Source organism: Neorhizobium sp. BETTINA12A (assembly GCF_023006485.1).
Lineage (GTDB): Bacteria > Pseudomonadota > Alphaproteobacteria > Rhizobiales > Rhizobiaceae > Neorhizobium.
On the sequence record NZ_JALBGW010000018.1, the window covers coordinates 1 to 55,741 of the forward strand.

A 55,741-nucleotide genomic window follows, 5' to 3' on the forward strand; every position below is an offset into this window, starting at 1 on the left:
ACCGGCACCATGGTGCGGTCGCCGCCGGTCGAAGCGCCCTGCCCGCCCGGCTGCTGCACCGAATGCGTCGCATCAAAAATCACCGGCGCGCCCATTGACGCCATGATCGGCAGCGAGCGCATATCGGAGACCAGCGTATTATAGCCGAAGGACGCGCCGCGCTCGCAAAGCAGCACATTCGGATTGCCGCTCTGGGTGAACTTCGCAAGCACGTTCTTCATGTCCCAAGGCGCCAGGAACTGGCCCTTCTTGACGTTGATGACGCGGCCGGTCCTGGCCGCCGCAATAAGCAGGTCGGTCTGGCGGCAGAGGAAGGCCGGGATCTGCAGGATGTCGACCGTCTCGGCCACGACGGCGCACTGCTCTTCCGTGTGAATGTCGGTCAGAACCGGGAAGCCGAACTCTTTCTTGAGGTCGGCAAAGATTTCCATGGCGGTTTCGAGCCCGAGGCCGCGCTTGCCGGAAATCGACGTGCGGTTGGCCTTGTCGTAGGAGGACTTGTAGACGAGGCCGATGCCGAGCTTGCTGCAGAGTTCCTTCAACGCGCCTGCCATCATGAAGGCGTGGTCGCGGCTTTCCATCTGGCAGGGACCGGCGATCAGCGACAGTTTTGCGTTCTGCGCGAAAACCACCTTGCCGCCTCCTTCGCCGACGGAGACGCTGGAGTTTGCGGTAACTTCCATGATCTATTCCTCGAAGCCGAACAAAACACCCTGGCCGGGCGCCGCCGAGACGAGAACACGGCCCTCCCGGCGGACGAATGCGACGTCATTAGCAGCAAGGGTGATCTCTGTCACGGCAAGATCGGCGGTTTTGAAGATGACCGCCCGGCCGCGCAGTCCTTCGGCGCCCGGGGTCGGCTGAACCGCAAATTCCGCCTCGAGCTCCCGATCCTGCAGGATCCGGATGCGGGCATTGGCCGCGGCAAGCTGGAGCGGTGCAGCCTCCGGCGCGGCCTTGGTCAGCAGCACCTGTTCGACCAGCGGAGCGAAATCGGCAGGTGTCGGGGCCGACAGGATGATTTCGCTCAGGCCGGTGACGGTATTGGCATGCCGCTCCAGCTCGCGGTCGGCAGGCAGCGGGTTGATGCGCTGGCAGGAAAACAGGAAGAACTCGGGCGCGCGGTCATCGCCGGCGAATGCCAGCCGGAAGCTCGCCTGCGTCTCGGAACCGTCGGCCAGGATCATGCCGCGGGAAAATTCCAGCACGTCGCCTGCCGAAACGCCGCGCATCTTGAAACGCGCATGATCGGCCATCGCATCGCGGGTCGCGACAACGAGAGCGGAAAAGCCCTGCCGGTTGGACGTCTTGCGGAAGGCGAGATCGCGAGCCGTGAAAACGTTGCCGCGCTTTGCCGCAACACCCGCATGGCGTCGGTTGGCAAGAGCCAGCGGCTCCAGGTAGGTCCCATCCGAGAAGAACACGCAAGCATTGGCGGTGCCGAAAGGATGAAAAGCATCCGGCGCAACTGTAAAACCGAGCTCCGTGAGCCGGGAACGCGCAGCGGTAAGTCCCGCCACCGGCAGCACGAGATGATCGATCGGTCTTGCGTTCACGCGAGGGCCCCCTGAATTGGAATCGCAAAGCTACTTTGGCAGCGGGCTGGCGCCGCGCAAGTGGTGTGACACCAGATATCTGGCACGCATCTATGAAGAAAAAATCATCATACTTCACAGAAATTTAGGGACTTGCGGAACACATATGGAACATATAGTGTCCGTTCTGGATTTGTTTCCGACTCTGAGGGTGCCAAAAGATGCTCACGCGCAAACAACAGGAATTGCTTCTGTTCATTCACGAACGCATGAAAGAATCCGGTATCCCGCCGTCATTCGACGAAATGAAGGACGCGCTCGACCTTGCGTCCAAGTCCGGAATCCATCGTCTGATCACGGCGCTCGAGGAGCGCGGCTTCATCCGCCGCCTGCCGAACCGGGCCCGCGCGCTGGAAGTCATCAAGCTCCCGGAAGCCTATTCGCCGAGCATTCAGCCGCGGCGCGGTTTTTCGCCCAGCGTCATCGAGGGCAGCCTCGGCAAACCGCAGCCGGCCGCAGCACCTCAGAAACTCGCGGCCAACGATGGCTCGTCGAACGCCACGACCGTTCCCGTCATGGGCCGCATCGCCGCCGGCGTGCCGATCTCGGCGATCCAGAACAACACGCACGACATCTCCGTGCCGGCCGAGATGCTCGGCTCCGGCGAGCATTACGCGCTGGAGGTCAAGGGCGATTCGATGATCGAGGCAGGCATTCTCGATGGCGACACCGTGATCATTCGCAACGGCACGACGGCCAATCCCGGCGACATCATCGTGGCGCTGGTGGACGATGAGGAAGCGACGCTGAAGCGTTTTCGCCGCCGCGGCGCCTCGATCGCGCTCGAAGCCGCCAACCCCGCCTACGAGACCCGCATTTTCGGGCCTGACCGGGTGAAGATCCAGGGCAAGCTCGTCGGCCTCATCCGCCGTTATCACTGATTAGCTGCCGGAGCGGTTCCGGCAACGCGTTGTCGAAACTCTGGCTTCGCCAATCGTAGTGGCGGTGCCTAGTCCAGGGCCGGTCCTCGGCCGCCATTGCGGCACGGACCTCCCAGCGTCGCATGTCGCCCGTGCCGTTCAGCGAAATCTCCAGCGCGCCGGTCTTTCTAAGCGTCGCGCCATTGATCATCAGTCCGCCGGACCGGCATCGGTCGAAACGTGCCCGCGGGGCGATGACAAGATCGGCGGCGTCGCAGGCAGCGCCGGCGTAACGGCCGTCTTCTACGGCCACGATGATGGCATTGCCCGTGCTTGCGGCGCACCAGGCCTTAGGCTCGCAGGTGAAGCGGTCGGAAGTCACCTGGCTTATTCGCAACCTCACTGTTTCGAGTTCCGCCGAGGTCAACTCGCGGCGCTTATCGTTTTTTGCGCCTGCTGGTTTGCGGTCGGGCGGCTTGTCCCTGGCCGGCGACATGTCCGGTTTGGTCGGGTCGCCGAGCAGAAGCGCCCTCTTCCACTGGTCGTAGATGAAATCAGGCGGGCGGGTGCGGTTGGTGGAAACCCGTTCCCCGTTTACGAGCGCCACCATTGTCCCGTCTTCCGAGACCAATATATCCGCCAGAGGCGTCGATCGCTCATGCCAGGAAAGCAGCAGAGCGGTCACCATCAGCGGCGGACCGATCAGCCTTAGCTTCGTCCTGAGCAGGGTCAGCAGCAGGAAGCCTGCCGTTGAGACCGTCAGGAACCATGGATGCTGGCGGCCTATCCCGACATCGCCACCCCAGGCAGCCACGTGCCCGGCAATAGCGATCACCGCTTCCAGGCCAAGGCCCATGAGCTTCATGAAGGGAGCATCAAGGCCGAAGGGCATCAGTAGCATGCCGACCAGACCGGCCGGCATCACCACGAAGGAGATGATCGGCATGGCTGCCAGGTTTGCGGCGAGGCCATAGGTGGCGATGCGATGGAAATGCTCGACCGAAAACATCGCGGTCGAAACGCCGCCGATCAGCGAGGTGACGAAGACGCCGGCTGCGAAATTCCACGATGCCAGGATCGGCATCACCATGCGGTGGCGGAACGGCAGAGGCTGAGGATCGCGGCCCTCGGCCCTCTGTTTCCAGAGCGCGTAACCGGCGACCAGGGCAACGGTGGCGGCAAACGACATCTGGAAGCTCGGCCCGAGCATTTCCGAGGGCGACATGGCGATGATGACGAGCGCGGACAGCGCCACATTGTGCAGGCTGATCGACGGTCGGTCGAAGAGGACGGCAACCAGCATGATTGCCATCATGATGTAGGCCCGCTCGGCCGAAACGCCGAAACCGGAGATCAGGTAATAGGCGGTGACCATTATCAGGGCGCCGAGTGCGGCGATCTTCTTCACCGGATAGGCGTGGCCGAAGCCCATAAAGACCGCGAGCACGGTCCGCACGCCGACGAAGAAGATACCGGCGGCGAGCGCCATGTTCAGTCCGGAAATGGCGACGATATGGGCTAATCCCGAAAGCCGTAAAGCTTCGGTCGTTCCCTTGGAGATTGCCCGGCGTTCGTCCGTCACGATTGCCGCGGCAAAGGCGCCGGAATCTCCCGGCACGGTCTCGCGGATACGGGTGGCGATTGCGCTGCGGAGATCGAAAAGCCGGCTTTCGATGTCGGCAATCCAGCTCCGGGTCGACGGACCGGCAGCCTGTTTTTTCGGCGCTCCATAAAAAAATCCGACCGCGCCGATGCCGTCGAAATAGGAGGAGAAGGCAAAGTCGTTGAGGCCAGGCAGTGCAGGTCCGGAGGGTGGTGAAAGGCGCGCGCGGCCGCTGATCGTCTCGCCGATCTGGGCGGGCTCATGTCGAGACCTTGCAAGCAGCGATACACGCTCCGGCGGGCGCCTGACTTCCGGATTGGATGTCCGGTCGATAAGGACGACATAGCGCCAACGGCCCTGGGCATCGATCTCCCTGCGCTCGACCACGCCGGCAAGTTCGGTTGTCACCGGCGTATCGAGAACGACGGTGGACCGCCGCCACGTCTCGAACTGTGCCAGCATCATGCCGCCCAGAAAGAGCGCGACACCGAGCGGCAAGAGATGGATCGTGCCGGAGCGGTGGCGCGAGACGATCACGAAGATCGTACATACGCAAAAAACGAGGAAAAACGGCCAGAACGCAGGGTTATAGGGCAGTGCGAACCAGCAGACGGCCCCTGCCCCGACGACGACCGGCAGGAAAAGGAAGCCATGGCCATAGACCATCTCCTCTTCCAGCATGATCGGGAAACTGCGTAGCAACCGATCGAGGCGCCGGCTCGCGGAGCGGCGAAAGCCCCCGTCCAGCGTATGGACCGGCGGGCGGCGCTCGATCGCGGGGAAAAGCTCGGCCAGATTTCGGAGCTTGCCCGAGTCGGGAGCGCTTGTGTTTATGCGGGGGTCCGGCGGCCGGGATATCAGTTTCCCTGCCTTGGCATGCGTCGGAAATGCATTTTCCTCCGGCATGAAACGCTCTGTCCGCCCCACCGCCAGACATGCGGCAATACAACCTGCGCGTTTCTTCTTCGGTCGTCAACTGGCGGTTAAATATCGGGAATTCCGAGCCACCGAAAGGGCATGCAACAGGAAGTTGGACATCCAAGCAAAAGCTGTTGCTCAATAATTTTTCGCGCTGCACAAAATGCCGTCACGACAGCTTGGCATCAGCTTTAGGATCATATAGCTAAACTGGTGGACGCTTAATTCTTGTGGCGCTTTTAGGGCGCCATGCCGCCAAAAGGTTGGAGGATCAGCATGACGGAAACAAGCGCAAATCTGGTAATCGGTGACAGACAAGTCGATCTGCCGGTCAAGTCGGGGACCATCGGTCCCGATGTGGTCGATATCGGCGCTCTCTACAAGCACACCGGCACCTTCACCTACGACCCCGGCTTCACCTCGACGGCGTCTTGCGAATCCAAGATCACCTATATCGATGGCGACGCCGGCATCCTGCTGCATCGCGGTTATCCGATCGAACAGCTCGCCGAGCACGGCGACTTCCTGGAAACCTGCTACCTGCTGCTTTACGGGGAACTGCCGACCGCTGCCCAGAAGAAGGACTTCGACTATCGCGTGACCCATCACACGATGGTGCATGAGCAGATGAGCCGCTTCTTCACCGGCTTCCGCCGCGACGCCCATCCGATGGCCGTCATGTGCGGCTGTGTCGGGGCGCTGTCTGCCTTCTATCACGACTCCACCGACATCACCGATCCGCACCAGCGCATGGTCGCTTCGCTGCGCATGATAGCCAAGATGCCGACGCTTGCCGCGATGGCCTACAAGTACCATATCGGCCAGCCCTTCGTTTATCCGCAGAACAACCTGGACTATGCGTCGAACTTCCTGCGCATGTGCTTTGCGGTTCCGTGCGAAGAGTATGTGGTCAATCCGGTGCTGTCGCGCGCCATGGACCGCATCTTCATCCTGCATGCCGACCATGAGCAGAACGCTTCGACCTCGACGGTCCGCCTCGCCGGCTCGTCGGGCGCCAACCCGTTCGCCTGCATCGCGGCCGGTATTGCCTGCCTCTGGGGCCCGGCTCACGGCGGCGCCAACGAAGCTGCGCTCAACATGCTGACGGAAATCGGCTCTGTCGACAAAATCCCGGAATATATCGCCCGCGCCAAGGACAAGAACGATCCGTTCCGCCTGATGGGCTTCGGTCACCGCGTCTACAAGAACTACGATCCGCGCGCCAAGATCATGCAGAAGACCACGCATGAAGTGCTCGGCGAACTCGGCCACAAGGACGATCCGCTGCTGCAGGTCGCGATGGAACTGGAACGCATCGCGCTCACCGACGAGTATTTCATCGAGAAGAAGCTCTACCCGAATATCGACTTCTATTCGGGCATCACGCTGAAGGCGATGGGCTTCCCCACCACCATGTTCACCGTGCTCTTCGCTCTCGCCCGCACCGTCGGCTGGATCGCCCAGTGGGCCGAAATGATCGAAGATCCGCAACAGCGCATCGGCCGCCCGCGTCAGCTCTATACCGGCGAAGCCCAGCGCGACTACATCCCGGTTTCCAAGCGTTAATCGGCAATCACAACCAAATAAAAACCCGGTCAGAAATGGCCGGGTTTTTTAGTGTCCAGAACCTGAAGAACGATGCCGGCGGCCGCCTCGCCCGGCGGCACGGGCACCTGCAGGCGCTCCCACGTAAGATCGAAACCTTCGATCATGGCGCGACGCTGCATCGTGTCGGAGGACAAGCGCTCGGCCCAGCGGCACAGGCTTGCCGGCCGCACCACCTCGTTGACGTATTCCGGCACGACGACATAGTCGGCGATCAGGTTCGGCAGGGCGCCGGACCAAGTCTTGATGCGTTTTGCGAGCATGGTGATCAGCCAGTCGGTCTTATAGGCCGAGACCAGTGGAATCCCGGCAAGACCGAGTTCCAGGATAACCGTGCCCGAGGCTGCAAGCGCCGCATCGGCTTCGGCGAATGCCGCCCATTTGCCGTCCGTATCAGCGGTGATCTCCGGCTTGACCTCGAAACCGGCAACGATCTCGCGCACCAGCTTTTCCTGGCGGGCAACCGTCGGCAGCACAAAGCGGGTCGGTCCGTTGCGGGCGACGAACTCGCGGGCCGCCTCGCCGAAGATCGGCAGTAGCGCCTTGATCTCCGCCGACCGGGAGCCCGGCAACAGCATGATCGTCCTCTGTTCGCCCTGTGCCTTTACGGGGCGTTCGGCGCGGATACCGCGGACCTTGAGGAGCGACGGATCGGCGGTCAGGCGGTGACCGACGAATGTTGTTTCCGGTCCGCCGAGACGCTTCATGGCCTCGGGCTCGAACGGCAGCACAGCCAGGACATGATCGACATAGGCGAGCATCGCCTTGGCGCGGTATTCCTTCCATGCCCAGACGCTTGGGCAGACGTAGTCGACAATCGGCAGGTCCGGCAGAGCGGCCCGCACCTTCTTGGCGACGCGATGGGTGAAATCAGGACTGTCGATGATGATCAGCACATCCGGCTTTGCAGCAACGATGGCCGCCACCGTCTGATTGATCCGCTTGACCAGGTTCGGCAGGCGGGCGATCACCTGGGTAAACCCCATGATCGACAGCTCCGAAAAATCGAAGAGCGGATTGAGGCCCTGCGCTTCGAGCGCCTCGCCGCCGACCCCGATGAGTTCGACCTCGCCTCCACAAGCTGCCTTCAAGGCCGTAATCAGATCGCCGCCGAGGAGATCGCCCGATACTTCGCCGGCGATGACGCCAACCTTCAAAGTCTTGACCATCACAATCCTCCTTGCGGCAGACCGGGATCGATACCGCAGACGAAAATACCGGCAGCATCGGCCGCGGCAATCATCTTCGCTTCTTCCAGCACAAGTGCGCGCCCCGCCTCCACGGCGATGCCCGCGAGCCCGGCCCGGATGACATTCTCCACGGTCGACGGGCCGATCGTCGGCAGGTCGGCGCGCATGTCCTGCTGCGGTTTGCATAGCTTGACGAGCACGCCCTTGCGGCGGGCCGAAATACGGCCCTCGGCGCGCAATGCCGCCACCCGTTCGAGCATCCGGTCCGTGCCTTCGACGCCCTCAAGCGCCACGACACGTCCACCGACGCTGACGGCGCCCTGGCCGATATCGAGTTCGCCGAGACGCTTGGCGGCTTCGGACGCACGATCGATGTCGCGGCGATCATCATCGGATGGCGTATGAGCACCGAGCGGTCCGGTCTTGGCGAGCAGGCCGGGGACGATGTCATGGGCGCCCAGCACCTCGCAGCCCATCGCCTCGATGAGCTTGATGACCATCTGGAGCACTGAATCGTCACCGCCGGACAGCAGCGTGCGAACCACGGAGGGGACTTTCAGAATGGTGCGGAAGGTTGGATGGATGTCACGCCAGTCAGGCCTTCGCGCCACGCCTCCCGACAGGATGACGCGGGTGACGCCCTTGTCGCGAAACAGGCGCTCGATTGCGGCAAGATCGCCGACGCCGACGGAAACCGCCTCGAAACCATCAAAGCTGTGATCGGATTCATTGGCGAGCGCGAGAATGAGCGGCGCTTCACCGGCCTGCTGCGCGGCTTTTGCTACGTAGAGGGGTAAAAAGCCCTTCCCGGCGATGATCGCCAGCCGGCCCTTCGGCGCGAGGCTCGGGAGGCCGGCCATCGCGGGTCAGCCCTTGCCGCGGAACGTCGAGGAAATGGCGCGATCGCTATCGGCCGCGATAAAATCAAGGATTTCCATCGCTTCCTTGCAATCGGCGTAGTCGTTACGGATCGCCGCTGCGTTGGCGCGGATATTGCTCTCGCCCTCGAAGATCTGCTTGAAGGCGCGGCGGACGACATGGATGGTCGCCCGTTCAATGCCGGCGCGGGTCATGCCGACCACGTTGAGACCACCGAGCACGCCGGGATTGCCGTTCAGCATGCCATACGGGATGACGTCGTAATTGACGGCCGTTAGCCCGCCGATGAAAGCCTGGCGGCCGATGCGGGTGAACTGATGCACGGCGCAGCCGCCACCGAGGATCGCCCGATCAGCCACATGGACATGGCCCGCGAGCATGACATTGTTCGACATGATGATGTCGTTGCCGAGCTGACAGTCATGCGCCACGTGCGAATTGGCGAGGAACAGGCAGTTGTCGCCAACGACGGTCTTGCCGCCGCCGCCGACCGTGCCGCAATTCATCGTCACGCCTTCGCGCATGGTACAATTATCGCCAACCGTCAGCGTCGAATCCTCGCCAGCCTCATGAAGGCTCTGGGAGACGCCGCCGATGATCGCCATCGGGAAAATTCGGCAGTTGCGGCCGATCTCGGTACGGCCGCTTACCACAGCATGCGAAACCAGCTCGACGCCATCCTTCAGCACCACACGCGGACCGACATGCGAAAACGGGCCGACGACGACATTCTCGCCGATGACGGCACCGTCCTCGACCAAAGCTAACGGATGGATGCGTGCGCTAGCTGCAATGCTTTTCATTCTTCTTCCTTGCGCCGGATCATCGCGCCGATATCGGCTTCGGCAACAAGTACGCCGTCTACCTTCGCGTCACAATGGAATTTCCAGATATTGCCGCGCTGTTTCTGCTTGGTGACATGGAACTCGACCCGGTCGCCCGGCACGACCGGCTTGCGGAAGCGGGCATTGTCGATGGTCATGAAGTAGACGAGATTGCCACCCTCGCCTTCCTTCCTGGCGCAGATTGCGCCGGCGGTCTGCGCCATGCCTTCAATCAGCAGCACGCCCGGCATGATCGGCCGCTCCGGGAAATGCCCGGTGAAATGCGGCTCGTTGGCGGTGACGTTCTTGATGCCGATCGCGGAATTATCGCCATCGATCTCGACGATCTTATCGACCAGGAGAAAAGGATAGCGGTGCGGCAGCAGCTTCATGATTTCCTGAATATCGGCCGCGCCGAGCACCGGCTTGGTCTCATCAGTCATTCTTCTTCTCTCCTCTGCGTTTCGCCCGCTCGTCCGAACGCATCAAGACTTCCGCGGTATCGCGGAGGAAATCCGGCATCGGGCGGGCGGGAATGCCGCCATAACGCGCCCCGGCGGGAATATCCCCCACCACACCGCTCATCGCGGCGATCTGCACGCCGTCTCCAATCGAGATGTGTCCATTAATACCGGATGCGCCACCGATCAATACTCCGTCGCCGATCCGCGTCGAACCGGCAATACCTGCGCCGCTCGCAATGCCGCAATGGCGGCCGATGCGGACGTTGTGGGCGATCTGAACCTGATTGTCGATCTTGGTGCCTTCGCCGATGACCGTATCATCCATGGCGCCGCGATCGACGGTCGTGTTGGCGCCGATCTCGACATTGTCCTGGATGATGACGCGGCCGATCTGAACGATTTTCAGCATGCCTCTCGGACCCGGAGCAAAACCGAAGCCATCCTGGCCGATGCGAACGCCATTATGGATGATCACGCCATTGCCGATGAGAGCTGCAACGACGCTCGCACCCGCGGCGATCGTGCAATCCCGGCCGATCTTGACGTCGGCGCCGATGACGCTGCCGGCGCCGATGCGGCTGCCGGTGCCGATTTCCGCCCGCGCGCCGATCACGGCCATGGGCTCGACTTCGACGCCGGGTTCAAGCCTGGCGGTTGGATCCACGAAAGCGGCCGGCGAAATGCCGGGCGGAAACGAGGTGATCGGGGATGGTCGCATCGCGATCGGATGCAGGATAGCACCCGCCTGCGCAAACGCCGTGTGCGGGGTCTTGGTCAGCACAACCGGGATATGGGCCGGGATGATGGAACGGATCGCCGTGTCACAAATAATCGCGGAAGCCTTGCAGCTTTCCAGTTCGCGACGGCTTTTCCGGGACAGGATATAACAGATCTCGCCTTCGCCGGCCCGCGCAACCGGCGCAACGGAACGGATCAGCCGATCTCCGGCGCTGCCATCAAGCAATTCGGCCCCAAGAAGGGCGGCCAACTCGCGCAGGCTCACGCCATCATGGGGCGGAAAGAATTCATTGTGGTCCATAAAGCTAAAGCTCCAGAACAGATTTCCGCCCGCAATCGCGAGCGGAGATGATCAGAACTGGTTCGCCATGCTGAACCGGAATTCCTGGGTTTCGTCGAAGTCTTCCTTCATGACGGGATGCGCGTAGTCGAAGCGGATGTTGCCGAACGGCGACGCCCACATGATACCCGCACCGACCGAAGCACGCCAGTTCATGCTGGTGCCCTGCGCGGTGCTGGTGCCGAGCGGAACATCGTTGCCGTAAAGTGTACCGGCATCGGCAAAGACAGCAGCACGCAGACCGAAGTCTTCCGGAACAGCCGGCATCGGCATCGTCATTTCGGCAGAGGCCGTAAAGTAGGTCGTGCCGCCGAGCGCGTCGCCGTGATCAGTCGTACGCGGACCGATACCGTCGTTCTCGAAGCCGCGGACCTGACGACCGCCGATCGTGAACTGGTCGAAGACATGCAGATTGTCGCCGGTGGAAACCACATGGCCGGCGCCGACTGCGATGGAGCCGATCAGGTCAGCTTCTGTCGACAGAAGCTGGAAGTAACGGGCACGACCGGAAATCTTGTAGAAGTCGGAGTCGCCACCGAGACCTGCATATTCATGCGTGATCGTCGCGTAGATGCCTTCGCGCGGCAGCGTCTGGCTGTCGAGCGTATTGTAGGTCAGCGTCTGCGAAATCGACGATTGAACGAACTTGCCGTTGTCGATCATCGAGATGTAAGGCGACGAAAGATTGTCGTCTACGGTGCCAGGAACGCCGTCAGCGCCGAAGGCACCGTCGTTGGAGTATTCGATTTCCTTGTAGGTGTAGCGGAACGTCGTCGCCAGATCTTCGGTGATCGGCGCCGTAACGCGCAGGGTGACGCCCTGCTCGTTGTAATCGTAATAGCTGTTCGACGAGGTCTTGCTCTTGAAGAGGTCGAAACCGGCCGCCAGACGATAACCGAGGAAGTAGGGCTCGGTGAACGAAAGATTGTAGCTGCGCGCTTCGTCAAGACCACCGCCGACTGCGACGCGGATGAACTGGCCACGGCCGAGGAAGTTCTTTTCTTCGATCGAAGCTTCGAGCAGGAAGCCGTCGCCGCCAGCGGAGTAACCGGCACCGATACCGAACGAACCGGTCGGCTGGTCTTCGACATCGACAACGATGACGACGCGATCGGGCGACGAGCCCTGCGAAGTCGAGATGTTGACTGAGGTGAAGTAACCGAGCGCTTCAAGGCGACGCTTGGCGCGCGAGATCATTTCCTGGTTGAAGGCGTCGCCTTCGCTGAAATCGAATTCGCGGCGGATGACATAGTCACGCGTGCGGGTGTTGCCACGGATCTCGATACGCTCGACATAGGCGCGCTCGCCCTGGTCGACCAGGTAGGAAACACCGACCGTGTGGTTTTGCATATTACGGTCGCCGCGCGGCGTGACGCGGGCAAACGGATAACCGGCCGCTGCGACGCGCTTGGAGATCGCTTCCATGGTCTTCTGGATTTCGCGGGCGTCGTAGACGTTGCCGGCACGGGTCTTAACCAGACCTTCGAGGTCCTGGCTGCTGATCCCCTGGACGGTGGATTCGACCGAGACGTTGCCGTATTCGTAACGCTGGCCTTCCTCGACCGTGAAGCTGATATTGTACTTGTTGCCCGATGCGTCGAGCACAGCTTCCGACGAGATGACGCGGAAGTCCGGATAACCGTGATTGTAATAGAACTGGCGCAACGCTTCTTCGTCGGCGCGCAGCTTGTCCTCGCTGTAGACGTCCTTGCGGGTCAAGAAGGACAGCGGACCGGATTCCTTGGTGACGATCACCGACTTCAGGCGGCCATCGCCGTAAGCCTGATTGCCGACGAAATTGATGTCGGCGATCTTGGTGCGGTCGCCTTCGTTGATGACGAAGGCGAGATTGACGCGTCCCTGGCCGACATCAGCTGTCTGGGTGGTGATCTGGACGTCGCTGCGGCCGATCGCACGATAAGCTTCGCGCAGACGCTGGATATCCGCGTCGATCAGGGCCTGATTATATGGGCCGAGCGGCTGGGTCTGCACCACGGCCTGAAGCTTCTCGTCGGTGATCTTGCGGTTTCCGTTGAACACGACCTGGTTGATGAGCTGATTTTCGCTCACCGACACGACGAGCGTGCTGCCGGAAACACTGATTTTGACATCCGAGAAGTAGCCGGTCGAATAGAGCTTGCGGACCGATTCATCGATGTCGTTGTTGGAGAAGTTGACACCCGGACGGATGGTCAGGTTGGAACGGACGGCCTCCTCGCCGGCACGCTGTGCGCCGCGGACCTGAACGTTCCGGATAACCGCCGCTTCGGCAGAAAGTGCGGAAGCAAGTACCAGTACACCTGCGCCCGATGCAACAACACTAGCAGACAGCGCAAACGCCGACACTGCGTTCAAAAACTTTGAACCAGCCTTCATTTCAATTCTTACCTTTTCCCGTTGTCCCTCGGCGGGTGGTGCCCGACTCCGGCCACGTGTGTCGTTTTACCTTCTTTTGACCTACAAGCAAGGCATCGCGTTAATTTCTGTTTACTTACTTCCCTTGCGTGACCCAATGGCCACGCAACTGTTGGAAACATGGTGAACAAACGGTTTCTTTTACGATTTGAAGGACATCAGCCGATCAGATTGCTGATGTCGTTGAAGGTCGCGAACACCATCAGGCTCAAAACCATCGCAAGCCCGATACGAAAGGCGATCTCCTGCGCTCCCGCGCCAAGCGGCCGGCCACGGATGGCCTCGATTGCGTAGAAGACGAGATGGCCGCCGTCCAGAACTGGCACAGGCATGAGGTTCAAAAGCCCAATTGAGACGGAAAGAACGGCTGCGAGCTGGACCACTGCTGCAAAGCCGAGCGACGCCATCTGCCCCGATGCCTGGGCAACCCTGACCGGCCCGCCGAGCTGGTCGGCCTTCATCCGGCCGGTCACCAGATTTCCGATATAGCGGAAGGTGCCGGTGACGATATGGCCGGTCTCGGTGACGCCTTCGGCAACGGCCTGCAGCGGCGTGAACGTCTCGATGCGGAAATTGCCGCGCTGTTCGTTGGTGACGATGCCGATCAGGCCGAGCTCGACCTTGTTGCCGAACTGGTCGGTGACCTCGGAGCGCTTCGGCACCATCGGCAGATCGAGATCCTGGCCGTTGCGCTCGACCGTCACGACGATCGGGGTCTCCGGCCTGATGCTGACATAACGCCGCACGTCGTCGAAAGTCCGGATGCGCGAACCGTCAAGAGCCACGAGCCGATCGCCGGGCTGCACGCCAGCGGCAAGGGCGGCGCTATTCGGCTGAACCTCGGCAACCACCGGATCGGCGACCACCTTGCCATAGACGCTGAAGAGGACGGCGAAAATCGCGATTGCCAGAATGAAATTGGCGATCGGGCCGGCCGCAACGGTAGCGGCCCTCTTCCAAAGCTTGGCGCCTGCGAGCGTCCTCGCCTTGTCTTCCTCGCTCATGCCCGCAAGGCCGCTCGCATCCGGCATGCTCGCGGCATCCTCGTCGCCAAAGAATTTGACGTAGCCGCCAAGCGGGATCGCCGAGATCTTCCAGCGGGTGCCGTGACTATCGGTGAAGCCTATGAGTTCCGGGCCGAAGCCGACCGAGAAGGCGGTTACCCGGATGCCGCACCAGCGCCCGACGAGATAGTGTCCCATCTCGTGCACAAAGACGAGCAGGGACAAGACCAGCACGAAGGGGATGATGTAGCCGGTGAAGAAGCTGAGGATGGCCATCAAAGTTTCCGTTTCAACATTGTAGCGGCCGCCCAGTCCTCAAAAGCCGAAGAGAAAGCCTGCAACCGATATATCAAGATGGCCCGTCGTGGCCGCATAAACAAGCGTCAGCAGGAACGCTCCGAAACAGGCGAAAACGAGGCCGTCGACGCGGTCCATGACGCCGCCATGCCCCGGGATGAGGTGGCTGGAATCCTTCACCCCAAACCGGCGCTTGATGAACGATTCGAACAGGTCGCCTATCTGGCTTGCGACCGAGAGCAGAAATGCGATCGCCACCGTCCAGATCGACAGCCGGGAAAACACGCCGAGCGTCAGGGCCGAGCTCGCAATCACGCCCGACACTGTGCCGCCGATCGCGCCCGACCAGGTCTTGCCGGGAGAAATCCGCGGCGCCAGTTTTGGCCCCTGCAGGGCACGACCGACAAAATAGGCGAGAATGTCGGTCGCCCAGACGACCGCGAAAATGAAAAGCGTCGCGACCAACCCCGCCTGGTCCTCGGCGCGGATCGCGGCGAGCGAGATACCGCTCAAGCCTGCGTAAAAGATGCCACCCGGCAGCCACCAGCTACCCTTGCGCAGCAGCACGAAAAGAATGGCGGTGATCATCGCGCCGCCGAGAATCGGCACAGAGAGCTCGCCTTCGTCAGCGACGAGATCAATGGCGATCAGAACAATGGAGAGCCAGCCAAAGGCGTTGGCACGAAAATCGCGCTCGGCCGCCCGCGTGATCGTCGACCACTCGTAATAGATCAGCACCGCCATGACGGCCGCCACGACGCGGAATGTCAGGCCGCCATACCAGGTGGCCGTCAGCACCACGACCGCCAGAACCAATGCGGATGCAATGCGGCGCTTCAGTTCAGCGCTCATCAACCGCCCACCGCTATCGTCTTGTCCGATAGGCCACCGAAGCGGCGGTCGCGCGAGGCATAGATCTTCAGGGCGTCGAGGAAGAGCTTCCGATCGAAATCCGGCCAGTAGTCCGGCAGGAAGACAAGTTCGGAATAGGCCGCCTGCCACAGCAGAAAGTTCGAAAGCCGTTCCTCGCCGCTAGTGCGGATGATGAGATCCGGATCGGGAATGCCGGCGGTGTCCAGCTTTGCGCTGATCTTGTCCGGGTCGATCTCGGATGCCTTGAGGATGCCGGCCTCGACGTCGCGCGCAAGCATCGCGACGGCGCGGGCGATCTCATCGCGGGCACCGTAGTTGAAGGCGATGATCAGTGTCAGCGACGTATTGAACTTTGTGGTTTCCTCGGCTTCGAGAAGAAGCGGGAGGATGTCGCTGCGCAGTTTTTCGCGCTCGCCGATCACCCGGATGCGGATGTTCTCGCGGTGCAGTTCGGCCAGATCCTGGCGGATGAAGCGCCGGAGGAGACCGAGGAGATCCCTCACCTCGGTTTCAGGCCTGCTCCAGTTCTCCGAAGAAAACGCAAAGAGCGTCAGATATTTGACGCCCGCATCGCCGGCAGCCCGTACCGTTTCGCGAACCGCTTCGACGCCCTTGCTGTGTCCGACCGTACGAGGAAGCCCGCGCTTGTTGGCCCAGCGTCCATTACCATCCATGATGATGGCAACGTGTTGAGGGATGATTGCAAGCTCGGGGTTCACCATATTCTATGCGGCTCCTTTGGCCGCCGGGAATATGGCGGCAAACCAGGCCTAAATTAGACCTGCATGATTTCCTTTTCCTTGTCGCCAAGCAAGCGGTCGACTTCGGAAATCGTATCATCCGTCATCTTCTGCACTTTTTCCGACTGCGAGCGACTTTCGTCCTGGCCGATGTCGCCGTCCTTTTCGGCCTTTTTCAGGCCGTCCATGCCATCGCGGCGGACGTGACGTACAGCAACCTTCGCCTTTTCCGCATAATCATGCGCGACCTTGACCAGCGACTTGCGGCGCTCTTCATTGAGCTCGGGGAGCGGAATGCGCAGGCTCTGGCCATCGACGATCGGGTTGAGGCCGAGGTTTGATTCGCGGATCGCCCGGTCGACGGCGCCGACCATCGACTTGTCCCAGATGGACACGCCGAGCATGCGCGCTTCCGGCACGGTGATGTTGGCCACCTGGTTGAGCGGCACGCGCGAACCATAGGCTTCGACCATCACCGGATCGAGAATATTGGCCGAGGCGCGGCCGGTGCGCAGCGAGGCGATATCGCTTTTGAAGGCGTTGATCGCGCCTTCCATGCGGCGCTTGATGTCGTTGAGGTCGTTTCCACTCATCCGTCTACTCCCGTATGTTGTCTGGGCGGCCAGCGATGCCGCGCCTCAATTGTCCGCTACGATGGTCTTGCGGCCGCCGCCGGTCAAGATTTGGGCGAAGCCGCCCTTCTCATGGATCGAAAAAACGATGATCGGGATGGAATTTTCGCGGGCGAGCGCCACCGCTGCCACGTCCATCACCGCCAGACCCTTTTCGAGCACTTCGCCGTGCGTCAGCGTCTCGAAGCGGGTCGCCGTCGGGTCCTTCTTGGGATCGGCCGAATAGATGCCGTCCACCTGGGTGCCCTTGAAGATCGCCTCCGCACCGATTTCGGCCGCGCGTAGCGCTGCCGCCGAATCGGTCGTGAAGAACGGATTGCCGGTGCCGCCGGCGAAGATCACCACCCTGCCCTGCGCCATATGATGCAGCGCCTGGCGCTGCGAAAAGCTCTCGCAGATCTCCGGCATCGAGATCGCCGACAGAACCACGGTATCGACGTTCAGCTTGCGCAGCGAGGTGGCGAGCGCCAGCGCGTTGATCACGGTGCCTAGCATCCCCATATGGTCGCCGGTCACCCGGTCGCCACCCTTGGAAGCGACCGCGACGCCGCGAAAGATATTACCGCCGCCGACGACCACGCCGACATCGACGCCCATGGCGCGCGCTTCGGCGATATCGGAGGCGACTCGATCGGCAACTGCGACATCGATGCCGAAACCCTGGCTGCCCATCAGAGCTTCACCGGAGGCCTTGAGCAAGACACGCTTGTAGAGGGGCTGAGGCGACATGGAGGCTCCTTGAAATCGAAATGCATGCGGAGGGTCAAACGGCTTGCGGATACACGAAGGGCACCGGCTTGTCACCGGTGCCCTTGCGCTTTCGACAGCTTTAGCTAACGAATATCAGCCTTTGGCGACTGCCGCGACTTCAGCGGCAAAATCCGTTTCTTCCTTTTCGACACCTTCGCCAAGCAGAAGACGGGCCATGCCGACGACTTCGATCGAAGCGCCGGCGAGCTTTTCAGCGTCCTTGACAGCCTGGCCGACGGTCACTTCCGGGTTGACGACGAAGGCCTGCGACAGAAGGGCAACTTCTTCGAAGAACTTGCGCATGCGGCCGTCGACCATCTTTTCGATGATGGCTTCCGGCTTGCCGGAAGCGCGCGACTGCTCGATGAAGACGTTGCGCTCGCGCTCAGCCACAGCCGCATCGACTTCTTCGGCGCGGATGGCGAGCGGGTTGGTGGCAGCAATGTGCATGGCGACCTGACGGCCGATCGAGCTCAGGACTTCCTTGTCGCCGACCGACTTCAGGGCGACCAGAACGCCGAGCTTGCCGATGCCGTCGCCGGCAGCGTTATGGACATAGGTCGCAACGACGCCGTGCTCGACCTGCAGCAGGGCGGCGCGACGCAGCGTCATGTTCTCGCCGATCGTGGCGATCGCGTCCTTGATGGTGTCGGCAACCGGCTTGCCGGAAGCCGGATAGGTGGCAGCCGAGATTGCTTCGACGGAACCGTCGGTCGTCAGGGCGACGCTTGCAACGCCGCGGACGAGGTCCTGGAACGCATCGTTGCGGGCAACGAAGTCGGTTTCCGAGTTGAGCTCGATGACGACAGCCCTGTGGCCGGCGCTGGCGATGCCGATCAGGCCTTCAGCCGCGGTGCGGCCGGACTTCTTGTCGGCCTTGGAAATGCCCTTGGCACGCAGCCAGTCGATCGCCGCTTCGATGTCGCCGTTCGTTTCGGTCAGCGCCTTCTTGCAGTCCATCATGCCTGCGCCAGACTTTTCGCGCAGTTCCTTTACCAGTGCAGCGGTGATTTCAGCCATTGTTTTGCCTCTTGTCGGTTCAAGTGCTTCTCGCCGGAAAAACGTCGGCGGACTCAAAAGTTTTGGGACGAATGTACCCGGAAGTGTGACAGCGTGATGAAGACATCACGAAAGCGATCGCCTCGACGACCAAGCGGTGGCGGCTCGCCTTGAAACGACCAAGGCCAGGGATCGGTATCTCTGGCCTCGATCGAATTTCAGAAAGGAGGAGCGGTTAAGCCGCTCCATCCGGGCTTTAAGCTTCTGCTTCTGCTTCGCCTTCGAGCGCCGGCTCGATCGGAGCTTCTGCAGAGGCACCGATGTCGCGGCCCGAAGCGCCCTGCTGGCGAGCGATACCATCGATGGCAGCGCGGGCGATCAGGTCGGTGTAGAGAGCGATGGCGCGCGAGGCGTCGTCATTGCCCGGGATCGGGTAGTCGATGAGGTCCGGATCGCAGTTCGAATCGATGATAGCAACGACCGGGATGCCCAGGCGCTTGGCTTCGTCGATAGCGATCTTTTCCTTGTTGGTGTCGATGATGAACATCAGGTCCGGAGTGCCGCCCATGTCGCGGATACCGCCGAGAGCCTTGTCCAGCTTTTCGCGTTCGCGCTCGAGGTTCAGGCGTTCCTTCTTGGAGTAGCCGGACTGTTCCGAGTTGAGGATTTCGTCGAGCTTGCGCAGGCGCTGGATCGAGTTCGAAATGGTCTTCCAGTTGGTCATCATGCCGCCGAGCCAGCGGGAGTTGACGTAATACTGGGCCGAACGCTTGGCCGAGTCGGCAATCAGTTCAGACGCCTGGCGCTTGGTGCCGACGAACAGAACGCGGCCGCCGCGGGCGACGGTGTCGGACACGACCTGAAGGGCGCGCGACAGCATCGGAACGGTCTGGGCCAGGTCGATGATGTGGATGTTGTTACGGTCGCCGAAGATGTACGGCTTCATCTTCGGGTTCCAGCGGTGAGTCTGGTGGCCGAAGTGAACGCCTGCTTCGAGAAGCTGGCGCATAGAGAAATCGGGCAATGCCATGCCTTGTTATCCTTTTCCGGTTGAACCTCCGCAAGGCGAACAGCACCCTCTTCGAGAATGCCACCGGGCGGAACAGTCCGGATTTCTCCCGGACAATCCCATGCCTTACGTGTGGAATGCGGCTGGCCATACATTCGATTTGCCGCAAAAGCAAGTGCTTTTGCCGGAAATTGCCTCAGCGGGCCAGCCAGTGACCGGCAATTGACAGAGGACGGCTATTTCGCCGGCGCGGGGCATGGATCCTGCGGCTTCAGGAGCTCCAGCTTGACCAGGCTGCCGGACAGCACGAAGTCGCCGTAATCCATGGTGAGATCGCGGGTGATGCCGTTTTCGTAGAGCTTGAACGACATATTGTAGACGGGGGTGGGATCGCCGGCGGCATTTTCGTTGAAATAGGCGATCGTCACCGGCCAATAGGCCGTCTTTGCGAACTCGCCCGCCTTGTCGGCATCCACATCGTCCTTCTGCACCGTCTGCGACTTGCCGATCACCGTCGTCGTCAGGAGCGCCTGGTCGCCGTTTTCCGAACCGTCGAAGACCCGCGCCTCGAAGAAGTTCTTACCCTGCTTGGCATTCGCGATGACGTCCAGCATATGGCTGGTCGGGAAATCGCTCGCCGGCAGGTCGATCTCGCGGCCGTCGGGCTGGGTAATTGCCACCTTGACGCCCTTGTCGGCGATCGACGCATCGCCGGTCAGCTGCTTGTCGAGCTGCTCGTCGGTGAAGGACTTGGTCTCGAAATGGAACTGGTTTGCGGCCATGTCCTCGAAGGTCGTAGTCTGCTGGTCGCTGAGGCGCGTCTCCTCGCCCGTGTCGATCTTGGTGACCAGCCGGAAATTGGTGGAAAAACCGGTGCAGGCCGAGCCGGTGAACTCATAGACCATGCGGCCGAACATGCCTTCGATGCCCGAACGTTCAGAGGCATTCTTGAGCTTCAGGTCGTAAATGGCGCGATGCGGGACGAGCAGCCGGGCGGCACCGTCGGTCGTCGCGTCCGCGGAGGTGGCAGCCGCAAGGCTCAGACCGCCGGCAAGGATCACCCCGAGGCTCATTCGCAACATTCACATTCTCCTGTTGGACTCAGTCGGGGATGTTATAAGAACGCCATCTGACCAAGCTAAGGCCTTGATGCAGGATTTTTGAAGAATTTACAACAAAACGGGAGTCGAAAATGACCGAAGCCATCGAAGGCCGCCTGAAGGAACTGGGGATCGAACTCCCCGTCGCGGCCGCACCCGCCGCCAATTACGTGCCCTACGTGATTACCGGCAACCTGCTGTTCATCTCCGGCCAGCTGCCGAATGAAAACGGCAAGGTGGCCGTCACCGGCCTTGTCGGCGCGGATGTCGACGTGCCGGCAGCGAGCCGTGCGGCCGAACTCTGCGCCATCAATATCCTCGCCCAGGCGAAAGCGGCATTGGGCGGCGATCTCGGCCGGATCAAGCGGGTGGTCAAGCTTTCGAGCTTCGTCGCCTCGGCGCCCGGCTTCACCGAACAGCATATCGTCACCAACGGCGCATCGAACCTGATCGCCAACGTTCTCGGCGACGCAGGCAAGCATGCGCGGGCTGCCGTCGGCATGGCGGCGCTGCCATTCAACGCCTCCGTCGAAATCGAAGCCATTATCGAGATCGAAGCATGACCGACGTCACCTGGATCAAGGACCTTCCGGTCGCCCATCGCGGTTATCACGATATGAACCACCAAGTCTGGGAAAACACCCTGTCGGCGTTTTCCCGCGCTGTGGAGGCCGGCTTTGCGATCGAATGCGACGTACAGCTTGCCGCCGACAGCGTGCCGGTGATCTTCCACGATCACGATCTCGAACGGCTCTGCGGCATCAAGGGCGATATCCGCGAAAAGACCTCAGCCGAACTCGGTATGCTTTCGGTCGGGGCCACGAAGGACAAGGTGCCGACGCTGAAGCAGATGCTTGCCCTCGTCGCCGGCAAGGTGCCTCTGGTGATTGAGGTCAAGGGACGCGAAGGCGACGGCGACGACGACGGGTTCGCCGAGGCGGTGCTCGAGGTCCTCGAAGGTTATCAGGGCAAGGTGGCGCTGATGAGCTTCGATTACCACATCCTGCGCGACCTAAAAAATGCCGGTTCGCCCTACCCGCTCGGCCTCACCGCCATGGGCGACAAGCCGGAAGAATTCTTCGAGCACGACGAGGCCATGCAGCTCGGCCTCGACTTCATTTCTTACCACTATCCCCATCTGCCGAACACGTTCATCACAGCCCAGAGAGCGACTGGAATTCCGGTCATTACCTGGACCGTGAGGGATGCAAACGGCCGCGAACATACCTATAAATATGCAGACCAGATGACCTTCGAAGGTTTTGATCCGCGGGAGGTTTCCTCCCCCTCCCTGTAAAGCAGAGCATGACCGGCAATCTTACCATCCGCATCGAAAAATCCTTCTGCGCGATCAGCCCGGCAAGCTGGTCGCGCCTTTCGGGCACTTCCAAGTCCTCCTCTTCGGAAACGCCCTACAATCCGTTCCTGTCGCACGCCTTTCTCTCGGCGCTGGAGGAATCGGGTTCCGCCACCGCCAAGACCGGCTGGCTCGGCCATCACCTTCTCCTCGAAGACGACAAGGGCACGCTGATCGGCGCGGTTCCTGGTTATCTGAAAAGCCATAGCCAGGGCGAATACGTCTTCGACCACGGCTGGGCCGACGCGTTCGAGCGCGCCGGCGGGCGTTATTATCCCAAACTGCAGTGCACCGTGCCGTTCACGCCGGCGAGCGGGCCGCGCCTGCTCGTCTGCGAAGGCTACGACCGGGATTCGACCGAACTGACGCTGGCGGCCGGTCTCCAGGAGGTGACACGCCAGCTCGGCATCTCTTCCGCACATGTGACCTTCGTCGCGGAAGACCAGGTCGCTGCTTTCGAAGAGGCCGACTACCTGCACCGCACCGACAAGCAGTTCCATTTCATCAACGAAGGTTACGAGAACCACGACGCCTTCCTCGAAACGCTCGCCTCGCGCAAACGCAAGGCGCTGAAGAAGGAACGGCGCTCGGCCCTGGAAAACGGTATTTCGATCGACTGGCTGACCGGCAAAGACCTCACCGAGGACATCTGGGACCAGTTCTTCGAATTCTACATGGACACTGGCGGTCGCAAATGGGGCCGCCCTTACCTGACGCGAAAATTCTATTCGCTGATCGGCGAGCGAATGCCCGAAGACATCCTGCTGGTGATGGCCAAACGCGAGGGAAAATACGTCGCCGGCGCGATCAATTTCATCGGCGGGGACGCGCTTTACGGCCGCCACTGGGGTTGTGTCGAGGACCATCCCTTCCTGCATTTCGAGGTCTGTTACCACCAGGCGATCGATTTCGCGCTCGCTAAGGGCCTGAAGCGCGTCGAAGCGGGCGCGCAAGGGGAACACAAGCTGGCGCGCGGTTACCTGCCTGTCACCACCCATTCGATGCACTATATCGCACATGCGGGGCTGAGGCGCGCGATCGCCGACTATCTGGAACACGAGCGCGAAGACGTGGAGCAGATGACGGAATATCTTGCCGAGCACAGCCCGTTCCGCAAGGGCGAGCGCCAGCAGGAACAGGATTAGGGCCCGGAAAGATCGGGCCGGCAAAACAAGGAGAGGACATCGCAATGAGCGGACAGGCTTACGACAGCAACAACATTTTCGGGAAAATCCTGCGCGGCGAGATCCCGTGCCACCGCGTCTACGAGGATGCCGATACGCTTGCCTTCATGGATGTCATGCCGCAGTCGCCCGGTCACCTGCTGGTGCTCCCGAAAGCCCCGTCGCGCAATATTCTCGATGCCGATCCTGCCGTGCTTTCGAAGGTCATCCCGGTGGTGCAGAAACTCGCCAGAGCTGCCAAGGAGGCTTTCGAGGCGGACGGCATCACCGTCATCCAGTTCAACGAACCGGCCGCCGGACAGACTGTCTACCACCTGCATTTCCACGTCGTCCCGCGCTACGAGGGACAGCCGCTGAAACCCCATTCGGGCCAGATGGAGAATAACGACGTACTCGCGGCGAATGCCGAGAAGATCATCGGCGAATTGGGCAATTAAGCTTCAGAAACCAACCCACCAGAGACCAGCGACAAGCAGCGTCATCGGCACAGCAACGCCGATCCAGACCTTGCGACCGGTCGCCAGGAAGATGGCGAAACCGATGCCGGCCGCCGCCAACCTCAACCAGAGCGGCGAACCGGCGAGCGTGCCGTTCGGGAAAACGATCAGTTTTGCGGTGACGGCCATGACCAGCGCAGTCGCCACCGCCCTTACCCAATAAAGCGCTTCGGAGTCTTCGTTCAGCCGGTTGCCGGTAAAAACCCCGAGCCACCGCCAGATATCGGTCGCCAGGAAACCGGCGACTGCGATAACGATGAAGGTCCAGTATTCGGCAATCATCGCCTGGTCTCCTGCCCGGCACGCTTTTTCTTGCGGCGTGCCCTGTCGATCAGATAGGCGGCCGTGCCGCCGCCAAGGCCAGCGCACAGCACGTCGAATTGCGGGGTCACCAGCGCCAGCGTCGGGCCGAGGATCACCCCCATGACGAAAGCTATCTGCACCACCGGCTGGCGCGCGCTCGCCCAGATGGAGGCGTTGAAATAGACGGGCGTCAGGAAGAAGAGTACGCCCGCGACGGCCGGCGGAAAGGCCGAAACGATATCGTAGAAGACCGCAACGACCAGTGTGCCGGTCAACGTCAGCGTCACGCCGAAACCGGCGAAATAGATCGCCCGGTGCTCGCGCGGCACGTTGCGAAGCGTGGTGATCGCGAAGACCCAGGACGTGATGGCGATGAAATGCGACAGGATCAGCAGCAGCCAGATCGGCGTGCGCCTTGTTCGCATCTCCGGGACGACCGAGGCGACCATCGGCGTCATGCGGATCGAGGAGAGCGTCACCGCGAGAAAGCAGGCGGCAATATTGGCGCCGCTCGCCATTGTCCCGATCAGGATGACCTGCGCCGGCAGCGCCCAGATCGCCAGCGACATGAACACCGCCTCGCCACGCGTCAGGCCCGATTCCAGCGCAAAGGCGCTGAAGCCGACGATCGAGGTTAGAAGAATGAGGGCCGGAAGCGAAAGCAGGCCCCGCATGCCGGTAAAAAACCAGGATAGGGCGCTGCGATCGTCACTGTCTGGAGACATAAGTATTCCGGCGGGTATGGGAAACGGTCAGTCATGAAAACAGCGATGCCGGGACAAGCCCGGCATCGCCAAAATTCCATCCGAAGGAGTTATTTGCTCTTCGGCACGCGCGGCACCGTGGTGCCCTTGCGGGGCGGCGTCTTGGGCGCGTCATCCGAAGCGATCACGTCCGCATCGACCATGGCGCGAGCCCTGGCCGGGCCGCCGTCCTTGTCCTTCTGCGCCGACTTCTTCGGCGCCTTGGCCTTGACGACCTTGGTTTCGGCTTCCTCGGCGGCCTCTTCCACCTCGGCCTCCGGCTTCGGTTTCACAGGGGTCGCCTCGGAGATCGAGTCGAGGATGAGCTTGTCCTTGCCATCCTCGCCCTTGCCTACCGTGACGCGGACCACACCACCCTTACGCAGCTTGCCGAACAGGATCTCGTTGGCGAGCGGCTTCTTGATGTATTCCTGGATGACGCGAGAGAGCGGGCGGGCACCCATCTTCTCGTCGTAACCCTTTTCCGCCAGCCAGGCGATTGCATCCTGATGCAGGTCGAAGGTGACGTTGCGTTCCGAGAGCTGCGTCTCGAGCTGCATGACGAACTTCTGAACGACCTGATGGATGACCTCGGTCGGCAGCGGTGCGAACTGGATAATCGCATCGAGGCGGTTGCGGAATTCCGGCGTGAACAGGCGGTTGATCGCCTCTTCGTCCTCGCCGGTGCGCTTGGACGAACCGAAGCCGATGGCGGCCTTGGCCATTTCCGACGCGCCCGCGTTGGTCGTCATGATCAGGATGACGTTGCGGAAATCGATCTTCTTGCCGTTGTGGTCGGTCAATGAACCATGGTCCATGACCTGCAGCAGGATATTGTAGATATCCGGATGCGCCTTCTCGATTTCGTCGAGCAGGACCACTGAGTGCGGATGCTGGTCGACGCCATCGGTCAGGAGACCGCCCTGGTCGAAGCCGACATAACCGGGAGGTGCGCCGAGCAGCCGCGAGACCGTGTGGCGCTCCATATATTCCGACATGTCGAACCGCAGCATCTCGACGCCGAGCGAGGCGGCAAGCTGTTTGGCGACCTCCGTCTTGCCGACGCCAGTCGGGCCGGAAAAGACGTAGGAGCCAATCGGCTTGTTCGGCTCGCGCAGGCCCGCACGGGCAAGCTTGATCGCGGTCGACAGGGCTTCGATCGCCGCATCCTGGCCATAGACAACCGAACGTAGCTCTTTTTCGAGGTTGGCGAGAACCATCTCGTCATCCTTGGAGACGGTCTTTGCCGGGATCCGCGCCATCGTGGCGATCGTCACCTCGATTTCCTTCTCGGTGATCAGCTTGCGGCGCTTGGAAGCGGGCAAGAGCATCTGGGCCGCGCCGGTCTCGTCGATCACGTCGATCGCCTTGTCCGGAAGCTTGCGGTCGGAAATGTAGCGGGCCGAAAGCTCGACAGCCGCCTTGATCGCGTCGTTGGTGTAACGCAGCTTGTGGTATTCCTCAAAATAGGGCTTCAGGCCCTTCATGATTTCGATCGCATCGTCGATCGACGGTTCATTGACGTCGATCTTCTGGAAGCGGCGAACCAGAGCCCGGTCCTTTTCGAAGAACTGGCGGTATTCCTTATAGGTGGTCGAACCGATGCAGCGGATCGCGCCCGAAGACAGCGCCGGCTTCAACAGGTTCGAGGCATCCATCGCGCCGCCGGAAGTGGCACCGGCGCCGATGACGGTGTGGATCTCGTCGATGAACAGGACCGCGCCCGGATACTCTTCAAGTTCCTTGACGACCTGCTTTAGCCGTTCTTCGAAGTCGCCGCGATAACGGGTGCCGGCGAGCAGCGTACCCATGTCAAGCGAGAAGATGGTGGCGTCGGCGAGAGCCTCCGGCACCTTGCCTTCGATGATCCGCTTGGCGAGGCCTTCGGCGATCGCCGTCTTGCCGACGCCCGGATCACCCACGTAGAGCGGGTTGTTCTTGGAACGGCGGCACAGGACCTGGATCGTCCGGTTGACTTCGGCATGGCGGCCGATCAGCGGATCGATGCGGCCGTCGCGGGCCTTTTCGTTCAGGTTGACGCAATAGGCCTTGAGGGCATCCTGCGGTTTCTTGGCCGAACCTTCCTCCTGATCGCGGGCGGAGGGCTTGGCTTCCGACTCGCTGTCCTCGGCGCCGCGCGGCGTGCGGGTCTGGGAGGTGCCAGCACGCTTGCCGATGCCGTGAGAAATATAGTTGACCGCGTCATAGCGGGTCATTTCCTGCTCCTGCAGGAAGAAGGCCGCATGGCTTTCCCGTTCCGCGAAGATCGCGACGAGAACGTTGGCGCCGGTCACTTCCTCGCGGCCGGAGGACTGGACGTGGATGACGGCGCGCTGGATGACGCGCTGGAAGCCGGAGGTCGGCTTGGAATCCTCGTCATAACCGGTGATCAGGTTGGCAAGTTCATTATCGACATAGTCGGCGACGGTCTTGCGCAGGGTTTCCAAATTGACGTTACAAGCGCCCATGACCGCGGCTGCATCGGCATCGTCGATCAACGCCAAAAGCAGGTGCTCGAGCGTGGCATATTCGTGATGCCGCTCGTTGGCAAAGGTCAGTGCCTGATGCAGCGCCTTTTCTAGACTAGGCGAAAATGTTGGCACGTCGGGTTCCTCACTTCTTTTCCATGACACATTGCAGCGGATGCTGGTGTTGCCGGGCGAAGTCCATGACCTGGGACACTTTGGTTTCCGCTACTTCGTATGTAAATATTCCGCATTCCCCCACGCCGTGATTGTGGACGTGGAGCATGATACGCGTCGCTGCCTCCCTGTCCTTCTGAAAGAAACGTTCCAGAATGTGGATGACGAACTCCATCGGCGTATAATCGTCATTCAGCAGCAGTACGCGGTAGAGATTTGGCTTCTTTGTTTTCGGCTTCGTACGAGTGATGACCGAGGTACCGCGATTTGCGTTGTCTCCGTCGCCACCCTTTTCAGCTTGCATCAAGATCGGCAGTGCGATCATCTTCATTCATTCCCCAGTCATCCGGCGGGTTCGTCCGAATGGCCGAACGGCCGGACTTTAGTCTTCCTAACTTAGTTCATTGAACGCGGATTTTAAGCCCCCTTTGCGGCCACGCAATCACTATTCCGCTAAAGAGATGATGGAACATGCCGAAAGTCGGATATTTCCGCATTGGCATGAATCAAAAAGGCCGGCAGCGCTGAACGCCGCCGGCCTTCTATGATGAAAGCGTCGTTTGAAGGGGCCGCTATGCGCGTTACGCGGCGTTTGCGGTCACCACGGCGGTCGACTTGGCGACCGGCGCTTCGTAGGGCTTGTAGGCCGTCTTTGCGAGATCGGCATACATGTCGGTGATCTTGGTCGACTCGGCAATGAAGCTTTCATAAGCCGATTTCACGTATTTGGTCTGGAGCTCGAAGGCCGCCTCGACGCTGCGGGTGGAGGCAAGCTCTTCCATGAAACCCGTCATATCCTGGAAGGACTTCTTGGAATAATCGGTCGCTTCGGTAGCGATCGCCTGATAACCCTTGGCGATCTCGGAATAGCTCTTCAGCATTCCGTCCATCGCTTCCTTGCTCTTCTTGTTGGCCTCATCGAAATTGAACATCGCCTGTCCCTTTGTTCTATTCGTATTTGCTGATTGAAAGCGGCCTACGGATAAAAGTCAAGGCTGATTTGTGCGGCGCAAAATCACCTTTGGTTGCAATCGGCTCTATGCAAATGCATAGACAGAGTCAGGTTTCTGATTTTGCGAAGATATATCAGCAAATCACAACCACCGCGCAAAACGTCGCAGCTATTTTCTTTCCGGTCGGTCGCTCCACACGAATCAAAGAAAAGCGACCCCGCTAAAATCATCCTGCTCAAATCGACTGCTTGTCCGTTTGCAGCTGTTCAAGGACGAAAAGTTTCAGCAACAAAAAACTATGTCCTGGCCGTCCCTCCGCCCAACGCCCTGGTTTGTGTAATCCACCGGTAATCCTCGCAAGCAGAATGACACCCATCCTTCGGGACATGTCTCGAAGGGTTCGCGGGAGCCTTCTTTCACGCCCCCATGTTCACTTCACGCCGCGCTGAAGGGCGCCGCGCTTTGTTTGGAGTCATAGATGCCTTCGATGAGAACACGTTTCGGCTTGTCAGCCGCGTTCGCCATGTTGCTTTCCCAAGCTGCCATGGCAGCTGATCTGGACAATTCCTACGTCCAGGCGCCCTGCGGCCAACCGGCCACGTACGATTGGACCGGCGCTTATGTCGGCGGACATGCCGGTGTTGCCTCCAGCCATCTCAATCCCTTTTCCGATGGCAAAGGCCTCGCCGCCGGGGCACAGGCCGGATACAATCTCCAGTTCAACTCCGCCGTGCTGGGTGCAGAAGTCGAGGGCGCCCATTTGGGCGGCGCCGATCAGAATGTGCACGGAGGCAAACTTGAAGAGCAGTGGCGGCTGGCCGCCAAAGCCAAGGTCGGCGTGGGCCTCGACAAGACGCTCCTTTACGGCACTGCCGGTTATGCGATGACCAAATTCGACAACGGCAACAACATTCGGCGCGGCCCGGGCTGGGAAGGCGGCTATTTGGTCGGCGGTGGCGTCGAGCAGGCTTTCGGAAACGGCCTTTCTGCAAAGGTCGAGTACAATTACATCATGACCCCGGACGTCAAGACGACCACAGATGCCGGTACCACACGTGCGGATATCAACAGCCACGTGATCAAGGCAGGCATAAACCTGCGCTTCTAAAGCATCTCTCACTCAGGGTAGCGCATGCCTTAGCGCATAATTCCTCGAAACGGAATCGTGTTAGCGACCGCATCATGCCGCCATTCAAAGTGCTGCAGCGTCTCTTGCGGCGGACGCCGCATGAGCCGTTTTCGGATTCAGATTTCAGGCCAAGCCGGCCTAAAATCATCCGGATCTAAGGGCTTGGGAACAAGTTTGGATTATTGCAGCACGCAGCAGGTTACATCTGAGACCACCCGCGCCCTTCGGCTGAATGGCATTTCTTGCGCACCACCTGAAGCCCTGCAGCGCCGCTCGTCTTTTCGAGAGGCGCTGCAGGGCTTTGATTTTCATAATTCCATGAAATCCGCCGCGGCGATCTTCGGCTGCGGTAGGTCGGTCACTCACATTCGAGTTGCGGCCTACGGAAATTCGTGACGAACCATTGCGTCCCGGAGGCCCGCGCGTAGAAGGTGTAGAAGCATTCGGTCTCCTTGACGTAGCCTGGGGACTGGGAGACCTCATAACGTTCGCCATGACGTGTTTGGCGAACTTCGCCACTGGTGGTGCCCGCCACCGCTTCCGTGTTGACGCGCCGCCATTGATAGGCCCTTTGACCGGCACCGATTTCAACGACGTTGTCGGGTGGCCCGTAGTCCAGTATCACCGCCTCCAGCGGCCCTCCGACATAGTTTTTCATGATCTGCGATGCACAGCTTACCAGCAGCGCAACGGCTGCGAGGGTAACGAACGAATGCGTTCGACGTATTTTCCATAGTAATTTCTTGTGCATAGCGGCGGCTCCAGTTGGCTCTACCGCTCGCTACGTGGCGAAGATTGCGAGTGCATTACCGATGTCGAAGGCCTCTGCGAATGACGGCTACCGACCGCAGGCAAGCTAGTCCCACCCTCAAAGGGAGTTGCTATCGGTCGGGGCCCGGCTGCCGTCCAACCCACCGATCTCAAGGCGCACCCGAAACCCGCTATTGGTATCGGCAAACAGCAACCGCCCGAAATGAAGCTCCGCCGCCTTGCGCGCCAGATTGAGCCCCAAGCCTGCGCCGGACGAGTGCGTATTCAGCCGGTAGAACGGCTCCAACACGCGGCCACGTTCCGCTGGAGGGATGCCGGGACCCTCATCACAGACGTCGATGAAGCCTTGCGCATCGACCGAGACCGCGATCGCGCCCTTGTACCCGGAATGATCGACTGCATTGCGGATCAGGTTGGTCACCGCAAGCTCTATCGTCGAGGGATAGATCATGAAGGGTGCCTCGGCAGGAGCCGGCTCGAAGAGGAAATCGTAGCCGGCATCGATGATTCCAGGTGCGAGATCGGCAGCGATCCGTCCGACCAGCTGGTTCAAGTCGACCATCTGTGCTGCCTGAGAACCAGCGCCGATAGCCTGGATGTCGAGCAGCTGGTGCGCGACCCTGGAAAGACGATCGATATCCCGCAGCAGTTGCCGACTGTCCGCGCTTTCCGGCAAAAGGTCTGCCCGCGTTCGCACGATCGCGATCGGCGTGCGCAGTTCGTGTGCGGCATCGGCCAGAAAGCGGCTATGCTGCTTGTAGCCGCGATCAAGCTTGGAAAGTGTGTGATTGAAGGCATCGACAAGCGGAACGATCTCGCTTGGGACTTTCGAAACCTTGAGGCGAGCCGACCGGGTTTCGAATTCGATCGCCTTTGCCTGGTTGGCTGTCTCGACCAGACCGGTCAGCGACCGTCCGATCGAGTAAGGTGTGGCGATCAGCGTTGCCGCGCCGGTCACGAGCAGGATCGGAACCACCAGAATGGCCAGAATAACGCCGGTCGCCGGTACCACAGTCAGCCAGAACGTTTCCGCGCCGCCGCCGCCCTCGGGAACATCGATGTCGAGACTGATCCAGATATTGACGTCCTGGTTTTTCGCACCGATGCGGTCTGTCGATGCCACGAACTGAAGCCGACCGATCGGCGTGTCGCGATTGCCGACCGCCACGTGCGCACTCGGGCCGCCCTTCAATGTTGCCCCTTCGATTGACATTGGGAAAACTTCGGTCAGCAACTCTTTCGGAAAGACGCCCCATCGATAGAGATTGTTCCTGTCATCCCTGATGATGAACCACAGATCAGGATACCGACGTGTCAATTCGCCAAGCTCCGGCACGTCAGCCATATCGAGCGTGCCGTCGGCTTGGCGTACCACGTGTTTTGCGAGTACGCGGATGACCGATTCATTGGTGTCTTCGAGTTCGGGATCGATGATCCAGACCCATCCGGCGAGCAAGGCGAAGAAGAACACTAGGAGGCATGCCTGAAGACCAATCAGGCGCCGGGTCAGTACCCATTTGAGCGAGCGGCCAGTGCGCGGTCTCATGAGCTGACCCGCAACAGATATCCGATGTTGCGGACCGCACGGATTTCCACCGATGCTCCGGCGATGCCGAGCTTGCGCCGGATTCGCGAGACATGCGCGTCCAGGGCATTGGACTCGATCTGGTCGTCGATCGTATAGACGGCGTCCACCAGCATCGATCGTGTGACGATGCGGTTCGCGCGCCGGATCAACGCCTCGACGACCAGATACTCTCGCCGCGCCAGATCGATGAAACCTCCGGCAACGGCAACTTCGTTGCTGCGTGGATCGACCGTCAGATTGCCGAGGGAAAATCGCTCGGCGGAAACCGTCGGCGAGCGCCTCTGCAGCGCGCGCAATCGCGCCAGCAGTTCTTCGATCGCAAAAGGTTTGCCGAGATAGTCGTCGGCTCCGCCATCGAGCCCTTCGACGCGGTGATCGACACCAGCAAGTGCCGTCAGTATCAGGACCGGGGTGGTATTTTTTTGGAAGCGAAGCACGGGGATGAGATCGAGGCCTTCGCCATCCGGCAGCCGGCGATCCAATACGAGCACGTCGTACGTCCCGATCCGAGCCATCAATTCGGCATCGGCAAGCGTGCTCACATGGTCGACGATGATGTCACGGCGTCCAAGTGCGGTGATCAATGCCGCCGCCATTTCCGGCTCATCTTCAAGCAATAATATGCGCAATGTAGGTCTCCGGATCCTCTGCCGCGGCGGCGCTCATCCAGTGATATGGCGAAAATTGCCCGAACATTACGAAGTCAGGCGAGCCTGCAGAATCGCTAGAATTTTGAGAAGCAGCGTCCGATCAGACGCGCGCTGAGCATGAGGTGCTTGTCCAGCGTATATTTTTTGGCGCGAGTGAGATTGTAGAGAATAACAGCGACTGCAATTTTTCCGGGCAATTTGGTGCGCAGGCGATCACTGTCAGAGGCGGTATCGCCCCTGATGACCTGGCGGTAAGGTTTTCGAAAAGGACATCGGCTTTCGGTGCATTGCCTTTGCGGCCGTCGGTGGGCGTAACCCAACCCACGCAACACCATGTGGATCTAGGTGCTCAGGCCGCCGCAAGAGCGGCCAAGGACCTGATTTTGAGCCCTCTTTTTGCGCCGAAAGCGCAGGGAGATCGATTAGAGATCGACGTCGAGGATCGCCATCGAAAAGTTATAGGAGCGGTCGCCATCCTCGTCATCGATGTAGACGACGCCGAGAAACTCGTCACCGAGGTAAACTTCGGCCGAGTCGTCTTTGCGCGGACGCGCCTTGACGATCGCCTGCGGATTGATCACGCGCTTGAAATAGGCGTCGAGCTTCTTGATTTCGTCCGGTTTCACGTCTCTCTCCGTCAGCGATTCTCGGTTGCGGCGCTTTTGGCATGGGACAAAGGCGAAAGTAAAGCCGCCAGAAATAGCCTTTGCCGCTCTTTCCCCGATGTTCGGTGGCTCACGATATTCCGTGAGCCGTCGATGTCGGGCGAGCGGCAAGGCGAACGCAGACGAATCAGTCGTCAGCCCCGAGAATCTGGTCCATCAGGCGCGACGGTTCCGAACACCCGGCACTCCCAACCACCTTTGCCGGCACGCCGGCGACGGTCGACTTCGGCGGAACGGCCTTCAGGACCACCGAGCCCGCGGCAACGCGAGAGCACGACCCGACCTCGATATTGCCGAGGATCTTGGCGCCGGCACCGATGAGGACGCCGTTGGCAATCTTCGGATGGCGGTCGGCGCCTTCCTTGCCGGTGCCGCCGAGCGTCACGCCGTGCAGGATCGAGACGTTATCGCCGATCACGGCCGTCTCCCCGACCACCAGGCCGGTGGCGTGATCGAGGAAAATGCCCTTGCCGATGCGGGCTGCCGGGTTGATGTCCGTCTGGAAGACGCTGGAGGAGCGGCTCTGCAGATAGAGCGCAAAATCGCGGCGGCCGCGGTTGAACAGCCAATGCGCCAGCCGGTGGGTCTGGATCGCGTGGAAACCCTTGAAATAGAGAACCGGCTCCATGAACCGCAGGCAGGCAGGATCGCGGTCGTAGACGGCCTGGATGTCGACACGCAGGATCGCGCCCCATTCCGGCCAGTCGGCCAACATTTCCATGAAGGTCTGGCGCAGGAGGACGTCCGGAATATCCGCATGAGCGAGGCGCTCGCAGATGCGGTGCACGACGCATTCCTCAAGCGAGCGATGGTTGAGCACGGCAGAATACAGAAATGCGGCGAGCAGCGGGTCCTGCTCGGTCGCTGCGCGCGCCTCCTGGCGCAACGTATCCCAGATGGGATCCATCGTCGCGACCGGCTCCTGGCGGATTTCAGTTCTCGCGGCCATCGCCGTCTCCTCGTTTGCCGTACGGCAGAGCTTCGTACGGCCAGTATATAGAATAAGTTTACGCCGAGACCAATGGGCGCAAAATCGCATTCCGTTGATCGTAAGAATGAAGAAACCTACGGCCTTGCCGAGAGTTCCGCATAAAAGTCCAGAACCGCCTTCTTGAACACCCGGTCGCCGACTGCGAGCATATGGTCGCGTCCGGGAATATCGAGGGCAATCGCGTGCGGCATCAAGGCGGCCAGCTCCTGCGCGGAACCGGCGATGTCGTCCGCGGTTCCGACCCCGATCAGAGTCGGCGCGTCGATCCTCCCCATGTCGGCGCGGGTCACCAGATCCCGCGAACCACGGATACAGGCGGCAAGGGCCTGCCTGTCGCTCTTCGTCTGGTCGGCAAAGGCGCGGAACATGCGGCCCCGGGCATGGCTGACGTCCTCGAGCGACGGGGCGAGCAAGGCGTCGGCGATCGGGTCCCAATCCCCTACCCCGTCGGTCATGCCGATGCCGAGGCCTCCGAGGACCAGGGAACGTACCCGATGCGGATGGGCGAGTGCGGAAAAGACCGAGATGCGGGCGCCCATCGAATAACCGAAGACATGCGCTTCCGGGATCCTCAGGTGATCGAGGAGCGCCATCGAATCCTCGGCCATCACCCATGGCCGATAGGCTTCCGGATCGCGCGGCTTGTCGCTTGCCCCATGCCCGCGATTGTCCATGGCGATTACCCGGTAACCCGCGTCGCCAAGCGTCTTCAGCCAGCCCGGATGCACCCAGTTGACCAGCGCGCTCGAGGCAAACCCATGGATGAGCAGCACCGGATCGCCCGACGGATCGCCTTCGTCGAAATAGGCAAGATCGAGACCGTCGTGGGAGAACGTAGAGAAGGCAGGCGCGTTGAGATTCATCGAAGGCATTCCTCATTGACGCCGGGAACATAAGGGATGAACAGCGACGTTTGAACCCGCGACCGACACGAAATCGACGCGCCTGCGGCGGTTTTCCCACTACACAATCGCCAAGCGGGCGGCTAATGTCCGGCGCAAATCAGACACGCCGCATTCAAGTATCGGAGACCATCATGGCCGGGCATAGCATTCCCCACTTCCAGAACGACGGCGGGCATCGCTTGATCCAGATCGGCGTCAAGGAATTCATGTGCACCGGTGCTTCGGTTCCCTTTGACCATCCGCACATTTTCATCGACATGGGCGACGACAACGAGAAGGTCTGCTCCTATTGCTCGACCCTCTACCGCTACAATCCATCGCTGAAGGCCGAACAGACCGATCCGCCGGGCTGCGTCTTCCACGTCAAGGCCGCCTGATCGGCATTCCGAGATGCCTATCGAAAGAGTAGCGATCATCGGCGCCGGCATGGCCGGGCTGACGGCCGCGCTCGCCTTCGCCCGCCACGGCATAGCCTGCGACCTTTTCGAGGAAGCGGCCGCCCTGATCGAGGTCGGGGCCGGCCTGCAGATATCGCCGAACGCTTCGCGCGTGCTCTCCGAACTCGGCGTCCTGCCCGCGCTCGAAGCCGTCTGGACCGAGCCGGAGCGGATTGCGCTCGTTTCGGGGACGTCGCTCAGACCGCTTGCGCATGTGCCGGTCGGGCGGTTTGCCCGCGAGCGCTGGGGTGCGCCCTATGGGGTCCTCCACCGTGCGACGCTTCAACAGGCATTGCTTGCCGCGGTCGCACAGAACCCGCTCTGCAGCATCCATCTGGATGCGCCTGTCCGCGAAGATCCGCACGGAACGCTGGCCGGGATCACCGGCAGAACCTATCCCCTGATCGTCGGCGCCGACGGCGTCTGGTCCAATCTGCGTGCCGGCATACCGGACAGTCCGGAGCCCGATTTTTCGCGCAATGTCGCCTGGCGCTTCACGATTCCCGGCAGCGCCAGACCCGCCTGGCTGGACGCGGGCCAGGTCACCGCCTTTCTCGGCCCCTCGACCCATGCGGTTGCCTACCCGCTCAAAGAGATCGACGGGTTCAACATCGTCGCAATCGCCTCCGGCATCAGCCCCGGCAAGACCTGGGATGCGCAAGCCGGCGATGCGCAGCGGCGTATGCTGCTCGGCCAGTTCCATCGCTGGGACCGACGCATCGTTCAACTGATCGAAAGAGCCGAACAGCCGACCTTCTGGCCGCTCTACGAGGTGAGCGCCGGGCGCTGGCATAACGGTCGCGACATGGTGCTGATCGGCGATGCGGCGCATGCGATGATGCCGTTTGCAGCCCAGGGCGCATCGATGGCGATCGAGGACGCGTTCGTGCTCGCAAACCGTATGGCCGGTCCCCTGCCCCTCGCGCAGGCGCTGGCCGATTTCGAGGGTGAACGCATGGGGCGAATCGCCAAGGTTCGCGCCCGCGGCCTGTTCAACCGTTTCGCCTATCACGCCCGCGGCCCGATCCGGCTCGGCCGCGATATCGTCCTGTCGCTGCGTCCGCCGCAATCACTCGCGGCGGATTTCGACTGGCTTTACGGCTTCAAGGCGCGGTGATCAGATCTCGGCCGCGGCCCCGAAACCGATTTCCAGGTCCTTCTTGAGGTCGGCTACGTCTTCGAGACCGATCTGCAGGCGGATGACCGGACCTTCCGGCGGCGCTTTGCGGATGGTGCGGTCCGACAGATTGACCGGCACGGCGAGGCTCTCGTATCCGCCCCAGGAATAACCGAGGCCAAAGAAGGACAGCGCGTCCAGGAAAGCATGCGCCTTGGCTTTCGCCCTGTCGCCCTGCGCCTTCAGCACGAAAGAGAAGACGCCGCTGGCGCCCTTGAAATCTCGCTTCCAGATCGCGTGGCCGGGGAAGCTCGGCAGCGCCGGGTGCAGGACGCGCGCGACATCGTCGCGGCTCTCCAGCCATGCGGCGATATCGAGCGCGCTCTTCTGATGATGTTCGAGACGCACGCCCATGGTGCGCAGGCCGCGCAGGATCTGGTAGGAATCATCCGGTGAGCCGCAGATCCCGAGCGCAATGCGGGCTTCCTCGAGCTTGGGCCAGTGCCTGGCATTGGCGGAAACCGAGCCCATGATGATGTCCGAATGGCCGGACGGATATTTCGTCGTCGCATGGATCGACACGTCGACGCCGAAATCGAGCGGCCGGAAATAAAGCGGCGTTGCCCAGGTATTGTCCATGGTGACGACGCAATCGTGTCGGTGAGCCACGTCGGCGATCGCCCTGATATCCTGCATCTCCATGGTGTTGGAGCCCGGCGCTTCGGTATGGACCAGCCTGGTGTTCGGCTTGATCAGCGTTTCGATGCCGGCGCCGATTTCCGGATCGTAATACTCGATCGAGACGCCGAGGCGCTTCAGCATCGTATTGCAGAAATTACGGCACGGCGTGTAGACGGAATCGACGATCAGGGCGTGGTCGCCGGCCGAGAGATAGGCGAGAAACGGCACCGAAATCGCTGCCAGTCCCGAGGGAACAAGAATGGTGCCGGCCGAGCCCTCCAGCTCGTCAAAGGCCGCGCAGAGCGCATCTGTCGTCGGCGTGCTGCGGGTCCCGTAGGTATATTTCTGGGCCCGCTTCTCCATTGTCGCAGCGTCGGGAAACAACACGGTCGAAGCGTGAACGACCGGCGGATTGACAAAGCCGTGGTAGTCGGACGGATCGTTGCCCATATGGGCGAGACGCGTATTGGGGCCAGCGCCGGTGAACAGAGACTCGTTCGTCTTTTTCATGTCGGGGAGAGCTTTCTTTGGCAATGGAGACACAAAGTTTTGCCGCCGCAACAGGGCCCGGTCAACCCCGCGACAGGCGCTTAAATCAGTCACATCAGGCAACCTTCCATCTCACGGAAAACGCACCTCTTTTGATCATACGTTGCCTAAACTTTAGGTAACTGAGCGTTTTCTGAGCCGGGTTAACGAATTTACCTCATTTCAGACGCAATTCGAAATGGCGACACTTGACCCTGCGTTGTTTTGCGAATGAGATAGCAACGCCTGCACCGGGAGGGTTAGCGGGCGGCCGGCCGTATTCGAAAAGACAGGGGAGCGGTTGGTGCCATCAAGTCACAGAAAACCACAGATAAAGGTTGGGAAAATGAAAAAGACGCTTCTGTCAGCCGCGATTGGCGCAGCGGTCCTTGGCTTCGCATCGGCGGCATCGGCCGCCACGCTGGATACCGTCAAGTCCAAGGGTTTCGTTCAGTGCGTCGTCAACACCGGTCTCGCCGGCTTTGCCGCACCGGACGCATCGGGCAACTGGTCCGGTTTCGACGTTGACTACTGCAAAGCCGTTGCTGCTGCCATTTTTAATGACGCAACGAAGACCAAATACACCCCGACCACCTCGCAGACCCGCTTTACGGCGCTGCAGTCGGGCGAAGGCGACGTCCTGTTCCGTAACACGACCTGGACGATCAACCGCGATACCGCGCTCGGCTTCAACTTCCGCACCGTCAACTATTACGACGGCCAGGGCTTCATGGTGCCGAAGAGCCTCAACGTGAAGTCGGCTCTGGAACTCTCCGGCGCTGCCGTTTGCGTTCAGTCCGGCACCACCACCGAGCTTAACCTCGCCGACTTTTTCAAGGCCAACAAGCTCGAATACAAGCCGGTCGTTTACGAAAAGCTGCCGGAAGTGAACCAGGCCTACCAGGAAGGCCGTTGCGACGTTTACACGACCGACCAGTCCGGCCTCTATTCGCTGCGCCTGTCGCTTTCGAACCCGGATGAGCACATCATTCTGCCGGAAATCATTTCCAAGGAGCCGCTTGGCCCGGCCGTTCGCCAGGGCGACGACCAGTGGTTCGACATCATTTCGTGGACGCATTACGCACTGGTGCAGGCTGAAGAGTTCGGCATCACCAAGGCCAATGTCGATGACATCCGCAAATCCTCCACCAACCCGGACGTCCGCCGCTTCCTCGGCGTCGAAAAGGATACCAAGATCGGTACCGACCTCGGCCTGACCAACGACTGGGCCTACAACATCATCAAGGCCGTCGGCAATTACGGCGAAGTGTTCGAGCGCAACATCGGCCAGAACACTCCCCTCAAGATCCAGCGCGGCCTGAACGCGCTCTGGACCAAGGGCGGCCTGCAATACGCTCCGCCGGTTCGTTAATCGGCCAAACCAAGACGGGATAAGGCGGCTCGGCCGCCTTATCCCCGGCATAAAAAGAAAAACGCATAAAAAGAAAAAGACCTCAAAAACGAGGTCACAGGGGAAAAGGCCAGCATGACAGATCACGCTGCAATTGCGCCTTCCGAAGCGCGAACTCTCAGATCCTATATCTACGACCCAAAGATCCGGGCTATTTTCTTCCAGATCCTCACGCTCGTCATCGTCGTCGGCGTCGGCTGGTCGATCTTCGACAACACCGTCGCCAACCTGGCAAGTTCCCATACCGCTTCCGGCTATCAGTTCCTGAAAGGCCGCGCCGGTTTCGACATCGGCGCCTCGCTCATCGACTATTCGAGCGATTCGACCTACGGGCGCGCCATCCTCGTCGGTTTTCTCAATACGATCCTGGTGGCATTCTTCGGTATCATCACCGCCACGACCATCGGCTTCATCATCGGCATCGGCCGTCTTTCGAAGAACTGGCTGATCGCAAAGCTCTGCACCGTCTATGTAGAAGTTTTCCGCAACATTCCGGTGCTGCTGATCATCTTCTTCTGGTACAAGGGCGTGCTTTCGTCCCTGCCGCAGGTTCGGGACTCGGTCAAACTGCCGCTCGGCATGGTGCTCAACAACCGGGGGCTCGCCTTCCCGAGGCCCGTCTGGGGTGACGCCGCATGGGTGATCCCCATTGCGCTGCTGGTCGCTATCGTTGCGACTTTCTTCGTCGCGCGCTGGGCAAAACGGCGGCAGATGCGCACCGGCAAGCAGTTCCACACGATCTGGACGGCGATCGGGCTGATCGTCGGCCTGCCGGTCCTCGTCTTCCTTGCCGCCGGCGCTCCGCTGACCTTCGATTTCCCGATCGCAGGCCGCTTCAACCTGTCGGGCGGATCCGTGATCGCGCCGGAATTCGTGGCTCTCTACCTGGCCCTGTCCTTCTATACGGCCTCGTTCATCGCCGAGACGATCCGCGCCGGCATCCGGGCCGTCGCCAAGGGGCAAAGCGAAGCGGCGGCAGCACTCGGATTGCAGCCCGCCACCACGACCCGTCTCGTCGTCGTGCCGCAGGCGATGCGCGTCATCATCCCGCCGCTGACCAGCCAATATCTCAACCTCACGAAAAACTCGTCGCTCGGCATTGCCGTGGGGTTTCCGGAACTGGTCGCCACCGGCGGCACGACGATGAACCAGACCGGACAGGCAATCGAAGTGGTGTCGATCTGGCTCGTCGTCTATCTCAGCATCAGTATCACGACCTCGCTGTTCATGAACTGGTTCAACTCCAAAATGGCCCTGGTGGAGAGGTAAGATCATGAACACGAAAAATCTTGCCTATGTCCGCCCGGAGATGATCGCCCCCGCCCCCGCTCCGCTCAGCACCAGGAGCGCCTCGGGCTGGATCCGCATCAACCTTCTGGCCACACCGAAAGACGCCGCGCTGACTATCCTTGCGGTTGCGCTTCTGGTCTGGATCCTGCCGGGCATGATCAACTGGCTGTTTGTCCAGGCGGCCTGGTTCGGCACGGACCGTTCGTTCTGCACCACCGCCGTGCAGGGCGGCATCAAGCCCAACGGCTGGAGCGGCGCCTGCTGGGCGTTCGTCGGCGATCGTTTCCAGCAATTCATGTTCGGGCGTTATCCGCTCGACGAACGCTGGCGGCCGATGCTGGTGGCGATCCTGTTCATCGCCCTTCTCGTGCCGATCCTGATGCCGAAGCTGCCTCGCAAGGGCCTGAACGCGCTGCTGCTCTTCGTCGGCCTGCCGATCGTCGCATTCTTCCTGCTGCATGGCGGCGTGTTCGGGCTCCAGAAGGTCGAAACCCCGCTGTGGGGCGGCCTGATGGTGACGCTGATCCTGTCCTTCGTCGGCATTGCCGTCTCCCTCCCCGTCGGCATTCTGCTGGCGCTCGGACGACGCTCGACGATGCCGGTGATCCGGGTCATCTGCGTCACCTTCATCGAGGTCATCCGCGGCGTGCCGCTGATCACGGTGCTGTTCATGGCGAACGTGATGCTGCCGCTCTTCCTGCCGACCGGCTGGACGATCGACAATTTCCTGCGCGCACTGGTGGGCGTGGCGATCTTCGCCTCCGCCTACATGGCCGAAGTCGTTCGCGGCGGCCTGCAGGCAATTCCGAAAGGACAGTTCGAAGGCGCCGATTCGCTCGGCCTCAGCTACTGGCAGAAGATCCGGCTGATCATCATGCCGCAGGCGCTGAAACTGGTCATTCCGGGCATCGTCAACACCTTCATCGGCCTCTTCAAGGATACGTCGCTGGTATCGATCATCGGCATGTTCGATCTTCTCGGGATCGTGCAGTTGAACTTCACCGACACGACCTGGATCAGCCCGGTCACACCGATCACCGGCCTCATCTTCGCAGGCTTCATCTTCTGGCTGTTCTGCTTCGGCATGTCGCGCTACTCCGCCTTCATGGAGCGGCACCTCGACACCAACCTGAAGCGATAGCTGGCCTGAAGCTGTGCCTAGCCACAAACGATAACTAAGGGGATATAAATGGCAGACGCCCAACCCAAAAAAATGACCGTCTCGGCTACCGACGTTGCCGTCGAAATCATCGGCATGAACAAGTGGTACGGCGATTTCCACGTGCTGCGCGACATCAACCTGAAGGTGATGAAGGGCGAACGCATCGTCATCGCCGGCCCGTCCGGCTCCGGCAAGTCGACGATGATCCGCTGCATCAATCGCCTTGAGGAACACCAGGCCGGCAACATCATCGTCGACGGCATCGAGCTCACCAACGACCTGAAGAAGATCGACGAAGTGCGCCGCGAAGTCGGCATGGTGTTCCAGCACTTCAACCTCTTCCCGCACCTGACGATCCTGGAAAACTGTACGCTCGCGCCGATCTGGGTCCGCAAGATGCCGAAGAAGCAGGCGGAAGAGATCGCCATGCATTATCTCGCCCGCGTCAAGATCCCGGAACAGGCCAACAAATATCCGGGCCAGCTTTCCGGCGGCCAGCAGCAGCGCGTGGCGATCGCCCGCTCGCTGTGCATGAAACCGAAGATCATGCTGTTCGACGAGCCGACCTCGGCACTCGATCCGGAAATGGTCAAGGAAGTGCTGGATACGATGGTGAGCCTTGCCGAAGAAGGCATGACCATGCTGTGCGTCACCCACGAAATGGGTTTTGCCCGCCAGGTCGCCCATCGGGTGATTTTTATGGACCAGGGCCAGATCGTCGAACAGAACTCACCGGCCGAATTCTTCGACAATCCGCAGCACGAGCGCACGAAACTCTTCCTCAGCCAGATCCTGCACTGACCCGGCTTGGAGATGCAATCATGGGGCGCTTCGGCGCCCCGTTTTCGTTTCACCAGCGGAAGGAATAACGGGCGTTGACGCTTGCAACCGGATCGGGCGCGTCCGACGTCCGGTCCAGCGCGCCGCTGAGGGTCATGTATCGGCCGAGCGTCTTTTCGACGGCGACACCTGCCCCGACCGTGCGAAAACCGTTACTGCCGCTTGCCCGCCCGACCAGCGCCGTGCGGCTTGGGCTGTGCAGCAGACTAACCGACTGGCTGGCATCGACGCCGCGCCATTCTCCCGACGCCCCGTCATAACGCATGCCGTAGCTGCTGCGCCTCTCGATATCGATCGTCGGGGTCGCGATCTCCTTTTCGTAATAATTCATGGTGATCCCGGCGCTGCCGGTATTGCCGTCGAGATCGACGCCGATGCCGCGGTTCAGCTGATAGGCGGGCGTCTGGATCTTTTGCGCTGTGAAATTGCTCCAGAACTTGATCGGCGTGTCGACCGGCGTGCCACTCGTCGTCGTATCGACACCCATCGAGATGCCGGCCTCGGTTTCGAGCCGGGTCGGCAGCTTCAGGCCGAGCTTGACGGAATAGCTGGTGTCGGAGTTGCGGATCGGCTTCCAGATCAGCGGCTTGTCCTCAGCAAACCCCGGACCGGCCGTCAAAAAACACGCAAGCGCAAGAACCGCGCCGGCAGACAATATCCTGTTCATATCAAATCCCCGCTCGAAGGCTCAAAAACAATGCAAGGGGTCCGGGCAGTCGGAACTGCCCGAATGAAAACCATTTCAATGTGTTGAAGGCGTTTGCCGAGGCCTGTGGCCGCAAGATCGCCGGTCTGCCTTCCGCGCGCTGACGCTACGGAACTGACATCACCCATAATACGAAACAATGCGGCCATTCCGAATCCGCAATGCGGCAAGAATAGGATTTCGTGAGCCCGGCCATTTTGGCGGCAGCTGCGGACTGCCTTTCAAGGAGCTTGGGAACAAATCGCCCGACATCGCGTTCCACGCGGCATCGTATCAAGCGGAGAGCGAACAGATGAACCTCAAGCTCGCAATGGGCGTGGCGCTTAGCCTGATGTGCATGCCGATGGTGGCAGAAGCCCGGTCGAATTTGCAGCTCTACGGAGCAGTGCCCGTGGAAAGCAGCCCTCAACTTATGCAGGCGTACAACAGGGCGCTGGCGCGATGCCTTCCAGAAGCCGGTCTGGCAGAGGCAGGAGCAATAGCCGAGGTCAGTCTGCCCGCGGTGCGGTTGCGGGGTTGTCTGTATCGCAAGGGGTTCTTTTACCGAGGCGTCTATGCCTACCCGGTGGGTGTGTCTGTTTATTATGTCAGGTAGTCGCGCGGATCAGTCTCCGGCTGCGAAACATGACAGAAAATCCAACGATTTCAGCAATAAAGCGATGGCGACCCCTGCAGGACTCGAACCTGCGACCTGCTGCTTAGAAGGCAGCTGCTCTATCCAGTTGAGCTAAGGGGCCGATCTCGGCAGCAGCGCTCGGGAAGGCCCGAGCGGCTAAAAAATCAATGCGTCCAGGGCTGGGTGCGGCTGAAGCGGAAATTGTCGGTGTAGGAAACGATCTGGCGATTCGGATCCTTCGGCTGGATGACGCGGTATTCGATGCCTTCGCGCTTGGCATAGGCTTCGGCCTGTTCCTGGCTTTCGAAGGTCAGGCGAAGCTGCTGCTTCATGTCGCCCGAAGAGGTGTAGCCAAGGATCGGATCGATGCGGCGCGGCTGCTCCTGGTCGAATTCCAGCACCCAGAGATGGGTCTTGGCCTTGCCGGACTGCATGGCGGTCTTTGCGGGACGATAGATCTTGGCGGCCATTCCTGTAACGCTCCATGGAATGGAACGGATAAGGAGCCTCACCCAAAAGCATGGTCGGAGTGGAGAGATTCGAACTCCCGACCCTCTGGTCCCAAACCAGCGACCAGTACGCTCCAGGTGACGCTACACTCCATTCCAACGTTCCGGAAACGTCGGTTGATCCCCGTTCGTTCCCGTGTATTTCCGTTGTTTCGGTGGCGGCTCGGTGGCGGTAAATCCGCTCTCAAAACGCCGACCGAAACGGTTGTCCTTCAATGCCCCGACTCCCCCCGCAAGTCAAGCAGCGTCGGCCTCGGCGAGCTGGCGGTCACGCCTTGTCACCGATCCCACTCGGGGCTTGCGGCTGAAGGTCTTGTTGACGGGTGAGTATTCACCTGGGATCACGTGCTTGTATAGTGCGATACCGACCCCGAGCAGGGTTACCGTGGTGAGCAGGACCGCGAAGCTTAACATATGGGGAAATCCTGACGATGCTGCGCTCACGCGTTTTCCTCCAGCTAACAGTGGATCGCATCTCGAACTGCGAATTCGAGAATTGATTAGCGACGGAGCCGGAGGGATTTTCCAGTACGCAACGGTCACCGTTTGCGTAACAACACGCGCCGGCGGCCGGTTGTGGTACGGCGGCAACGTCGCCAGAATGCGGGTTGAACAGGCAAAGGTAGCTCTGCGCGATCGTGGCTCCGTGTGGTGGTCGGACGGCGCTCCGGACTTCAATCGGCACTTGGCGAAGAACACTCCGTATCCAGGCTGGTTCGAGGATTGGAAGGCGAAGCAAAATGACTAATGAGGACACTGGCCCAGCGGCTTTGCGGGAGACCTACCTCCGTTATCTGGAATGCCTCAATCGGCAGGCATGGAGCGAACTTGGAGAGTTCGTCCGCGACGACGCCGTACACAATGGCCGCGCTTTCGGACTGAAAGGCTATTGCGAGATGCTGATCAAGGATTATGAGGACAGTCCCGACCTATATTTTAGCGCGTCGCTCGTGGTCTGCGAGCCGCCGATGATCGCGGCCCGCCTGGAATTCAGATGTTCACCACGAGGAGTATTCCTCGGCTTGCCCGTCAACGGCCGCACGATCTCGTTCGCGGAGCACGTCACCTATGAGTTCGAGGGTTCGAAGATTGTGAAGGTCTGGTGGCTGCGCTGGTGAAGGACACGCCGCTTCAGCGCTTTGGGCTTCCAGAGGAGATCGCGGCTATTGCCGTTTTGCTTGCTTCGGATGAGGCCACTTACATCACCGGCACCGAGATCAGTATTGATGGTGGACTTCTTGCTGGCTCCGCCGCCAGCCCAGCATGAATTCGAGCCTCACGGAGATATCCTCCGATTGCCCGGCCGTGCACCCTGATCCCAACGACCCGACGCACTTCGCGCTCTACGAAACCTGGCGCGATCGCAAGGATTTTGAGACGGTTCAAATGAAGCGGAGCTACCGACGGAAGTATGAGGAAACTCTCGATCGCTTGCTTGAGAGGACCCATACGATAACCTTCCAGGCGCCAACGTAGTCCCATGGGCAATTGCCCAAAGTCGCTGGGCCTGCTTCACATTTCCGCAGGCTTGCCGATCCAAAGCGACGTCAGCGAGGTTGTAATCGAACCGACCGGAGGAAGATGGGAATGGCTGAAGAAGGCAATGACACGAACACGATCCTGCAGTGCATGACAACTGAGCACTTCGTGCTGCAGACCGCCCGCGCAGCCACGATTCAGGAAGCGAACCAGCGCGCCAATCTGTTTCTCACATCCGTCTCAAGCGTGGCGATCGCTCTGTCATTCGTCGCGCAAGTCACGGAAATGGGTATGCCGTTCGTGCTGTTCAGCCTGATCTTGCTGCCCTGCCTTTTCTTCATCGGCCTCGTCACGTTCATCCGCGCCGTACAGGTCGCCATCGAGGATATGGTGCACGCTCGCGGAATGGCTCGGATTCGGCACTACTACGTCGATGTCGCGCCGATCATGCAAAAGTACCTCATCCACTCCACGCACGATGATCTCTCGGCAGTGCTCGTCGACAAAGGGTTCAAGCCGTCGCCCTTACAATATTTCATGACTACGGCCGGTATGGTGAGCGTGGTCAGCAGCACCGTCGCAGGTGTTTTTGCAGGTATTTTCACCACAGCAGTAGCTGGCGCGGGAATGGCTCTCGGCCTCATAGCCGGGACGCTTGCCTTGTCGGCGCGCGTGTTTGTGCTGCGCCGCTACCACGTTCGGGCCTGGGCGGCGGCCGAGCAACGGTTGACGATCGTTTTTCCAGACAGCGCGGGGAATGACGTGGTTACGAGCTGCGTCGACGCCAGCCATACTACGCCGACTTCCTCTGCCTGAGCGGCCCTCCTCGTTCAGCTAAACATCTATATTAGCCTCGGACGAAAACAGCCTTTGCACGTTTCGCGCATAAATTCGAATAGTATCAAGGCTGCCGAGCGATCGTGCGAGATTGCCAATGCCCATTTACTCGCCGTTTCGAGCAGCGCCTCAAGGGTCAACCGGCGGATAGCGGCTTCAACGCCACGCGCTCTCGTTCTTTTGCTCGTAGTGGGCAAAGGCGGTCTTTAAGCCAATGAGGACTTCGGCCGAAGTCTCAAACATCGCTTTAAGCTGCGGCTCATCGACCTTTTCCCGGCAAGCTGCCAGATCTGGTCGATCGTCATTCTGTCGCGGAATGGCGGCATGCCGTCTCGTATGGATGCCGCGATGGAAACCATCGAGGGGCCGTAAAGCCACCACCCGTCGAGAAAGGAGGGTCCAGATCCCTCCTCGCCTTGACCATGACACTGCATACAGCCAAACCACGCATAGAGCCTTTTGCCCTGCGCAAGATCAAATGCTGTTTTTTCATATGGTTTTCCGAGAGCGAAATAGACGTCGGGCGGGGTCCCGCCGATACCGTTCGGCATCAATCTCAGACCTTCCAACGCAGCCGAGACGGGAGGATCGGCACGATACTGCCTTGGCTCCCGCAAAAGAGCGATCAAGACTGCTGCGCCCGCCGGCAGAACCAGGAGAGTAATCTGAAGCAGAGCCGAACCGATACGCGACACATCCCCCGGCATATTCTCCTCCTATTGGCGCGCGGCGGCTGGTTACTTCCCACACGGTGGCTTCCGCGCCGTTTTCGCGAGCCTCCAGCGGATATATCTTGGCTTGCTCAGACGCTGCTCACGCACGTGTATCCGTCGGGCTTCGATTAATCATGACTGGGAGAGCAGTTGTACGGGCCCTTTTTGCTCCACCTGCCTCTCGTCATCCGGTTCGGTCGCATACTGCCTTGGCGGCGCAATTCCTTGTTGACTACGTCGCGAGACCCTTCTGCCTGTCGTTTGACTTTCGGATTGACCACGGTGGCCTCCATGCTGAGCCAATCGAACCGCGGTCAGCAATCAGAGTTCCATTTCGTCCTTTGCCCTGGGATTTCGTCTTATGAGGCAAAATGAGGGCGCCGAAAGCACACATCTCCTGCCCTTAAACTTCGCTGATTTGCCGATGTAGAAGGCTTGCCTTCCCGCAGTCTTCCTGACGCGCGGCAAAGGCAGAAAGCCTTTCGGTAAGAGGGTCCCGGCTTTGATTTCGATAGGGTAGGGCATTCTCGCTGCCTTTCAATTCATGCCATGGGAAAAGGATTCCAACATTTGAAGCCCCGCTGTGGCGGGAACCAAGCGGCCTCATCCGTTGTTCGCCTTCGATACCAGCCGTTTCCCACGAGCACTCCAAGAGGTAACTCCATGACCTGGACTGTTGGTGATTTCATCGTCGCTCGCCTGCATGCATGGGGCGTGAGACGAATGTTTGGATACCCGGGCGACGGCATAAACGGCGTCTTTGGAGCCCTCAACCGCGCCGACGGGAAAATCGACTTCATCCAGGCCCGCCACGAGGAGATGGCGGCCTTTATGGCATCCGCCTACGCAAAGGTTTCCGGCGAACTCGGCGTCTGCATCGCGACATCCGGTCCCGGTGCCAGCCATCTCGTCACGGGCCTCTACGACGCTCGCCTCGATCATCAACCGGTCCTTGCGATTGTCGGGCAGCAGGCCCGCAGCGCAATCGGCGGCCATTATCAGCAGGAGGTCGATCTCGCCTCCCTGTTCAAGGATGTCGCCGGCGACTTCGTCCATCAGGCAGCAACGCCCGCACAGGTCCGCCATCTCGTCGATCGCGCCGTGCGGATTGCACTCGCCAACCGAACGGTGACGGCGCTGATCCTGCCGAACGACCTGCAGGAAATGGCCTATCAGGAACCGCCCCGCAGCCACGGAACCGTGCATTCCGGCATCGGCTATCGCGCACCTAAGGTCGTGCCTCACCGCGATGACCTGGGAGCGGCGGCAGACATCCTTAATGCCGGCGAACGGGTTGCGATATTGGTCGGGGCCGGAGCGCTGAATACCACCGAGGAGGTGATCGCCGTGGCTGATCGCCTCGACGCAGGGGCGGCCAAGGCCCTGCTTGGCAAGGCCGTCCTTCCCGATGCTCTTCCCTGGGTGACGGGATCGATCGGTCTTCTTGGAACGGAACCGTCGTGGGACCTGATGCGCGATTGCGACACCCTGTTGATGATCGGGTCGGGCTTCCCTTATTCAGAATTCCTCCCCAAGGAGGGGCGGGCAAGAGGCGTCCAGATCGACCTCAAACCCAGCATGCTTTCCCTGCGCTACCCGATGGACGTCAATCTCGTCGGCGATGCCGCTGCGACACTGGAGATGCTGCTGCCGCTCCTAAAGCAGAAGGAAGGCAAGTGGCGAAGCTATATCGAAAAGAGCACCGCCGCCTGGTGGCAGTTGCTCGAAAAGCGTGCGCATGCGGAGGCGAATCCGGTCAATCCCCAACTTGTCGCATGGGAACTGTCCCCGCGCCTACCGGACAATGTCATCCTCACCAGCGATTCCGGTTCCTGCGCCAACTGGTATGCGCGCGACCTCAAGATGAGGCCCGGCATGATGGCCTCGCTCTCAGGCGGGCTCGCCTCAATGGGGGCTGCCGTTCCCTATGCCATCGCCGCGAAATTCGCCCATCCGGATCGGCCGGTGATCGGCCTTGTCGGCGACGGCGCCATGCAGATGAACAATTTGGCCGAAATGATCACTGTTGCCAAATACTGGCGGGACTGGACGGACAAGCGCTTCATCATCTGCGTCTACAACAACGAAGATCTCAATCAGGTCACCTGGGAACAGCGCGTCATGGAGGGCGACCCGAAATTCGAGGCATCGCAGCGGATCCCCGACGTCCGCTATCATCGGTTTGCCGAACTCATCGGCCTGAAAGGGCTGTTCGTCGATCGCCCGGAAAATGTTGGCCCTGCGTGGGACGAAGCGCTTTCTGCGGGCCGCCCGGTCATCCTTGAGGTCAAGACCGACCCGGAGGTTCCGCCACTGCCGCCGCACTTCACGTTCAAGCAGATCAAGAACATGGCTACGACGCTGGCCAAGGGCGATCCCAACGAAACTGGTGTCATCCGCGGCACGGTCCGTCAGGTTCTCGGTGCCGTATTGCCGGGCCGGGACGAGAAGAGCCCGTCATGATAATGACGCCTGCGGCCGGACCCTAAAGATTTTGATGATGTCCCATTTGGAGGAACGACTGGGACGACATGTGGTCAAACTTCTAACGGAGATTCAGGCATGCCGACCACACCCAAAAAGTTCAAACTGCTTTTCGTGCTGTTACCGCTCGTGGCAACTGTCCTTTCCCTGCCGTCCGTGGCGAGTGCGCAGGCGCCGCCCGGAAAATGCGTCGCGCCGTCGCAGCCAAACCATGGTCACGGCTCAGCGGGCAGCCCTCAAGATCTCTCCAAGAAATTGGACGACTGCAACGGCGAACTCAAAGCCCCTTCTGTGGGTGACGCCGAGATGGTGGAGCCGGCACCTGACACTGGTAACTCGCGTGTCATCCGTCCGGGAGAATTGCCGCCCCATCCCAATCCGCCGAATAATTCTAATGACTAAGTTCATCGTCTATCTCGAGCTAGAGAACTGGCTCGGTTGTCTGAACAGGTTCGGACGTTTGGCTAAGTGGATTTCCGCCTCAATTATGCTGCGGCCTTCATTGACGTCAGCGCATTGAAGTAAGCCTGATCCGGCGTTTGCCGGTCAAGCGATGAATGTGGGCGTCGTTGGTCGTGAAAGTTTATATAACGACCAATTCCGGCACGGCCTTCTTCAGCACCGCCGTGAAGTCGATGGAGGTGAACTGCGATCCCTGGTCCGTATTGAATATGTCGGGCTTGCTGTAGCGGACAAGCGCTTCCTCGACCGCCTCTATACAGAAAGCCGTCTCCATCGTGATCGACAACCGCCGCGACAGAACCCTCCGGCTGAACCAGTCAACGACTGCGCAGAGATAGACAAAGCCCCGCGCCATCGGGATTGTAGGTCAGGTCCATTGCCCAGACCTGGTTTGGTCTGGTCACCGCCAGCTTGCGCAGGAGATATGGATAGACCCTCTGACCAGATGCAATGCCCGTCTTCTTCATCAGCGTCGCCACGTGAAGCCGCCCTGTGACAAGCCCTTCCGCTTTCAAAAGCCCCTGCAACATCCAGCTTCCGGCAAGTGGAAAGTCGAGATGCAGCTCGTCGATCCGCCGCATCAGGGCCATATCGCCGTCCGGCACGGGGTGAATAATAGACGCTGCCACGACTGAAGCCGAAAAGCTTCGCCTGACGCCGTCCCTCCTGCCCGTGCCACGGCGACGACGCCATCTACTATATCGAACTCGAACTGAACTGCGGCGTCGTCCCGACGACCCCCAGAATTTGAGCCTCTGCACATTTTCGCGGCGAAGGAAGATCACTTCCTTCGCCAATGTGTTCCATACTCGTTTGATGATGTTCAGCGCCCGACCAAGGTCGTTCGCAATCTGCCCTTTCACAGGCAAGCACGACGAAGTTCTTTCCAGTCATCGCTTCGGCAGCTGTTGAACATGAGATGCCCCGACTCCCCCTGCAAATCAAGCTGCGTCAGCCTCGGCGAGTTGGCGGTCGCGTCTCGTCACCGATCCCACTCAGGATTTACGACTGAACGCTTGGTTGACTGGCGAGTAGTCCCCGGGGATCACCTGCTTGTACACTCGGCGAAGCGTTCGTGCGTCGGTCGAAACGTAATCGGCCACCTCCTCGATTTCTACACCCGCCTGAAGGAGCCAGGTGACGCAGGTATGTTTGAACGCGTGCCTGTTCAACTGCTCAGCGCGTTCCTCTCCGAAAACCTCCCGACGGAGACGAAGGAAAGCTTTTCCGTCCGACGATGGCTTGCCGTTGAACTCGACTAGATATCGCGTCGGTTTGGCCTTCCCATATCCATCCCGCCAACGTCTCAGCACCTCCGCCAGCCGATCGGGAATACGAACGGGATCAGCCCGCTTGTTGTGCGGCACGAATTCGCCCTCGGCGGCCCGATAAAAAATCTGGCTATCAAGGTCGATCCACGGACGTCCCTCCTCACGATAGAATGACGCCTGCACCACCCGGTCGGTTCGCGTCCCGGTGATCGCGGCGACGACCATAAACCGCGCGAGATGCGTCGCTACACGGTGTGTATTCTTGCCCCGGAACGTGTGACACTTTCGCCGCGCAGCCTTATAAAGCGCCTTGAACTCATCGACTGAGTAATAGTGCATTCGAGACGGCAGGCCCGGAGGGATTTCGTAGTTCAGCTCCCCGTCGTACTTCCTGATCTTACCTTCGGCGGCGCAAAAGTTAATCAGGGCACGGAAGGCGATAAGGTCATTGCGGACGACGCTCTGAGACTTGTCCTGCTGATACTCCCGCGACTTCTTTCTCTTGATCTCCGACACGAACAACTCGCCCCAGAATTCGTTGAGGCGCTTGATCTGGCCGAGATGCTCCCGTCTCCGGTGCGGCTCCATGGCCTCGATCTCCTCTGCCTTCTCCTGAAGATAAAAGAGGATCATGTCGCCGATCTTAACCTCGGATGCCAGCAAGCCGTCCTTTGGCTCGATCTTCGAATAACGCGCGACGTTATATTCGTGGAGCTTCAGGAGCGCGGCTTGTTTCGCTGATTTAACTTCTTCAGCATCGCCGAAACTGCATCCTGTCGCAGACTGTTTTTCCCCGTGTTTGATGACGAAGGTGCCGCGGTGCGTGAGCTTTCCCATTCGCTTGTCATAGCGGGGGCTTCGTTCGATGAGATGGGGTTCTTGGAGTTCACGAGGCATGCGGACATCCATTCCTTGATCAGCTTGCGGGTGACATACAGATGGTCGCCAATGCGGTCCCCGCCCCGCTCGCGGAGGCTTTGGGTCAGGTGATCCTGGCACGCGAGTTCGGGCATGAGATTCCGCGCGCTGAAGGTCGCTTCGTCCGATGGCTGAGGCGTCACGGCAAGAGCCCCGCAACGGCTCGCCAGATACGCTCAAATGTAAACACAGCGCGGCGACTCCTGAAGGGGCGGATCCACGCCGAGCTCGCGATCGAGCTTGCCGTCCTGGAAACGAGCCTGGAGTTTCAAGCGCTCTCCGGCTCGCGCAGGTCGGCGCTTCGACGCGCCCTAATCTTGTACGCGGAATATCTCGACTACACTGCAGAAAAGGCCGTCCGAAAAGGCCGGATGCGCACGGATCCCGCAGCGCCCGCTGTGGTGGGTCCAGACGTCTATAGGCAGGCCGTCTAGCGGCGCCCTTCTATCCACAATGAATATCGAACCCAACCCGCGACCTGCGGCGGCATTCACTGTCGACCGCTGCAGGATACCGCAACCCAATGAGGTCTCAAATGTCAGCAATCCGTGCAATTCCATCCAGGAACGTCAACATCTATCTGATCGGCCGAGATATTGAAGAAGAGCCGGTCGCTCTCGATGGACGGCTTGTTCCTACGGTGCATCATGCGATCGATATCGCTCTGCGGAGAATGTCCGAACGATCCGACGCGGCGTTTTACGCCGATCGAACCGACGGTCTGACCGGGCGGATCGTTGAATATAAGGATGTGAAAGCGAAGCATGTTCCGCGCGGCGGCGTACTGCATAGTGTTTACCAGGTCGATGGTGACAAACACTTTTCGATGGACGACGCGATGGTGTTGTCTTCTGATCCTACCGCCGAATTGTTGTTCCAGGTCATCGTTTTCGACGCGGCTCGCGAGTTCGCAGAGGATCTCGAAGCTGTGCATTCGGCGATTGAAGAGGAGGCCAATCTGCTCGTAGTCGATGAGGCGATCGATCGTGCTTACGAGAGCGCTCTGGCCTGCCAGGATTACGGAAACTATGTTCTTGCCGACTTCGAAAAGGATATTGGCGACCTGTTAAAGCGAGCCGGGTTGCGCCGCGATCAGGATGGTCATCTTGAACCGCGGGTGGATATTCGAGTCGTCTCGACACGCCTCGCCAACGTGAAACCTGGCCGGAAATCGTTGCGTTTCGAGTATTCGATTGATGATCGCGAAACATGGATTCCGGGTCGTGAGTACGTGGACGTAGAAGACGACGGCTCAATGTCTCTGCTCGAAGACCGAGAATGGGTGACGGAACGCTCCCGTCTGAGCGTCCGGCAGATCGAAGCGATCGATGCCGTCGTGTGGGTGGCACTGAAACGTATGGAAGGCCGACCTCCATTTGCTGAGCCGGGACAATAATCACCGGCATCTCACGTTTTACTTGAAAAACACCACCACGCCCCTCGGCGCCGATGGCGCCGACCGCAATATCCAAAGAGAGAAAAGCCATGACTACCAAAGCCAACACCAAACGCATCCTTAAGATTTTCGAGGATGACGCCCCGGGGAGTAGTGTAGCATTCGGCTGCGGCCGTGACGTGCCCCCAATAATTTAGGCAATTTGGAACTGGAATTTTCCGGGGTTATGGCTCAACTCGGCGGGGGTGCCGATGAGCCGTTCATAAGCGATGCCATTGTCTCAAGTGTCATGTATTTGGCCCGCTGTACGGCCACCGGTTCTCAAGGCCGCAATACCGAACGTGTTGCAAGCATCAGACGCACGGCTTGTTCGGCGGTTTCCGTAAGAAGATTTTCCGTTTCGCGGATGGCGTCTTCCAAGGTGCAGGGCCGGTTGAGGATGCTGAACACACTCGGCAGGAAGTCGTGGCTCTTCGCCGGATCAGATCGTGCCGCCTTCATAGCCACATTGATCATGACGGCACAGCTCAACGACATCGATCCGCAGGCGTGGCTTGCCGACGTTCTCGCCCGCATCGCTGACACGCCAGTTACCAGGCTGGAGCAACTGCTTCCATGGAATTGGACACCACCAGCCATCGACGCTCAGGCAGCATGACCAGCGGCCTTCACCGGAGACCTACTTAACAGGCGACACGCTCGTCCGGACGCACCGGTTCAATACCGGCGCGAAAAGCTGGTCGATCGAGCTGCTCACGGGCAATTTAGGGAGATCGTAAAGCATTGAAATCGCGGCAACTGAATTGCTAAACGAAATCATCTCGAAGTTGTGTTTCTACACCTCGTATGGCGCTAGCCCATGCCCAACCATCGATAAGCGGTGGTTGTCGATGGTCATGCCTAGCTTACTTAGAGATTTTTCTGGAAGTCTGGAGCAACATGCCGCCGCTTCAAATATCTCCCCAGTTTACCTCCTGCTCGACAGCTAACGCATACGTGAATCCTGGGCGTAGAGCCCGGCCAGACGTCGATACCACCGCTAAGGCGCCTGCCCGTCCTCCGGGCGCCATCCCAATGCCTCAGCTTGGGCGAACGCCGTAATGTTTTCCTGATACCACCTGTCAACCTTGGCCTTCACGTCAGGTGGAATGTCCGAGGGTCGCGTATACTTTCCGGCCAGTTCACGTTGTAGGAGAGCGCTATAAGCACTTCCCTTCTTAACGAGCAGATAAGCGAAATCAGGATAATGTTGAAGAATGGCATCAGCAGTCAATATCGCCGCGTCGAACCTGCCTTCAGCCAAATGATGCTCGACCAGCAATGATGCGATCAAGGCAACGGCTTCGTCATGCCTCAGTGGCCGAAGATAAATTCCTTTGGCGATAGCGTCGTCAGACATCGGCAACTTCTGCCGGTACCAGAGATCCCGCGTAAATCCGCCGCCACTCGTCGCCTCCAGATTCCATGTCGAGCCTGAATCGTCTGTGTATTTGACAAATACATGGAGGGGCGCCTGCGCAAGCGTCATCTTCAATCCAAGCCGCTGCCCCAGTGCGAGAAAAAGGATCGGCATGGTGATGCAGTTGCCCTGGCGCGTGTCCAGGTATCGCTGCAGCAACCGATTGGTAGGATTTTCGCCCAGGGGATCGGCAAGATCATAGGTAAACGGCC

General features: G+C 60.2%; 55 protein-coding genes, 2 tRNA genes and 3 pseudogenes (1 of these 60 cut by a window edge). 22 read left to right on the forward strand and 38 right to left on the reverse strand.

Features of this window, described 5'->3' with window-relative positions; translation table 11 throughout:
* Together kdsA and MOV61_RS07765 are read right to left on the reverse strand one after the other, a co-directional pair.
* Positions 1 to 683 (reverse strand): 3-deoxy-8-phosphooctulonate synthase (gene kdsA, locus MOV61_RS07760; RefSeq protein ID WP_258718821.1); only part of this gene is annotated, 683 nt, incomplete at its 3' end.
* A 3-nt stretch (positions 684 to 686) separates the two neighbouring features.
* On the reverse strand, positions 687 to 1,556 hold the full coding sequence (locus tag MOV61_RS07765) for a VOC family protein (protein WP_247136165.1): 870 nt from the start codon (positions 1,554 to 1,556) through the stop codon (positions 687 to 689).
* Between the two features lie 200 nt (positions 1,557 to 1,756).
* On the opposite strand from MOV61_RS07765, the gene lexA reads away from it, so the two are divergent.
* Entirely contained in the window at positions 1,757 to 2,476 is a 720-nt protein-coding gene (gene lexA, locus MOV61_RS07770; RefSeq protein WP_038542624.1) for a transcriptional repressor LexA, read from the forward strand.
* Here the strand turns inward: lexA and MOV61_RS07775 are convergent.
* Positions 2,457 to 4,964 carry a ComEC/Rec2 family competence protein gene (locus MOV61_RS07775; RefSeq protein WP_247136166.1) on the reverse strand — a complete coding sequence of 836 codons (2,508 nt, stop codon included), beginning with the start codon at positions 4,962 to 4,964 and terminating at the stop codon, positions 2,457 to 2,459. The genes lexA and MOV61_RS07775 overlap by 20 nt on opposite strands.
* 288 nt (positions 4,965 to 5,252) lie before the next feature.
* Here MOV61_RS07775 and gltA point away from each other — a divergent pair, with 288 nt between their 5' ends.
* A complete protein-coding gene (gene gltA, locus MOV61_RS07780) occupies positions 5,253 to 6,542 on the forward strand; it encodes a citrate synthase (protein WP_247136167.1) in 1,290 nt (429 codons plus the stop codon).
* 29 nt (positions 6,543 to 6,571) lie between these two features.
* Here the strand turns inward: gltA and lpxB are convergent, their stop codons facing one another.
* From lpxB to MOV61_RS07850, 14 genes are all read right to left on the reverse strand, one after another.
* Positions 6,572 to 7,750, reverse strand: coding sequence for a lipid-A-disaccharide synthase (lpxB, locus tag MOV61_RS07785; protein WP_247136168.1), 1,179 nt, complete (start codon positions 7,748 to 7,750; stop codon positions 6,572 to 6,574).
* Positions 7,750 to 8,631 carry an LpxI family protein gene (locus MOV61_RS07790; RefSeq protein ID WP_247136169.1) on the reverse strand — a complete coding sequence of 294 codons (882 nt, stop codon included), beginning with the start codon at positions 8,629 to 8,631 and terminating at the stop codon, positions 7,750 to 7,752. Before MOV61_RS07790 ends, lpxB begins: the two co-directional genes overlap by 1 nt.
* Positions 8,632 to 8,637: 6 nt before the next feature.
* Complete coding sequence (gene lpxA, locus MOV61_RS07795) at positions 8,638 to 9,453, reverse strand: acyl-ACP--UDP-N-acetylglucosamine O-acyltransferase (RefSeq protein WP_247136170.1); 816 nt, start codon at positions 9,451 to 9,453, stop codon at positions 8,638 to 8,640.
* Complete coding sequence (gene fabZ / locus MOV61_RS07800) at positions 9,450 to 9,917, reverse strand: 3-hydroxyacyl-ACP dehydratase FabZ (protein ID WP_038542613.1); 468 nt, start codon at positions 9,915 to 9,917, stop codon at positions 9,450 to 9,452. Before fabZ ends, lpxA begins: the two co-directional genes overlap by 4 nt.
* Positions 9,910 to 10,977, reverse strand: coding sequence for a UDP-3-O-(3-hydroxymyristoyl)glucosamine N-acyltransferase (lpxD, locus tag MOV61_RS07805; protein WP_247136171.1), 1,068 nt, complete (start codon positions 10,975 to 10,977; stop codon positions 9,910 to 9,912). The genes fabZ and lpxD overlap by 8 nt, the downstream gene beginning before the upstream one ends.
* Before the next feature lie 51 nt (positions 10,978 to 11,028).
* The gene (gene bamA / locus MOV61_RS07810; RefSeq protein ID WP_038542610.1) at positions 11,029 to 13,392 is read right to left on the reverse strand and encodes an outer membrane protein assembly factor BamA; all 2,364 of its coding nucleotides are present in this window, start codon (positions 13,390 to 13,392) and stop codon (positions 11,029 to 11,031) included.
* 197 nt (positions 13,393 to 13,589) lie between these two features.
* Positions 13,590 to 14,711, reverse strand: a complete 1,122-nt coding sequence (gene rseP, locus MOV61_RS07815; RefSeq protein ID WP_038586352.1) for an RIP metalloprotease RseP — start codon at positions 14,709 to 14,711, stop codon at positions 13,590 to 13,592.
* Positions 14,712 to 14,750: 39 nt separating this feature from the next.
* The gene (locus MOV61_RS07820) at positions 14,751 to 15,584 is read right to left on the reverse strand and encodes a phosphatidate cytidylyltransferase (protein WP_247033341.1); all 834 of its coding nucleotides are present in this window, start codon (positions 15,582 to 15,584) and stop codon (positions 14,751 to 14,753) included.
* Complete coding sequence (locus tag MOV61_RS07825; RefSeq protein ID WP_038542604.1) at positions 15,584 to 16,327, reverse strand: isoprenyl transferase; 744 nt, start codon at positions 16,325 to 16,327, stop codon at positions 15,584 to 15,586. The genes MOV61_RS07820 and MOV61_RS07825 overlap by 1 nt, the downstream gene beginning before the upstream one ends.
* A 53-nt stretch (positions 16,328 to 16,380) precedes the next feature.
* A complete protein-coding gene (gene frr, locus MOV61_RS07830) occupies positions 16,381 to 16,938 on the reverse strand; it encodes a ribosome recycling factor (protein WP_247136172.1) in 558 nt (185 codons plus the stop codon).
* 45 nt (positions 16,939 to 16,983) lie between these two features.
* Entirely contained in the window at positions 16,984 to 17,706 is a 723-nt protein-coding gene (pyrH, locus tag MOV61_RS07835; RefSeq protein ID WP_038542600.1) for a UMP kinase, read from the reverse strand.
* Between the two features lie 114 nt (positions 17,707 to 17,820).
* Positions 17,821 to 18,747, reverse strand: coding sequence for a translation elongation factor Ts (gene tsf, locus MOV61_RS07840; protein ID WP_247033340.1), 927 nt, complete (start codon positions 18,745 to 18,747; stop codon positions 17,821 to 17,823).
* A gap of 235 nt (positions 18,748 to 18,982) precedes the next feature.
* A complete protein-coding gene (rpsB, locus tag MOV61_RS07845) occupies positions 18,983 to 19,756 on the reverse strand; it encodes a 30S ribosomal protein S2 (RefSeq protein ID WP_007758342.1) in 774 nt (257 codons plus the stop codon).
* 215 nt (positions 19,757 to 19,971) lie between these two features.
* On the reverse strand, positions 19,972 to 20,817 hold the full coding sequence (locus tag MOV61_RS07850) for a cell envelope integrity EipB family protein (protein WP_247033339.1): 846 nt from the start codon (positions 20,815 to 20,817) through the stop codon (positions 19,972 to 19,974).
* A 110-nt stretch (positions 20,818 to 20,927) separates the two neighbouring features.
* Between MOV61_RS07850 and MOV61_RS07855 the strand changes: the two genes are divergently transcribed.
* The 4 genes from MOV61_RS07855 to MOV61_RS07870 are packed head-to-tail and all read left to right on the forward strand — an operon-like array spanning position 20,928 to position 23,813.
* Entirely contained in the window at positions 20,928 to 21,398 is a 471-nt protein-coding gene (locus MOV61_RS07855; RefSeq protein ID WP_247136173.1) for a RidA family protein, read from the forward strand.
* Positions 21,395 to 22,132 carry a glycerophosphodiester phosphodiesterase gene (locus MOV61_RS07860; protein WP_247136174.1) on the forward strand — a complete coding sequence of 246 codons (738 nt, stop codon included), beginning with the start codon at positions 21,395 to 21,397 and terminating at the stop codon, positions 22,130 to 22,132. Before MOV61_RS07855 ends, MOV61_RS07860 begins: the two co-directional genes overlap by 4 nt.
* 8 nt (positions 22,133 to 22,140) lie before the next feature.
* On the forward strand, positions 22,141 to 23,337 hold the full coding sequence (locus tag MOV61_RS07865; protein WP_247136175.1) for a GNAT family N-acetyltransferase: 1,197 nt from the start codon (positions 22,141 to 22,143) through the stop codon (positions 23,335 to 23,337).
* A gap of 44 nt (positions 23,338 to 23,381) precedes the next feature.
* Complete coding sequence (locus MOV61_RS07870; RefSeq protein ID WP_247136176.1) at positions 23,382 to 23,813, forward strand: HIT family protein; 432 nt, start codon at positions 23,382 to 23,384, stop codon at positions 23,811 to 23,813.
* A gap of 3 nt (positions 23,814 to 23,816) precedes the next feature.
* Here the strand turns inward: MOV61_RS07870 and MOV61_RS07875 are convergent, their stop codons facing one another.
* From MOV61_RS07875 to MOV61_RS07895, 5 genes are all read right to left on the reverse strand, one after another.
* Positions 23,817 to 24,155 (reverse strand): AzlD domain-containing protein, encoded by a 339-nt coding sequence (locus MOV61_RS07875; RefSeq protein WP_038542585.1) that lies wholly within the window; start codon positions 24,153 to 24,155, stop codon positions 23,817 to 23,819.
* Complete coding sequence (locus MOV61_RS07880) at positions 24,152 to 24,901, reverse strand: AzlC family ABC transporter permease (protein ID WP_038542583.1); 750 nt, start codon at positions 24,899 to 24,901, stop codon at positions 24,152 to 24,154. The genes MOV61_RS07875 and MOV61_RS07880 overlap by 4 nt, the downstream gene beginning before the upstream one ends.
* 89 nt (positions 24,902 to 24,990) lie before the next feature.
* Entirely contained in the window at positions 24,991 to 27,522 is a 2,532-nt protein-coding gene (clpA, locus tag MOV61_RS07885; RefSeq protein ID WP_038542581.1) for an ATP-dependent Clp protease ATP-binding subunit ClpA, read from the reverse strand.
* A 10-nt stretch (positions 27,523 to 27,532) separates the two neighbouring features.
* On the reverse strand, positions 27,533 to 27,886 hold the full coding sequence (gene clpS, locus MOV61_RS07890) for an ATP-dependent Clp protease adapter ClpS (RefSeq protein WP_007758328.1): 354 nt from the start codon (positions 27,884 to 27,886) through the stop codon (positions 27,533 to 27,535).
* Between the two features lie 256 nt (positions 27,887 to 28,142).
* Complete coding sequence (locus tag MOV61_RS07895) at positions 28,143 to 28,493, reverse strand: phasin family protein (RefSeq protein ID WP_038542579.1); 351 nt, start codon at positions 28,491 to 28,493, stop codon at positions 28,143 to 28,145.
* A 565-nt stretch (positions 28,494 to 29,058) separates the two neighbouring features.
* Here MOV61_RS07895 and MOV61_RS07900 point away from each other — a divergent pair.
* Positions 29,059 to 29,622 carry an outer membrane protein gene (locus tag MOV61_RS07900; protein WP_247136177.1) on the forward strand — a complete coding sequence of 188 codons (564 nt, stop codon included), beginning with the start codon at positions 29,059 to 29,061 and terminating at the stop codon, positions 29,620 to 29,622.
* 379 nt (positions 29,623 to 30,001) lie between these two features.
* Here MOV61_RS07900 and MOV61_RS07905 read toward each other — a convergent pair whose 3' ends face one another.
* From MOV61_RS07905 to MOV61_RS07930, 6 genes are all read right to left on the reverse strand, one after another.
* Complete coding sequence (locus MOV61_RS07905; RefSeq protein ID WP_247136178.1) at positions 30,002 to 30,394, reverse strand: hypothetical protein; 393 nt, start codon at positions 30,392 to 30,394, stop codon at positions 30,002 to 30,004.
* A 117-nt stretch (positions 30,395 to 30,511) separates the two neighbouring features.
* Positions 30,512 to 31,960: a HAMP domain-containing sensor histidine kinase gene (locus tag MOV61_RS07910; RefSeq protein ID WP_247136179.1), complete on the reverse strand. Its 1,449-nt coding sequence runs from the start codon at positions 31,958 to 31,960 to the stop codon at positions 30,512 to 30,514.
* Positions 31,957 to 32,631: a response regulator transcription factor gene (locus tag MOV61_RS07915; RefSeq protein ID WP_247136180.1), complete on the reverse strand. Its 675-nt coding sequence runs from the start codon at positions 32,629 to 32,631 to the stop codon at positions 31,957 to 31,959. The genes MOV61_RS07910 and MOV61_RS07915 overlap by 4 nt, the downstream gene beginning before the upstream one ends.
* Positions 32,632 to 33,074: 443 nt before the next feature.
* Positions 33,075 to 33,278, reverse strand: coding sequence for a DUF3126 family protein (locus MOV61_RS07920; RefSeq protein WP_038542569.1), 204 nt, complete (start codon positions 33,276 to 33,278; stop codon positions 33,075 to 33,077).
* 166 nt (positions 33,279 to 33,444) lie between these two features.
* Positions 33,445 to 34,266 (reverse strand): serine O-acetyltransferase, encoded by an 822-nt coding sequence (gene cysE / locus MOV61_RS07925; RefSeq protein WP_038542567.1) that lies wholly within the window; start codon positions 34,264 to 34,266, stop codon positions 33,445 to 33,447.
* A 116-nt stretch (positions 34,267 to 34,382) separates the two neighbouring features.
* Positions 34,383 to 35,171 (reverse strand): alpha/beta fold hydrolase, encoded by a 789-nt coding sequence (locus MOV61_RS07930; protein ID WP_247136181.1) that lies wholly within the window; start codon positions 35,169 to 35,171, stop codon positions 34,383 to 34,385.
* A gap of 173 nt (positions 35,172 to 35,344) precedes the next feature.
* On the opposite strand from MOV61_RS07930, the gene MOV61_RS07935 reads away from it, so the two are divergent.
* Both MOV61_RS07935 and MOV61_RS07940 read left to right on the forward strand, forming a co-directional pair.
* The gene (locus MOV61_RS07935) at positions 35,345 to 35,590 is read left to right on the forward strand and encodes a zinc-finger domain-containing protein (RefSeq protein WP_007758304.1); all 246 of its coding nucleotides are present in this window, start codon (positions 35,345 to 35,347) and stop codon (positions 35,588 to 35,590) included.
* Positions 35,591 to 35,603: 13 nt separating this feature from the next.
* On the forward strand, positions 35,604 to 36,767 hold the full coding sequence (locus MOV61_RS07940; protein WP_247136182.1) for an FAD-dependent monooxygenase: 1,164 nt from the start codon (positions 35,604 to 35,606) through the stop codon (positions 36,765 to 36,767).
* Here MOV61_RS07940 and MOV61_RS07945 read toward each other — a convergent pair whose 3' ends face one another.
* On the reverse strand, positions 36,768 to 37,958 hold the full coding sequence (locus MOV61_RS07945; RefSeq protein ID WP_247136183.1) for a cystathionine beta-lyase: 1,191 nt from the start codon (positions 37,956 to 37,958) through the stop codon (positions 36,768 to 36,770).
* 364 nt (positions 37,959 to 38,322) lie between these two features.
* Here MOV61_RS07945 and MOV61_RS07950 point away from each other — a divergent pair, with 364 nt between their 5' ends.
* The 4 genes from MOV61_RS07950 (at position 38,323) to MOV61_RS07965 (ending at position 42,640) form a co-directional block, all read left to right on the forward strand.
* Positions 38,323 to 39,348, forward strand: coding sequence for an amino acid ABC transporter substrate-binding protein (locus MOV61_RS07950; RefSeq protein WP_038542559.1), 1,026 nt, complete (start codon positions 38,323 to 38,325; stop codon positions 39,346 to 39,348).
* A 114-nt stretch (positions 39,349 to 39,462) separates the two neighbouring features.
* Entirely contained in the window at positions 39,463 to 40,656 is a 1,194-nt protein-coding gene (locus MOV61_RS07955; protein ID WP_247136184.1) for an amino acid ABC transporter permease, read from the forward strand.
* A gap of 40 nt (positions 40,657 to 40,696) precedes the next feature.
* Positions 40,697 to 41,818, forward strand: coding sequence for an amino acid ABC transporter permease (locus MOV61_RS07960; RefSeq protein ID WP_408962360.1), 1,122 nt, complete (start codon positions 40,697 to 40,699; stop codon positions 41,816 to 41,818).
* Between the two features lie 48 nt (positions 41,819 to 41,866).
* Positions 41,867 to 42,640, forward strand: a complete 774-nt coding sequence (locus MOV61_RS07965) for an amino acid ABC transporter ATP-binding protein (RefSeq protein ID WP_038542553.1) — start codon at positions 41,867 to 41,869, stop codon at positions 42,638 to 42,640.
* A 49-nt stretch (positions 42,641 to 42,689) separates the two neighbouring features.
* On the opposite strand, the gene MOV61_RS07970 is transcribed toward MOV61_RS07965, so the two are convergent.
* The gene (locus tag MOV61_RS07970; RefSeq protein WP_247033326.1) at positions 42,690 to 43,346 is read right to left on the reverse strand and encodes a hypothetical protein; all 657 of its coding nucleotides are present in this window, start codon (positions 43,344 to 43,346) and stop codon (positions 42,690 to 42,692) included.
* Positions 43,347 to 43,677: 331 nt separating this feature from the next.
* Here MOV61_RS07970 and MOV61_RS07975 point away from each other — a divergent pair, with 331 nt between their 5' ends.
* Positions 43,678 to 43,980, forward strand: coding sequence for a hypothetical protein (locus tag MOV61_RS07975; protein WP_247136186.1), 303 nt, complete (start codon positions 43,678 to 43,680; stop codon positions 43,978 to 43,980).
* Between the two features lie 65 nt (positions 43,981 to 44,045).
* On the opposite strand, the gene MOV61_RS07980 is transcribed toward MOV61_RS07975, so the two are convergent.
* The 4 genes from MOV61_RS07980 to MOV61_RS07995 all read right to left on the reverse strand — a co-directional run bounded on the left by MOV61_RS07980 (position 44,046) and on the right by MOV61_RS07995 (position 44,954).
* A tRNA-Arg gene (locus MOV61_RS07980) sits at positions 44,046 to 44,122 on the reverse strand.
* 43 nt (positions 44,123 to 44,165) lie between these two features.
* A complete protein-coding gene (locus MOV61_RS07985) occupies positions 44,166 to 44,471 on the reverse strand; it encodes an ETC complex I subunit (protein WP_038542496.1) in 306 nt (101 codons plus the stop codon).
* A 51-nt stretch (positions 44,472 to 44,522) separates the two neighbouring features.
* Positions 44,523 to 44,604, reverse strand: a tRNA-Pro gene (locus MOV61_RS07990).
* Positions 44,605 to 44,747: 143 nt separating this feature from the next.
* The gene (locus tag MOV61_RS07995; protein ID WP_172723997.1) at positions 44,748 to 44,954 is read right to left on the reverse strand and encodes a hypothetical protein; all 207 of its coding nucleotides are present in this window, start codon (positions 44,952 to 44,954) and stop codon (positions 44,748 to 44,750) included.
* A 296-nt stretch (positions 44,955 to 45,250) separates the two neighbouring features.
* Here MOV61_RS07995 and MOV61_RS08000 point away from each other — a divergent pair, with 296 nt between their 5' ends.
* The 3 genes and pseudogenes from MOV61_RS08000 to MOV61_RS08010 all read left to right on the forward strand — a co-directional run bounded on the left by MOV61_RS08000 (position 45,251) and on the right by MOV61_RS08010 (position 46,805).
* On the forward strand, positions 45,251 to 45,628 hold the full coding sequence (locus MOV61_RS08000) for an ester cyclase (RefSeq protein WP_247136187.1): 378 nt from the start codon (positions 45,251 to 45,253) through the stop codon (positions 45,626 to 45,628).
* Positions 45,616 to 45,777: pseudogene (locus MOV61_RS08005) on the forward strand (SDR family oxidoreductase); the annotation flags it as partial. The gene MOV61_RS08000 and the pseudogene MOV61_RS08005, both read left to right, overlap by 13 nt.
* Positions 45,778 to 46,097: 320 nt before the next feature.
* Complete coding sequence (locus MOV61_RS08010) at positions 46,098 to 46,805, forward strand: hypothetical protein (protein ID WP_247136188.1); 708 nt, start codon at positions 46,098 to 46,100, stop codon at positions 46,803 to 46,805.
* A 227-nt stretch (positions 46,806 to 47,032) separates the two neighbouring features.
* Here MOV61_RS08010 and MOV61_RS08015 read toward each other — a convergent pair whose 3' ends face one another.
* The gene (locus MOV61_RS08015) at positions 47,033 to 47,533 is read right to left on the reverse strand and encodes a cytochrome c (RefSeq protein WP_247136189.1); all 501 of its coding nucleotides are present in this window, start codon (positions 47,531 to 47,533) and stop codon (positions 47,033 to 47,035) included.
* 669 nt (positions 47,534 to 48,202) lie between these two features.
* Here MOV61_RS08015 and MOV61_RS08020 point away from each other — a divergent pair.
* Positions 48,203 to 50,002: a thiamine pyrophosphate-requiring protein gene (locus MOV61_RS08020; protein ID WP_247136190.1), complete on the forward strand. Its 1,800-nt coding sequence runs from the start codon at positions 48,203 to 48,205 to the stop codon at positions 50,000 to 50,002.
* Between the two features lie 99 nt (positions 50,003 to 50,101).
* Positions 50,102 to 50,425 carry a hypothetical protein gene (locus MOV61_RS08025; RefSeq protein WP_247136191.1) on the forward strand — a complete coding sequence of 108 codons (324 nt, stop codon included), beginning with the start codon at positions 50,102 to 50,104 and terminating at the stop codon, positions 50,423 to 50,425.
* An 83-nt stretch (positions 50,426 to 50,508) separates the two neighbouring features.
* On the opposite strand, the pseudogene MOV61_RS08030 reads toward MOV61_RS08025, so the two are convergent.
* Both MOV61_RS08030 and MOV61_RS08035 read right to left on the reverse strand, forming a co-directional pair.
* Positions 50,509 to 51,142 (reverse strand): annotated as a pseudogene (locus MOV61_RS08030) (DDE-type integrase/transposase/recombinase); the annotation flags it as partial.
* A gap of 338 nt (positions 51,143 to 51,480) precedes the next feature.
* A complete protein-coding gene (locus MOV61_RS08035) occupies positions 51,481 to 52,653 on the reverse strand; it encodes a hypothetical protein (RefSeq protein ID WP_247136192.1) in 1,173 nt (390 codons plus the stop codon).
* 41 nt (positions 52,654 to 52,694) lie between these two features.
* Between MOV61_RS08035 and MOV61_RS08040 the strand changes: the two genes are divergently transcribed.
* The 3 genes and pseudogenes from MOV61_RS08040 to MOV61_RS08050 form a co-directional block, all read left to right on the forward strand.
* Complete coding sequence (locus tag MOV61_RS08040; protein WP_247136193.1) at positions 52,695 to 53,108, forward strand: hypothetical protein; 414 nt, start codon at positions 52,695 to 52,697, stop codon at positions 53,106 to 53,108.
* Between the two features lie 101 nt (positions 53,109 to 53,209).
* Entirely contained in the window at positions 53,210 to 54,070 is an 861-nt protein-coding gene (locus MOV61_RS08045) for a hypothetical protein (protein ID WP_247136194.1), read from the forward strand.
* Positions 54,071 to 54,521: 451 nt separating this feature from the next.
* Positions 54,522 to 54,728, forward strand: a pseudogene (locus MOV61_RS08050) (transposase domain-containing protein); the annotation flags it as partial.
* A gap of 381 nt (positions 54,729 to 55,109) precedes the next feature.
* Here the strand turns inward: MOV61_RS08050 and MOV61_RS08055 are convergent.
* Positions 55,110 to 55,741: the 3' portion of a transglutaminase-like domain-containing protein gene (locus tag MOV61_RS08055; RefSeq protein WP_247136195.1), read on the reverse strand. The gene runs 331 nt beyond the window's last position; the window shows 632 of its 963 coding nt (coding positions 332-963); its start codon lies off the right edge, out of view; it ends in the stop codon at positions 55,110 to 55,112.

Coding starts and splice junctions, on each gene's coding strand:
- lexA (WP_038542624.1), top strand. CDS start 1,757: ATGCTCACGCGCAAACAACAGGAATTGCTTCTGTTCATTCACGAACGC.
- MOV61_RS07775 (WP_247136166.1), bottom strand. CDS start 4,964: ATGCCGGAGGAAAATGCATTTCCGACGCATGCCAAGGCAGGGAAACTG.
- gltA (WP_247136167.1), top strand. CDS start 5,253: ATGACGGAAACAAGCGCAAATCTGGTAATCGGTGACAGACAAGTCGAT.
- lpxB (WP_247136168.1), bottom strand. CDS start 7,750: ATGGTCAAGACTTTGAAGGTTGGCGTCATCGCCGGCGAAGTATCGGGC.
- MOV61_RS07790 (WP_247136169.1), bottom strand. CDS start 8,631: ATGGCCGGCCTCCCGAGCCTCGCGCCGAAGGGCCGGCTGGCGATCATC.
- lpxA (WP_247136170.1), bottom strand. CDS start 9,453: ATGAAAAGCATTGCAGCTAGCGCACGCATCCATCCGTTAGCTTTGGTC.
- fabZ (WP_038542613.1), bottom strand. CDS start 9,917: ATGACTGATGAGACCAAGCCGGTGCTCGGCGCGGCCGATATTCAGGAA.
- lpxD (WP_247136171.1), bottom strand. CDS start 10,977: ATGGACCACAATGAATTCTTTCCGCCCCATGATGGCGTGAGCCTGCGC.
- bamA (WP_038542610.1), bottom strand. CDS start 13,392: ATGAAGGCTGGTTCAAAGTTTTTGAACGCAGTGTCGGCGTTTGCGCTG.
- rseP (WP_038586352.1), bottom strand. CDS start 14,711: ATGGCCATCCTCAGCTTCTTCACCGGCTACATCATCCCCTTCGTGCTG.
- MOV61_RS07820 (WP_247033341.1), bottom strand. CDS start 15,584: ATGAGCGCTGAACTGAAGCGCCGCATTGCATCCGCATTGGTTCTGGCG.
- MOV61_RS07825 (WP_038542604.1), bottom strand. CDS start 16,327: ATGGTGAACCCCGAGCTTGCAATCATCCCTCAACACGTTGCCATCATC.
- frr (WP_247136172.1), bottom strand. CDS start 16,938: ATGAGTGGAAACGACCTCAACGACATCAAGCGCCGCATGGAAGGCGCG.
- pyrH (WP_038542600.1), bottom strand. CDS start 17,706: ATGTCGCCTCAGCCCCTCTACAAGCGTGTCTTGCTCAAGGCCTCCGGT.
- tsf (WP_247033340.1), bottom strand. CDS start 18,747: ATGGCTGAAATCACCGCTGCACTGGTAAAGGAACTGCGCGAAAAGTCT.
- rpsB (WP_007758342.1), bottom strand. CDS start 19,756: ATGGCATTGCCCGATTTCTCTATGCGCCAGCTTCTCGAAGCAGGCGTT.
- MOV61_RS07850 (WP_247033339.1), bottom strand. CDS start 20,817: ATGTTGCGAATGAGCCTCGGGGTGATCCTTGCCGGCGGTCTGAGCCTT.
- MOV61_RS07855 (WP_247136173.1), top strand. CDS start 20,928: ATGACCGAAGCCATCGAAGGCCGCCTGAAGGAACTGGGGATCGAACTC.
- MOV61_RS07860 (WP_247136174.1), top strand. CDS start 21,395: ATGACCGACGTCACCTGGATCAAGGACCTTCCGGTCGCCCATCGCGGT.
- MOV61_RS07865 (WP_247136175.1), top strand. CDS start 22,141: ATGACCGGCAATCTTACCATCCGCATCGAAAAATCCTTCTGCGCGATC.
- MOV61_RS07870 (WP_247136176.1), top strand. CDS start 23,382: ATGAGCGGACAGGCTTACGACAGCAACAACATTTTCGGGAAAATCCTG.
- MOV61_RS07875 (WP_038542585.1), bottom strand. CDS start 24,155: ATGATTGCCGAATACTGGACCTTCATCGTTATCGCAGTCGCCGGTTTC.
- MOV61_RS07880 (WP_038542583.1), bottom strand. CDS start 24,901: ATGTCTCCAGACAGTGACGATCGCAGCGCCCTATCCTGGTTTTTTACC.
- clpS (WP_007758328.1), bottom strand. CDS start 27,886: ATGATCGCACTGCCGATCTTGATGCAAGCTGAAAAGGGTGGCGACGGA.
- MOV61_RS07895 (WP_038542579.1), bottom strand. CDS start 28,493: ATGTTCAATTTCGATGAGGCCAACAAGAAGAGCAAGGAAGCGATGGAC.
- MOV61_RS07900 (WP_247136177.1), top strand. CDS start 29,059: ATGGCAGCTGATCTGGACAATTCCTACGTCCAGGCGCCCTGCGGCCAA.
- MOV61_RS07905 (WP_247136178.1), bottom strand. CDS start 30,394: ATGCACAAGAAATTACTATGGAAAATACGTCGAACGCATTCGTTCGTT.
- MOV61_RS07910 (WP_247136179.1), bottom strand. CDS start 31,960: ATGAGACCGCGCACTGGCCGCTCGCTCAAATGGGTACTGACCCGGCGC.
- cysE (WP_038542567.1), bottom strand. CDS start 34,266: ATGGCCGCGAGAACTGAAATCCGCCAGGAGCCGGTCGCGACGATGGAT.
- MOV61_RS07930 (WP_247136181.1), bottom strand. CDS start 35,171: ATGAATCTCAACGCGCCTGCCTTCTCTACGTTCTCCCACGACGGTCTC.
- MOV61_RS07935 (WP_007758304.1), top strand. CDS start 35,345: ATGGCCGGGCATAGCATTCCCCACTTCCAGAACGACGGCGGGCATCGC.
- MOV61_RS07940 (WP_247136182.1), top strand. CDS start 35,604: ATGCCTATCGAAAGAGTAGCGATCATCGGCGCCGGCATGGCCGGGCTG.
- MOV61_RS07945 (WP_247136183.1), bottom strand. CDS start 37,958: ATGAAAAAGACGAACGAGTCTCTGTTCACCGGCGCTGGCCCCAATACG.
- MOV61_RS07950 (WP_038542559.1), top strand. CDS start 38,323: ATGAAAAAGACGCTTCTGTCAGCCGCGATTGGCGCAGCGGTCCTTGGC.
- MOV61_RS07955 (WP_247136184.1), top strand. CDS start 39,463: ATGACAGATCACGCTGCAATTGCGCCTTCCGAAGCGCGAACTCTCAGA.
- MOV61_RS07960 (WP_408962360.1), top strand. CDS start 40,697: ATGATCGCCCCCGCCCCCGCTCCGCTCAGCACCAGGAGCGCCTCGGGC.
- MOV61_RS07965 (WP_038542553.1), top strand. CDS start 41,867: ATGGCAGACGCCCAACCCAAAAAAATGACCGTCTCGGCTACCGACGTT.
- MOV61_RS07970 (WP_247033326.1), bottom strand. CDS start 43,346: ATGAACAGGATATTGTCTGCCGGCGCGGTTCTTGCGCTTGCGTGTTTT.
- MOV61_RS07975 (WP_247136186.1), top strand. CDS start 43,678: ATGAACCTCAAGCTCGCAATGGGCGTGGCGCTTAGCCTGATGTGCATG.
- MOV61_RS07985 (WP_038542496.1), bottom strand. CDS start 44,471: ATGGCCGCCAAGATCTATCGTCCCGCAAAGACCGCCATGCAGTCCGGC.
- MOV61_RS08000 (WP_247136187.1), top strand. CDS start 45,251: ATGACTAATGAGGACACTGGCCCAGCGGCTTTGCGGGAGACCTACCTC.
- MOV61_RS08010 (WP_247136188.1), top strand. CDS start 46,098: ATGGCTGAAGAAGGCAATGACACGAACACGATCCTGCAGTGCATGACA.
- MOV61_RS08015 (WP_247136189.1), bottom strand. CDS start 47,533: ATGCCGGGGGATGTGTCGCGTATCGGTTCGGCTCTGCTTCAGATTACT.
- MOV61_RS08020 (WP_247136190.1), top strand. CDS start 48,203: ATGACCTGGACTGTTGGTGATTTCATCGTCGCTCGCCTGCATGCATGG.
- MOV61_RS08025 (WP_247136191.1), top strand. CDS start 50,102: ATGCCGACCACACCCAAAAAGTTCAAACTGCTTTTCGTGCTGTTACCG.
- MOV61_RS08035 (WP_247136192.1), bottom strand. CDS start 52,653: ATGCCTCGTGAACTCCAAGAACCCCATCTCATCGAACGAAGCCCCCGC.
- MOV61_RS08040 (WP_247136193.1), top strand. CDS start 52,695: ATGGTCGCCAATGCGGTCCCCGCCCCGCTCGCGGAGGCTTTGGGTCAG.
- MOV61_RS08045 (WP_247136194.1), top strand. CDS start 53,210: ATGTCAGCAATCCGTGCAATTCCATCCAGGAACGTCAACATCTATCTG.